The organism is Saccharicrinis aurantiacus (assembly GCF_001660705.2).
GTDB lineage: Bacteria > Bacteroidota > Bacteroidia > Bacteroidales > Marinilabiliaceae > Saccharicrinis > Saccharicrinis aurantiacus.
In genome coordinates, this window is sequence record NZ_LYBV02000030.1 from 115,344 (window position 1) to 173,014 (window position 57,671).

General features: G+C 35.7%; 50 protein-coding genes (1 of these 50 only partly in view). 30 read left to right on the plus strand and 20 right to left on the minus strand.

The window, feature by feature from the left end:
• The first annotated feature begins 700 nt into the window (after positions 1-700).
• From A8B35_RS13310 to A8B35_RS13330, 5 genes are all read left to right on the plus strand, one after another.
• On the plus strand, positions 701-1,531 hold the full coding sequence (locus A8B35_RS13310) for a mechanosensitive ion channel family protein (RefSeq protein ID WP_068473380.1): 831 nt from the start codon (positions 701-703) through the stop codon (positions 1,529-1,531).
• A gap of 642 nt (positions 1,532-2,173) precedes the next feature.
• On the plus strand, positions 2,174-3,208 hold the full coding sequence (locus tag A8B35_RS13315) for a hypothetical protein (protein ID WP_068473383.1): 1,035 nt from the start codon (positions 2,174-2,176) through the stop codon (positions 3,206-3,208).
• Positions 3,205-5,487, plus strand: a complete 2,283-nt coding sequence (locus A8B35_RS13320; RefSeq protein ID WP_068473386.1) for a hypothetical protein — start codon at positions 3,205-3,207, stop codon at positions 5,485-5,487. Before A8B35_RS13315 ends, A8B35_RS13320 begins: the two co-directional genes overlap by 4 nt.
• 197 nt (positions 5,488-5,684) lie before the next feature.
• The gene (locus A8B35_RS13325; protein WP_068473389.1) at positions 5,685-6,689 is read left to right on the plus strand and encodes a GntR family transcriptional regulator; all 1,005 of its coding nucleotides are present in this window, start codon (positions 5,685-5,687) and stop codon (positions 6,687-6,689) included.
• Between the two features lie 249 nt (positions 6,690-6,938).
• On the plus strand, positions 6,939-7,988 hold the full coding sequence (locus tag A8B35_RS13330) for a UDP-glucose--hexose-1-phosphate uridylyltransferase (RefSeq protein ID WP_068473392.1): 1,050 nt from the start codon (positions 6,939-6,941) through the stop codon (positions 7,986-7,988).
• A gap of 64 nt (positions 7,989-8,052) precedes the next feature.
• Here A8B35_RS13330 and A8B35_RS13335 read toward each other — a convergent pair whose 3' ends face one another.
• Positions 8,053-9,744 carry an alpha-amylase family glycosyl hydrolase gene (locus tag A8B35_RS13335; RefSeq protein ID WP_068473395.1) on the minus strand — a complete coding sequence of 564 codons (1,692 nt, stop codon included), beginning with the start codon at positions 9,742-9,744 and terminating at the stop codon, positions 8,053-8,055.
• Positions 9,745-9,930: 186 nt separating this feature from the next.
• Between A8B35_RS13335 and A8B35_RS13340 the strand changes: the two genes are divergently transcribed.
• The 8 genes from A8B35_RS13340 to A8B35_RS13375 all read left to right on the plus strand — a co-directional run bounded on the left by A8B35_RS13340 (position 9,931) and on the right by A8B35_RS13375 (position 18,720).
• The gene (locus A8B35_RS13340) at positions 9,931-12,903 is read left to right on the plus strand and encodes a TolB family protein (protein ID WP_139314897.1); all 2,973 of its coding nucleotides are present in this window, start codon (positions 9,931-9,933) and stop codon (positions 12,901-12,903) included.
• A gap of 221 nt (positions 12,904-13,124) precedes the next feature.
• Entirely contained in the window at positions 13,125-14,174 is a 1,050-nt protein-coding gene (locus tag A8B35_RS13345; RefSeq protein ID WP_068473400.1) for a nucleoid-associated protein, read from the plus strand.
• Between the two features lie 30 nt (positions 14,175-14,204).
• Positions 14,205-15,299: an isochorismate synthase gene (locus A8B35_RS13350; protein ID WP_068473403.1), complete on the plus strand. Its 1,095-nt coding sequence runs from the start codon at positions 14,205-14,207 to the stop codon at positions 15,297-15,299.
• A gap of 10 nt (positions 15,300-15,309) precedes the next feature.
• Positions 15,310-15,891: a TlpA family protein disulfide reductase gene (locus tag A8B35_RS13355; protein ID WP_068473407.1), complete on the plus strand. Its 582-nt coding sequence runs from the start codon at positions 15,310-15,312 to the stop codon at positions 15,889-15,891.
• Between the two features lie 285 nt (positions 15,892-16,176).
• Positions 16,177-16,581 carry a DUF423 domain-containing protein gene (locus A8B35_RS13360; RefSeq protein WP_068473409.1) on the plus strand — a complete coding sequence of 135 codons (405 nt, stop codon included), beginning with the start codon at positions 16,177-16,179 and terminating at the stop codon, positions 16,579-16,581.
• Between the two features lie 147 nt (positions 16,582-16,728).
• Positions 16,729-17,307, plus strand: coding sequence for an NAD(P)H-dependent oxidoreductase (locus tag A8B35_RS13365; protein ID WP_068473412.1), 579 nt, complete (start codon positions 16,729-16,731; stop codon positions 17,305-17,307).
• A gap of 6 nt (positions 17,308-17,313) precedes the next feature.
• Positions 17,314-18,285: a Gfo/Idh/MocA family protein gene (locus A8B35_RS13370; RefSeq protein WP_068473414.1), complete on the plus strand. Its 972-nt coding sequence runs from the start codon at positions 17,314-17,316 to the stop codon at positions 18,283-18,285.
• Positions 18,286-18,333: 48 nt separating this feature from the next.
• On the plus strand, positions 18,334-18,720 hold the full coding sequence (locus A8B35_RS13375) for a VOC family protein (protein WP_068473417.1): 387 nt from the start codon (positions 18,334-18,336) through the stop codon (positions 18,718-18,720).
• A 13-nt stretch (positions 18,721-18,733) separates the two neighbouring features.
• On the opposite strand, the gene A8B35_RS13380 is transcribed toward A8B35_RS13375, so the two are convergent.
• Complete coding sequence (locus tag A8B35_RS13380) at positions 18,734-19,966, minus strand: hypothetical protein (protein WP_068473419.1); 1,233 nt, start codon at positions 19,964-19,966, stop codon at positions 18,734-18,736.
• 305 nt (positions 19,967-20,271) lie between these two features.
• Here A8B35_RS13380 and ychF point away from each other — a divergent pair, with 305 nt between their 5' ends.
• Both ychF and A8B35_RS13390 read left to right on the plus strand, forming a co-directional pair.
• Complete coding sequence (ychF, locus tag A8B35_RS13385; protein ID WP_068473422.1) at positions 20,272-21,372, plus strand: redox-regulated ATPase YchF; 1,101 nt, start codon at positions 20,272-20,274, stop codon at positions 21,370-21,372.
• 334 nt (positions 21,373-21,706) lie between these two features.
• Positions 21,707-22,120 (plus strand): threonyl-tRNA synthetase editing domain-containing protein, encoded by a 414-nt coding sequence (locus A8B35_RS13390; RefSeq protein ID WP_068473424.1) that lies wholly within the window; start codon positions 21,707-21,709, stop codon positions 22,118-22,120.
• Between the two features lie 68 nt (positions 22,121-22,188).
• Here the strand turns inward: A8B35_RS13390 and A8B35_RS13395 are convergent, their stop codons facing one another.
• From A8B35_RS13395 to A8B35_RS13410, 4 genes are all read right to left on the minus strand, one after another.
• Complete coding sequence (locus tag A8B35_RS13395) at positions 22,189-23,481, minus strand: aminotransferase class I/II-fold pyridoxal phosphate-dependent enzyme (RefSeq protein ID WP_068473427.1); 1,293 nt, start codon at positions 23,479-23,481, stop codon at positions 22,189-22,191.
• 109 nt (positions 23,482-23,590) lie between these two features.
• Positions 23,591-24,118 (minus strand): NUDIX hydrolase, encoded by a 528-nt coding sequence (locus A8B35_RS13400; RefSeq protein WP_068473430.1) that lies wholly within the window; start codon positions 24,116-24,118, stop codon positions 23,591-23,593.
• 70 nt (positions 24,119-24,188) lie between these two features.
• Positions 24,189-25,088: a nucleotidyltransferase family protein gene (locus tag A8B35_RS13405; RefSeq protein ID WP_068473432.1), complete on the minus strand. Its 900-nt coding sequence runs from the start codon at positions 25,086-25,088 to the stop codon at positions 24,189-24,191.
• Positions 25,089-25,099: 11 nt separating this feature from the next.
• Positions 25,100-26,092 (minus strand): N-acetylmuramoyl-L-alanine amidase family protein, encoded by a 993-nt coding sequence (locus tag A8B35_RS13410; RefSeq protein ID WP_222844154.1) that lies wholly within the window; start codon positions 26,090-26,092, stop codon positions 25,100-25,102.
• A gap of 135 nt (positions 26,093-26,227) precedes the next feature.
• Here A8B35_RS13410 and A8B35_RS13415 point away from each other — a divergent pair, with 135 nt between their 5' ends.
• The 5 genes from A8B35_RS13415 to A8B35_RS13435 all read left to right on the plus strand — a co-directional run bounded on the left by A8B35_RS13415 (position 26,228) and on the right by A8B35_RS13435 (position 31,414).
• On the plus strand, positions 26,228-26,887 hold the full coding sequence (locus tag A8B35_RS13415) for a metal-dependent transcriptional regulator (RefSeq protein WP_068473435.1): 660 nt from the start codon (positions 26,228-26,230) through the stop codon (positions 26,885-26,887).
• Positions 26,888-26,901: 14 nt separating this feature from the next.
• Positions 26,902-27,726, plus strand: a complete 825-nt coding sequence (zupT, locus tag A8B35_RS13420) for a zinc transporter ZupT (RefSeq protein ID WP_068473438.1) — start codon at positions 26,902-26,904, stop codon at positions 27,724-27,726.
• A gap of 20 nt (positions 27,727-27,746) precedes the next feature.
• Entirely contained in the window at positions 27,747-30,077 is a 2,331-nt protein-coding gene (locus A8B35_RS13425) for a TonB-dependent receptor (protein ID WP_068473441.1), read from the plus strand.
• 83 nt (positions 30,078-30,160) lie between these two features.
• Positions 30,161-30,811 (plus strand): endonuclease III, encoded by a 651-nt coding sequence (gene nth, locus A8B35_RS13430; protein ID WP_068473444.1) that lies wholly within the window; start codon positions 30,161-30,163, stop codon positions 30,809-30,811.
• Positions 30,812-31,048: 237 nt separating this feature from the next.
• The gene (locus A8B35_RS13435) at positions 31,049-31,414 is read left to right on the plus strand and encodes a hypothetical protein (protein ID WP_068473447.1); all 366 of its coding nucleotides are present in this window, start codon (positions 31,049-31,051) and stop codon (positions 31,412-31,414) included.
• Between the two features lie 167 nt (positions 31,415-31,581).
• Here the strand turns inward: A8B35_RS13435 and mnmE are convergent, their stop codons facing one another.
• Positions 31,582-32,997, minus strand: coding sequence for a tRNA uridine-5-carboxymethylaminomethyl(34) synthesis GTPase MnmE (gene mnmE / locus A8B35_RS13440; RefSeq protein WP_068473449.1), 1,416 nt, complete (start codon positions 32,995-32,997; stop codon positions 31,582-31,584).
• Positions 32,998-33,247: 250 nt separating this feature from the next.
• Between mnmE and A8B35_RS13445 the strand changes: the two genes are divergently transcribed.
• Positions 33,248-33,769, plus strand: a complete 522-nt coding sequence (locus tag A8B35_RS13445) for an outer membrane beta-barrel protein (protein WP_068473452.1) — start codon at positions 33,248-33,250, stop codon at positions 33,767-33,769.
• A gap of 308 nt (positions 33,770-34,077) precedes the next feature.
• On the opposite strand, the gene A8B35_RS13450 is transcribed toward A8B35_RS13445, so the two are convergent.
• The 8 genes from A8B35_RS13450 to A8B35_RS13485 form a co-directional block, all read right to left on the minus strand.
• Positions 34,078-34,827, minus strand: a complete 750-nt coding sequence (locus A8B35_RS13450; RefSeq protein ID WP_068473455.1) for a tetratricopeptide repeat protein — start codon at positions 34,825-34,827, stop codon at positions 34,078-34,080.
• A gap of 106 nt (positions 34,828-34,933) precedes the next feature.
• Positions 34,934-36,760, minus strand: coding sequence for a BatD family protein (locus A8B35_RS13455; protein WP_068473458.1), 1,827 nt, complete (start codon positions 36,758-36,760; stop codon positions 34,934-34,936).
• Positions 36,761-36,828: 68 nt separating this feature from the next.
• Positions 36,829-37,557, minus strand: a complete 729-nt coding sequence (locus A8B35_RS13460) for a tetratricopeptide repeat protein (RefSeq protein WP_068473461.1) — start codon at positions 37,555-37,557, stop codon at positions 36,829-36,831.
• Positions 37,557-38,594 carry a vWA domain-containing protein gene (locus tag A8B35_RS13465; protein WP_068473463.1) on the minus strand — a complete coding sequence of 346 codons (1,038 nt, stop codon included), beginning with the start codon at positions 38,592-38,594 and terminating at the stop codon, positions 37,557-37,559. Before A8B35_RS13465 ends, A8B35_RS13460 begins: the two co-directional genes overlap by 1 nt.
• Before the next feature lie 20 nt (positions 38,595-38,614).
• A complete protein-coding gene (locus A8B35_RS13470; RefSeq protein WP_222844155.1) occupies positions 38,615-39,610 on the minus strand; it encodes a vWA domain-containing protein in 996 nt (331 codons plus the stop codon).
• Positions 39,611-39,642: 32 nt separating this feature from the next.
• Positions 39,643-40,692, minus strand: a complete 1,050-nt coding sequence (locus A8B35_RS13475; RefSeq protein WP_068473466.1) for a hypothetical protein — start codon at positions 40,690-40,692, stop codon at positions 39,643-39,645.
• Positions 40,692-41,558, minus strand: coding sequence for a DUF58 domain-containing protein (locus tag A8B35_RS13480; protein ID WP_068473468.1), 867 nt, complete (start codon positions 41,556-41,558; stop codon positions 40,692-40,694). The genes A8B35_RS13475 and A8B35_RS13480 overlap by 1 nt, the downstream gene beginning before the upstream one ends.
• 182 nt (positions 41,559-41,740) lie before the next feature.
• On the minus strand, positions 41,741-42,739 hold the full coding sequence (locus A8B35_RS13485) for an AAA family ATPase (RefSeq protein ID WP_068473471.1): 999 nt from the start codon (positions 42,737-42,739) through the stop codon (positions 41,741-41,743).
• A gap of 367 nt (positions 42,740-43,106) precedes the next feature.
• Between A8B35_RS13485 and A8B35_RS13490 the strand changes: the two genes are divergently transcribed.
• Positions 43,107-43,304 (plus strand): (2Fe-2S)-binding protein, encoded by a 198-nt coding sequence (locus tag A8B35_RS13490; protein ID WP_068473474.1) that lies wholly within the window; start codon positions 43,107-43,109, stop codon positions 43,302-43,304.
• Between the two features lie 42 nt (positions 43,305-43,346).
• On the opposite strand, the gene A8B35_RS13495 is transcribed toward A8B35_RS13490, so the two are convergent.
• Positions 43,347-44,555 carry an S-adenosylmethionine:tRNA ribosyltransferase-isomerase gene (locus tag A8B35_RS13495; RefSeq protein WP_068473476.1) on the minus strand — a complete coding sequence of 403 codons (1,209 nt, stop codon included), beginning with the start codon at positions 44,553-44,555 and terminating at the stop codon, positions 43,347-43,349.
• Positions 44,556-44,695: 140 nt separating this feature from the next.
• On the opposite strand from A8B35_RS13495, the gene A8B35_RS13500 reads away from it, so the two are divergent.
• Complete coding sequence (locus A8B35_RS13500) at positions 44,696-45,700, plus strand: DUF2027 domain-containing protein (protein ID WP_068473479.1); 1,005 nt, start codon at positions 44,696-44,698, stop codon at positions 45,698-45,700.
• A 236-nt stretch (positions 45,701-45,936) separates the two neighbouring features.
• Complete coding sequence (locus A8B35_RS13505) at positions 45,937-47,046, plus strand: hypothetical protein (RefSeq protein ID WP_222844156.1); 1,110 nt, start codon at positions 45,937-45,939, stop codon at positions 47,044-47,046.
• A 903-nt stretch (positions 47,047-47,949) separates the two neighbouring features.
• On the opposite strand, the gene A8B35_RS13510 is transcribed toward A8B35_RS13505, so the two are convergent.
• Complete coding sequence (locus A8B35_RS13510) at positions 47,950-48,303, minus strand: response regulator (protein ID WP_068473484.1); 354 nt, start codon at positions 48,301-48,303, stop codon at positions 47,950-47,952.
• A 599-nt stretch (positions 48,304-48,902) separates the two neighbouring features.
• On the opposite strand from A8B35_RS13510, the gene A8B35_RS13515 reads away from it, so the two are divergent.
• Both A8B35_RS13515 and A8B35_RS13520 read left to right on the plus strand, forming a co-directional pair.
• On the plus strand, positions 48,903-50,222 hold the full coding sequence (locus A8B35_RS13515) for an ammonium transporter (protein ID WP_068473487.1): 1,320 nt from the start codon (positions 48,903-48,905) through the stop codon (positions 50,220-50,222).
• Between the two features lie 47 nt (positions 50,223-50,269).
• Entirely contained in the window at positions 50,270-50,620 is a 351-nt protein-coding gene (locus A8B35_RS13520) for a P-II family nitrogen regulator (protein WP_068473490.1), read from the plus strand.
• 282 nt (positions 50,621-50,902) lie between these two features.
• On the opposite strand, the gene A8B35_RS13525 is transcribed toward A8B35_RS13520, so the two are convergent.
• Complete coding sequence (locus tag A8B35_RS13525; RefSeq protein ID WP_068473493.1) at positions 50,903-51,301, minus strand: ArsC/Spx/MgsR family protein; 399 nt, start codon at positions 51,299-51,301, stop codon at positions 50,903-50,905.
• 196 nt (positions 51,302-51,497) lie between these two features.
• The gene (locus A8B35_RS13530) at positions 51,498-52,832 is read right to left on the minus strand and encodes a glycoside hydrolase family 1 protein (protein WP_139314899.1); all 1,335 of its coding nucleotides are present in this window, start codon (positions 52,830-52,832) and stop codon (positions 51,498-51,500) included.
• 143 nt (positions 52,833-52,975) lie between these two features.
• Between A8B35_RS13530 and A8B35_RS13535 the strand changes: the two genes are divergently transcribed.
• A complete protein-coding gene (locus tag A8B35_RS13535) occupies positions 52,976-53,677 on the plus strand; it encodes a hypothetical protein (protein WP_068473499.1) in 702 nt (233 codons plus the stop codon).
• Positions 53,678-53,683: 6 nt separating this feature from the next.
• Here A8B35_RS13535 and A8B35_RS13540 read toward each other — a convergent pair whose 3' ends face one another.
• A complete protein-coding gene (locus A8B35_RS13540) occupies positions 53,684-54,889 on the minus strand; it encodes a hypothetical protein (protein ID WP_068473502.1) in 1,206 nt (401 codons plus the stop codon).
• 543 nt (positions 54,890-55,432) lie between these two features.
• Between A8B35_RS13540 and A8B35_RS13545 the strand changes: the two genes are divergently transcribed.
• The 3 genes in view from A8B35_RS13545 to A8B35_RS13555 are tightly spaced (at most 2 nt apart) and all read left to right on the plus strand, a layout consistent with a single transcriptional unit that may run on beyond the window.
• Positions 55,433-55,810 (plus strand): PleD family two-component system response regulator, encoded by a 378-nt coding sequence (locus tag A8B35_RS13545; RefSeq protein ID WP_068473504.1) that lies wholly within the window; start codon positions 55,433-55,435, stop codon positions 55,808-55,810.
• On the plus strand, positions 55,807-57,048 hold the full coding sequence (locus A8B35_RS13550) for a YaiO family outer membrane beta-barrel protein (protein WP_068473507.1): 1,242 nt from the start codon (positions 55,807-55,809) through the stop codon (positions 57,046-57,048). The genes A8B35_RS13545 and A8B35_RS13550 overlap by 4 nt, the downstream gene beginning before the upstream one ends.
• 2 nt (positions 57,049-57,050) lie before the next feature.
• A protein-coding gene (locus A8B35_RS13555) for a hypothetical protein (RefSeq protein WP_075603176.1) crosses the window boundary here: on the plus strand, positions 57,051-57,671 show its 5' portion. 612 nt of this gene lie beyond the right edge of the window; the window shows 621 of its 1,233 coding nt (coding positions 1-621); the start codon lies at positions 57,051-57,053; the stop codon falls past the right edge of the window.

The window sequence follows — 57,671 nt, forward strand, 5'->3', positions numbered from 1 at the left end:
TATGTATTAAAAGGTTGTACTGACTAACTTAGTATAGAATTTACTCTTTTAAGATTAGGGCGTTCCCCTGGGTTCGTTATAACAATACCTAAAGCATAAATTTGCTCGGGGCGTGCTTTCCGTTCATACTCCTCGCTGCGCTGTGGGGTATCCACTACAATCACTAACGCACAGAAGTAAATTACCTACGAACCTGCTCAATTTAATAGTTCTAGTTTTTCACTTTCTCAGCAAATCCTTTTGTTGCAAGCTATTCTTAGGTAATAATGGCAAAAATGGCTTATTCGAGAATACAAACCGGGAATAATTGAAAAAGTAAGATTACTCTGTCTCATCGGGTTTTTGAAAAATATGCCAAGAGGAATGTTTAATATAGATACAAAACTAGTAAAACAAAACATTTTTTCATCGTTCAAATTAGTACAATTTTGTGTGTAATTTATGGGCCATAACGAAAGTGGATAGATAAAAAATGGAGACTAGGTGAAGTAGAATTAGTGAAATAATAAAGGATCATAAAAAACAATGGGAGCATTGCTTCCCTTAGTTTTTTTAGGGTCATTATTCCCCAGTATTCAGCATTTGCTTAATGACTACAAAAGTAGATTTGAAACTCTTTTTGCTGCTTGAATTTATAAATTGGTGCGTATTAAATAAATCCATAACTTGAAGAGTATGTTTAACAATAAAATCATGTATTATGGAAAAATACGAAAATCTAATTGAAAAGGCTTACGAAGTAATATTGACAAAAGGACCAAAAGTTTTGCTGGCTTTAGTAGTATTAATTGTCGGATTGTGGATAATTAATCGTTTAACAAAAGTGGCCAAAAATTTAATGATAAATCAAAAGGTTGATGTGTCTTTAGTTGGCTTTGTATCAAGTTTAGTAAACATTGGGCTAAAAGTACTTTTACTAGTAAGCGTGGCCGATATGATTGGAATTCAAACCACCTCTTTTATTGCGGTATTGGGTGCCGCAGGTTTGGCCATTGGATTAGCGCTTCAAGGCACATTGGCTAATTTTGCAGGTGGTGTTATGATATTAATTTTTAAACCCTATAAAGTAGGTGACTTAATACAAGCACAAGGATTATTGGGTTCAGTTAAGGAGATTCATATTTTTGTCACCGTTTTATTATCTCCCGAGAGTAAAACCATCATTATTCCGAACGGAGCCATTTCTAATGGTGATATTACCAATTATACCACAGAGGGTAAAATAAGGGTAGATATGACATTTGGGATATCCTATGAATCGAATATTAAAAAAGCCAAGGATATTTTGTTAGAGATAATGAGTAGTCATGATAAGGTGCTTAAAGATCCAGCTCCTTTTGTGGGAGTTAGCGAGTTGGCAGATAGTTCGGTTAATTTAGCGGTGCGTCCTCATGCAAAGCCTCAAGACTATTGGGAAGTTTATTTTGATATTTATGAAAAAGGAAAAATTGCACTCGATGAAGGTGGTATTACTATTCCATTCCCTCAAGTAGATGTTCACCTAGATAAAAATGAATTAATAGCCAAGTAATTAACTTTCTTAGAGATAAAACTGCTAATATGAGTCAAGCTATTTTAGGATGGCTCATATATATCAAAGACCAGTTCAAGGAACTGGTAAAGAGTTAATAAAACTTACAATTGGGGAGTAGAAAACAAATATGTAAATCTGATTAAATACTGAATCAAATGATACAGCCTTGTTTTCCACTCCCACTTATTTTTTAGTTATTCTTTTACAGTAGGATGTTTTTTTATTCATTGGAGCTTCCCACCAATTACTTTGTGGACGCTTACTATCCCATAAATCAAAATTATGTTGAATTTCGGCTTTCTTTTTTGGTGATACTTTAGATAAATCCGTACTTTCAAACTGATCCGTCTCCCTATCAAAAAGGTAAGATTCATAAGGGTCATAGACTAACTTCCATTTGCCTTGTCAAACAATAAGAGTAACATCAATAGTATAATAATGATTGATAATTTAGAGCAAGGATATTTGGTCATAGGCATTCAAAACGGTAAAATACCCGAGAACCCTATTGTATCGTTATTTTTAGAAAATGACTCAACTCATCCTTACATCCCTATTATATGGACTAGAAACTACCTTAATTAGCAATCAAAACGGTACTTTTGTATTTCGTAAACAGATTACTGATTTGCCATAAAAATGAAGAATACAATAAAGCAGTACTTTAAGTTATTAAGTTATAGTTTATTATTTATTGTGCTTGGGGTTTCGTGCCAGCAAAACACCGAACCACAAATTGCCTTTTACCATTGGAAAGCCAATGCCGAACATTCTGCAGAGGTGGATGCTGCCATGAAACAGTCGGCCAGCGATAGGGTGTACCTACATTATTTCGATATTGATGTGGCTAAATCAAGTCCAACAGAAGGCGATAAATTTGAACCCGTTTATTTAATTAACAAGGTTGATTCTGCCTACCAAAATTACAATATTATACCCGTTATATTTATTGTAAACCAAGTAATACGAGAGTTAAAGAACGAGGATGTTCAAACACTTAGTGAGCGTATTACACAGCTTGTAAACGAAATTAGCACGCATCACTTCAATGCGCCCATTAAGCACTTGCAAATCGATTGCGATTGGACGGCAGCAACACGCCATCAATATTTTGCCCTACTAGAATTGTTAAAGCAGCATTTTGATGTGAGTGTAACCATACGTTTGCACCAAGTAAAGTATCCCGATAGAACAGGAGTGCCCCCAGTAAAGTCGGGAGCCTTAATGTTATACAATATGGGCGATCTACGTAATTTTACCGAGAATTCCATATTAGAATCAAACATAGTGGCCGATTATATTAATACAAATAGCACTTATCCGCTTCAATTAGATTTGGCCTTACCACTCTTCTCGCAGACTGTATTGAAAAGTAATTCGGGCAAAATCAATCTAGTAAAAGATTGCAATCGCACCTTATTTGAGAGCCAAAAGCAACAATTTAAGCAGCTCAGTAAACACGTATTCGAGGTGCAAAAAGACACTTTATTCAGCGGCTTTTATCTGCGCAAAGGCAATCAAATTAAGTTGGAAGAAAGCACCGAAGCCGAAATCATAAAATCCTATCAGATTATTAAAAGCAGTCAGCTCCCCGTTAACGAGATTATCTTCTATCACCTAGATAGTACTACTTTAAGCAATATTAACTTTAAAAGTATTTTACAACAATTATGAGAAAGTTATTTACCATATTTTGCCTTAATGTTATCATTATAAACCAGCTGCTGGCTTGCGGTGGCGGTTGGTCAGAGAGTTACTTTTGTTATCATTTATTCAATCAGGAATTAATGGCCGACGAAAGCTATTTTCCATTTCTAGAGCAGGATTCATATGCCAGTTGGGGCTATCAATATGCCAATTCGCCCATAAAGGCCAATGTAAAATTATGGCAGCAAAGTTTAGATACCTGGTCGGTGGCTGATATTCATACCGCTTTAACCACCGATACCAGTGCAGTATTCGAGGGTTTATGGAAAAACAAGAATTCGGCTTACGAGCAAAAGGCTTACACTTACATGTCGCTTGCACGTGAGTGTTCCGAGGCCTACAAAAGCCGTACTTACAATCCTTGGCGCTATCGTGCAGATGATGAAGCACCACAAACGGATTTTAACGAACTTAGTGCGCGAACCATGTTGTTGTATAGTCAAGAAACCGACGCTACGCTTAAGTTGCGCTATGCCTATCAGGTGATCCGTAACTTTCATTACGCTAAGCAATACGACGAGGCCGTTGCCTTTTTTAATGCCGAGGTGCGAGATAATAAAGTGAAGAACGAGATATATTATTACATACTCGATCAGGTAGCGGGCTGTTATTACTCTTTAAACGATTACGAGCAAGCGGCCTATTACTTTATCCAGGTATTCAACAACAGTGTTGATAGGCGAACTTCGGCATATAGTAGTTACCGATTTTGTACCCGAAATGGGAGCGAGGGTAAGTCTTTGTTTATAACCCCCGACGATGAGGCGGCCTATATCACCTTAAAAGCCATTCAGGCCTATTCGAGCGATTACGAGTACCTCGATGAAATGCTAAAAGCCGATACACAAAATAAAAAGCTTGAGTTACTTTTTGTGCGAAGCATATATCAGTTAGAGCGTAACTCGTATAAACGTAAGATCGGACTTAAGTCCGAAACTTTGCTTTACCGTAATGATGAGGAGAGTCGACCTGATTTAGAGAAGTTATTGAGTATTTCTGATCAAATGCTTCAATTAAGTGCCAACAATCGCAAGGATTTTTGGTACCTCTGCAACTCCTATCTTCAATTTATAAATGGCAATATTTCTGTGGCCAACGCGCAATTGGCAAAAGTGTCAGCTGCCTCTGAATACGCCCAACAAGTATCAGAACTCAAGCAAATTTATACGGTACTAGATTGGGATAAAATAGATGCAATACACGAAACCTGTCTTAAAGAGATAACGGGAGATCAGCTACATGGAGGCGAGTTGCTATCCTTTATTAAGGAATACATTGGTCATTTGTATTATAAGCAAGGTGATATTGCCAAATCGTTTTTGGTTCACAATCGCTTGGATAATTTAAAAGATATTTCGTCCATCGATTTATTAAACAATATGGATGATTTTTTGCAGAAATCTGATAAAACGCCTTTCGAAAAGCTCTTGCTTAAAAATGCCTCAAGCAAGGCAGGTATAGAGAATCAATTGGCCGAAGTGAGTCATTTTAAAGGTTTGTATTACCTGAATCATGGCGACCCTGTTCAAGCTAAAGCGCACTTCGATGCAAAATCTACACAAGCATTTATATCTGCCAAGGTTTTTAGCAATAACATTAAGGAGTGTTTTTATTGCGATGATGATTTAATGGAAGATGAAGTGTATAAAGCCTCGTGTTTTTCGTTTATAGAGCCTGAGTTTACCTTTTACGATTTAAGCGATAACCTGATAAAGCTCGATTCTTTAACCCATGATCCGGCTATCTGGAAACAAAAACTAGCTTATTATCTGTTGGGCAATTATTATTTTAATGTTTCTAACACGGGTTATTATCGAGGTTTACAAAAGCAATATAGAAACGCATACTATAATAATGGCATCAAAAACAGTAAGGATTTAGATTTATCAAGTCCCAATAAGGTTGGTTATAACCTCGATGGTTTCAGTTTCGGGAGCAATAAGCGAATATACTATGCCTTGGCCGATACAGCCAATAATTATTACAACAAGGTGATTGATTTATCCACCGATAAGGAACTCAATGCCCGTTGTTCCTACTTAATGGCCAAATGCGAACTCAATCATCTTTACAATAACAACCAATCGCGTTCCTATGGTTATGGCTATTACGATGGCGCACTCAACAATGAAACAAGCGACTATAAAAAAGGCTTTAAACGCTTGAAAGACGATTATGCCGATACTCAATTTTACGACAGAATTATAAAAGAATGTAGTTTCTTTAATTACTATACTACACAATAGATTACACCCATTATAGTATAAAAATCACAAGCCTAATTCTTTGTTGGATTAGGCTTTGTGATGTTTAGTTTTTGCTGTTTTATAGCTGTAGAAGTCTTTTTCTAGAAGCTTTCTTTTCAAATCTTGTCAGCCTTACTATTCACATATTACTATTATTTGTTTTACATTTGCAACTAGTATGTACTGGTAGGTAAAATATGGTTAAAAAGATAATAAAGATTACTTCAGAGCACTCGCAGGCAAAGTATCGTCAGATAATACAATCGGTAATAAATGCCATTGGCGAAGGGCTTTTAACAAAGGGAGATAAGGTTCCATCCATTAACGAAATAGCCAACGAGTATAATTTATCTCGCGATACGGTTATGCTAGCGTTTAACGAACTAAAAGCACGTGGTATTCTGGGAGCAGTGCCAGGTAAAGGCTACTTTGTTGAGAGTGCCAACATCAGTATTGAAAAAAAAGTATTGCTATTGTTTGATGAGTTAAACTCGTTTAAAGAAGAGTTGTATAATGCTTTTATCGAGAATTTGCCCGATGACACGCAGGTAGATATTTACTTTCATCACTTTGATTCTAATGTATTTACATCTTTAATAAAAGAGCGCGTAGGTAAATATTCAGCTTACGTTATAATGCCTGCAAACTTAACCAATATACTACCCGTAATTCAGCTATTACCAAAAGATAAAGTTTATGTAATTGATAGAAAATTGGATGAGCTTCAGGGGTATCCAGTAATTTATCAGTCGTTTGATGAGGATATGTATTGTGGCTTAGAGGCCGGATCAGAAATCCTTCAAAAATACCAGAAACTAATATTAGTATATCCGGGAGGTAAGGAGCCTAAAGGCTTTTTAACTGGCTTTGGTCGATTCTGTGCCGATTATAATTTCCCGCATGAGGTTTACGATCAGCTAAAAGACAAACCCATAAACAAAGGCGATGTATTTATTTTACCTAACGATAGAATGTTGATTCGCCTGGTAAAACGATGTTGGGAGCAAAAGTTTGCCATAGGAACTGATGTAGGTATCATCTCAATTAATGAATCAGCCCTAAAAGAAGTGGTGGCAAATGGTATTTCAACCATTTCAACAGATTTTAAGTTAATGGGAAAAACCCTAGCTGATTTTGTTGAGAATAATAAATCGGGCGAAGTGAAAAATGTTTCACGATTTATGCAACGTTTATCCTTATAAATTATAATTTCCTCAGTAATTACGAATTCAGTTTTGGGCTGATAATCATACATCCTCTAATTTAGTGTTTGTACTAAAACAGAATGTTTATAAACAAAGTATCTTATTGTGTGAAAACTTTCTACTTTAAAAAAAATATGTACTTTTGCCTACCAGTACCTACCAGTTAATTATTGAGGGTATGATTTAGGTATTTTACAATATTTAGATAAAATAAGAAGAAAGAAAATTACTAAATGAATTAATGATATGGCAAAGTTTAATATGGAGGATCATCCTCATAGAAGATTAAATGTATTGACAGGAGAGTGGGTTTTATGTTCTCCACACCGTGCTAAAAGACCTTGGCAAGGACAAGTTGAAAAACTTAACGTAGCTAAGTTACCAGAGTATGATGATAAGTGTTACTTATGTCCGGGTAACGAACGTATTGGTGGCCATATGAACCCAAAATATACAGAGCCATTTGTATTTGTAAACGATTTTTCTGCTTTATTAAACGATACTCCAGAAGGAGGCGAGCAAAGTGAAGATGGTTTATTCCAATCGAAAAGTGAAAGTGGTATTTGTAAAGTAATTTGTTTTTCTCCACGTCACGATTTAACTATTCCAGAAATGGAAGTTTCAGAGATTAAAAAAGTAGTTGATCTTTGGGCTAATGAGTATAAAGAAATTGGTTCAAACGACTTTGTGAAGTTTGTGCAGATTTTTGAAAATAAAGGAAGCGTAATGGGATGTAGTAATCCACATCCACACGGTCAAATTTGGTCGTCGAGCTCAATTCCAAACGAGCCTGCTAAAGAGCAAGAGCGTATGTTGGAGTATTACAACAAAAACGGTAGAAGCTTGTTAGGTGATTACGTTAAAGCTGAGTTAGATAAAAAAGATAGAGTTCTTTTTGAGAACGAGCATTTTGTAGGTATTGTTCCTTATTGGGCAGTTTGGCCATTTGAGGCTATGATTGTTAGTAAGCGTCATGTAACTAACCTTACAGAATTAACAGAAGAAGAAAAAGAGGCATTTGCAGCAGCTTACAAAGAGTTAACTGTGATGTACGATAACCTTTTTGAGGTATCATTCCCTTATTCGGCAGGATTGCACCAAGCACCTACCGATGGCGAAGAGCATCCAGAGTGGCACTTGCATATGCACTTTTATCCACCATTGTTGCGTTCAGCTACAGTGAAGAAGTTTATGGTAGGATATGAAATGTTGGGTAATCCTCAGCGTGACATTACTGCTGAAACTAGCGCCCAAAGGCTTAGAGACCTTCCAAAGGTACATTATAAGCAAAAGTAGTTTTTTGGTTTTAGAATGAAGAGCTTGTTTTGGTAGACAAGCTCTTTTTTTGCTTTATATTCTGTTAACTCAATTCGTAAATCCTTCCTGAGTAAGGTTTTAGGCGTAACCCAGCTCCATTGGTAATGGCTACTTCTTGTGGGAAACTAATAATGTTTTCGCCACCTAATAGGTCAATACCTTTAAAATACTTTTTACTTTCCATACCCATGCTGAAAAAGGCATGTGCTGGTATTTTAACTCTACACTTTAATTTTTCATCAGAAAAGTTTACCACTATTAAAAGTATCTTTCCCTTAAAATAGCGCAGAAAGGCAAATATTTTATCCCCATCAAAACTCGGGTTATCCTCGTTATACCACATCAAATCGTATAACTGACCCTGAGTAATTGCTTCGTGGTTTTTTATGGTATTTATGAAATGAATATGCCAGGCACGTAAATCAGCGGCTGCATCACTTAATAACCCGCCATCAAACTTTTTATCATTCACCCAGTTTTGGAATTGCTCCACACCCCAATAATCGAATATTGTGGTTCTTCCATCTTCGCCACTAAAGCCCTCTTTATCCATGCCGGCTTCTCCAAGCTCCTGACCAAAATAAAGCATTAATGGGTTGGTGTACATACAACCAGATACTATCATTGCAGGAATTCCTTTTTTAGCATCACCAGCAAAAAACGGAGAAGCAATGCGTTGTTCATCATGATTTTCAAGAAAGAACAACATGTGTTGTTGAATACCTGTTACCGAATCCCATGCTTTAGTAATACTGTTTGGTTTAGCATGGCCTTGCATAACGGCCTTTAAACTATCATAAACCCCAACCTTATCGTATAAAAAGTCGAATCCACCATGTGTAATAAATTGGCGGTAAAGGTCGGGATTGTATACTTCTGCAATAAAGATAATATGCGGATATTTATCTTTTACTTTCGGAATTACCCAATGCCAAAATTCAACGGGAACCATTTCGGCCATATCGCATCTAAAGCCATCCACTTTTTTATTGGCCCAGAAAAGCAAAATTTCGAGCATGCGTTCCCAAGTGTTTGGTATTGGCTCAAAGTGTTTGCTATTGCCATTAAAAATATCAACGCCGTAATTCAGTTTAATCGTTTCGTACCAGTCGTTAATAGTTGGCTTGTTGCTCATGCAATCATTGCCAGTTACCTTGGCCGGTTTTTCTATATAATGTTCGTGTTCGTTTATACTACTAATTGGACTACTAAAAGGTTCTGTTGGTAAATAGTAGAAGTTATTGTTGGCATTAAAGTTAGTATCCGTATTGTCTGCCTCTCCAAACTCTTTAGTGTCTTTGGGTTTGGCATCTGAATTATATTGGCGTGCTAAATGGTTGGGTACAAAATCAATAATTGTTTTTAAGCCAGACTCCTGTGTGCGACTTATTAAGGCCTCAAATTCCTGCATTCTATTGGGTACATCTTCTGCTAAATCGGGGTTTATATCATAATAATCTTTAATAGCGTAGGGCGATCCTGCTTTACCTTTTACAACTTCGGGGAAATCTTTACTAATACCAAAGCGGCTATAATCAGTCTGAAGCGCATGTTCAATCACGCCAGTGTACCATATATGGGTAGTACCAAGTTGTTTGATTTCTTCTAATGCTTTTGGGGTGAAATCGTTTAATTTGCCGCAGCCATTTTCTTCATACGAACCATTAAACTTTCTAGTTCTATTGGTGTTTCCAAACAAACGAGGTAGTACTTGGTAAATAATAATTTTTGTCATGCAGATTTTATTTACATCATTATACAATAGGTAATTATTTGCGTTTTAGCTAAAACAAGTACCCTAAATAAAGTGTATGCTCAAAGGAAAATAATAAATTTGAACGCTGTAGATATTGTTAACAGCAAGCAATGCTTAAATTCAATTCTAAATTAATTGAAATTACTGAATATGCCTTTTTTTAAGATGAAAAAATACCTTTTAATTTTTGCACTACTCCTTGCAACAAATATTAAAGCGCAATATTATGTTGCCGGTACTGACCCTGCGAGCATAAAGTGGAGTAAAATTGAAACGGAACATTTTAAGTTAATATTTTCAGAAAAGTACGAAGTTAAGGCTCAGTATATCGCCAATTTATTGGAAGAAGTCTATAAATATGGAGGAGAATCTTTAAATCATTCGCCAAAGAAGATAAGTGTTGTGCTGCATAACGAAACCTCTTATTCAAATGGCTTTGTAACATGGGCGCCTAAGCGTATGGAATTGTTCACAGCTCCCAATCAGCGTATGCATGCGCAAGAGTGGTTGCAACAATTGGCCATGCACGAGTTTAGGCATGTAGTTCAGATTGACAAATTGAATACGGGCTTTACAAAGTTTTTATCCTATGTTTTGGGTGAGCAGGCTGTTGGTGGAGTACTTGGTTTATATGTTCCCCTATGGTTTTTAGAAGGAGATGCTGTAGTGGCAGAAACCGCTTTGTCGCAGTCCGGACGAGGACGTTTGCCATGGTTTGAACAGGGTATGCGTGCTCAAATAATGGATAAAAAGCTTTACTCTTACGAGAAGGCCAGCTTTGGCTCCTATAAAGATTATGTGCCTAATCATTACGAAATGGGCTATCAGTTTGTTGCGGGTGCCAGAGCTAAGTATGGAACTGATATTTGGGAGAAAGCGCTTTTAAATACAGGGCGCAATCCGTTTGTAATACCTTTTAATCAAGGACAGAAAAAAGAATCGGGTATTAATAAAGTAGCTCTTTATAAGGATGTATTTAATGATCTGAAATCCCAATGGGCTCATCAAGATTCCATAGCGCTAAAAGTACAATATTACCCAGTTACAAGTATCGATAAAAGCTTTGTGAGTTTTAGATACCCCCATGTAATAAATGATAGTTTAACAATTGCGGAGTTAAGCGGTCCGGGCGAAGTGCGTCGTTTTGTTGGTATCAAACCCAGTGGTGCTTATGAAACGGTTTACATCCCAGGAAGTAGATCAACAGAGCCTTTTTCAGTAAGTGGAAATACAATTTGTTGGGCCGAACTTATACCAGATACCCGATGGGAGCATCGTTATTATTCAGTTATTAAAACCTATAATATACTTACCAAAAAACTCAATAGAGTAACCCATAAAACCAATTATTTTGCACCTGCGCTTTCGCGCGATGAACAAAAAATAGCCTCGGTAAAAACAAGCTATAACAATGAATATTCTCTTGCCATAATTGATGCCAATACAGGAGCAGAATTACATACTTATTCCTACGGTAATAATGATTTTATCTATACACCGCAATGGAACGATAAGGGCGATAAAATTGTTAGCGTGGTATTGGGCGAAGAAGGTAAATCAATTGTAGAGTTAGATCTAAAAACAGGTAAATGGAATGCTGTTTTAAACGCCGGGTATACTGAGGTTTCTTTACCACGTTATAATGGTAACGATATTGTATTTACAGGTTCGTACTCAGGCTTAGAAGAAATATATAGTTTAACGTCTACTGGAGCAGTAAAACAACTTACCCAATCGAAGTTTGGAGCCAATAGTGCTGCCGTTTTCAAAAATAGTTTAGTTTATAGTAATTACACTGCCGATGGCTATCAGGTGGTTAAAGCCGATGAGGGGAATTTACTGAATAAGCCTTTGGACGATGTGCAAAACCATTCAGTAGCGCTTTACGAAACCATAAGCGAGCAAGAAAAGGGGCAACCAAACTTTGCTGATTCTTTAATGAATCAGCAAAACTACGATGTAAAAAAATACTCTAAGTGGAATTTGTTTAATGTGCATAGTTGGGCTCCGGCTAATTTAAATCCTGTGGATGCTGAACTAACAATGGGGGTTTCTGCTATGTCGCAAAACCTATTGGGTAGTGCCGTATCGTCAATAGGATATAATGCCGATCCTCAAATGAGCAGAGAAAAGTATTATTTCAATTTTCAGTACCGCGGGTGGTATCCAATAATTGACTTTACCATAAATCATGGCGATGACAAGATTTTTTATGATGAGACTGCTTTATATGCTGGGACTGTTGATACCTTCGCACTAAAGGCGGATACTAAGCGTTATCAAACTCAAATAAAATTAGGGTCTTATATTCCTATTAATCTAACTAAAGGACGTTTCAGTAATTTATTACAACCATCATTTCATTATAATTTCATAAATCAATCAGCTTACGATGTTGATCGAATTACCTATACCCAAACGCCACAGGGATGGGCGCCATCTCAAACCACAACAATACATACTCCCGAGCTTAATTATCACAACCTAGAGTATGGCTTATACTATCATCATTTAAGGAGAAGATCTGCAAGGGATGTGACTACTCGGTGGGGACAGCTTATCGAATTTAAATATGCACATACTCCATTTGGTAATTACGATGTGGGAAGTATATTAGGGCTTCGCACACGCTTGTATTTCCCAGGTATATTGAAACACCATGCCATTAGAATTGACAATAACTACCAATATAAATTAGTGGGAGAGGAGATTAGTAGTGATGAATCTATTGTTGCTCAAAATGTAAAATATGGCGATTTATATAATTATCCGCGAGGCTATACACGAGGAACCAACGATAGAATGTACTCCTTTAAAGGAGATTATATCTTCCCCTTAATCAATCCAGATTTAACCGTACCAGGCGTAATGTACCTAAAGCGAATTACCACAAACTTATTTTACGATTATTCCAATACCGAGGAAGATGTGGTTTTTAAAAACAACCAGCAATCCCTCGTGTATAGTCAAAACTTCCAATCTACAGGGCTTGAGATGAGGGGAGAATTCCACTTTTTCAGATTTCTATTTCCGGTAACTTTAGGTTATCGCTATGCGCGATTAATTAGTACAAACCAAAATAGCCATGAGTTTTTAATGGGTGTTGCCTTATCGGGCATAGCAACCGGTAAGGAGTAAGCTTATTTGTTGGTTGAGCTGCGCAAATTTGCGCATAAGGCATACGCAACTTGTATCACGGGTGTGCGACACTTTGCATCTAAGTAAGACGCAAAATTGCGTATAGGGCATACGCAAATTTGCGCCTTACTTAGCTTAGAGTCTAAAATCGAACTATTGACTTAGTATGCCACAAAAAACATATTATATTTGCACTTTCATTGCCAAAAAATAATATTTAAATGATAGATTTTTCACAAGCTAAAATAGAGCAATTAGTAGTACACCAAATAGGATGTAGAGCAGAAGCAGAACCATTACGTTTTTCAAAAGATGTGATGCATTTGCAAGATGAGGAGATGGTTACTGATGTGTTGTTAAATTATTTCTTTAAACCATTTAAAGAGGATGCTTATTTTAATTTCTATCATTCCGAGGCTTTGGAATTAAACCCTGTTTATACTACCTCAGAGCATTTATTCGATAATTCAGCAGAGTTTTACGATGCCTCTGTGCGATTGGCAGAGTTGTTATACGAAAATTCAAATCATCCTAAAATCAGAGGCGGCGAGTTTTATGTAGCCATGTTCAGCAATGTAATTGTTGATGGTGAATTACTTGATACCATTGGTATATTTAAATCAGAGAACAAAGAAACCTTTTTAAAAGTATATTTAAAAGAAGATAACTTTGAGCTAGGAGCGCAAGAGGGTATTAACATTAAAAAGCTCGATAAAGGTTGTTTGATATTTAATACCGAAAAGGAGCAAGGCTTTAAAATTTGCTCAGTTGATAATATCAATAAGGGTAACGAAGCCCGTTTTTGGGTCGATGACTTTTTAGGCCTGCAGCCTCGCGAAGACAACTATTATTTTACTAAAAACTATATGGATATCTGCAAAGGTTTTGTGGAGAACGTTTACAATAAAGAGAACGATGTGCCGCGTGCCGACCAGATAGATATGCTGAATCGCTCTATGGATTTCTTTGATAAAAAGGATAGCTTTAGCGAAGAGAATTTTGAGTACGAGGTGATGAATCAGCCCGAAGTGATTGATGCGTTTAAAGATTACAAAGAATCTTACTTGCAAGAAAACCCAATGCCTATGGTTGAGGAGTTCGATATTTCAAAAAGTGCAGTAAAAGGTCAGAAGAGCACTTTTAAATCCATATTAAAATTAGATAAAAACTTTCACGTATACATTCACGGCCGTCGCGATTATATTGAAGGAGGTTATGATCAAAAGCGCGGTTTAAATTATTACACCCTGTATTACGAAGTTGAAGATTAATAGAACGGTAATTAATATAGAATAACACTAGTGAAAGTTGTACAACAAAAAGAGGTGTTGCAATATTGTATTGCCAATCAACTTACCTTTGCCATTACACGATTACCACAGGCCAATCAGGCAGTTCTAGTAATTGCCAAATCTGCTGAAGAAATGCATCTGAGTGATGCAATCAATTCGCAAGGATTTGTGTTGGCACCGTTTAATATGCAAAATCAGCAGGTGGTTTTTATCAATGCCGATTTTGAGTGCGAAAGTGTAATGAGCGAGCTTGAGTTTGATGCCATTAAAAAGCTTAAACCTACTTTGCAATCCGCTCCCACAGAAGCTTATGTGGCCACTTTTGACTCTTACGCAAAACAGTTCAATCAGCTAATGGAGGTTATAAATGGCGGACATCTTGATAAGGCCATTTTATCGCGTGTAAAACCCAATACTAGTTTAACACAAACTAAAGCGCACGAGTTCTATTACAGTTTAGAGTCGAGCTACAAGCAAGCCTATGTGTTTATGTTTTACACACCACAAAGTGGATTGTGGGCAGGGGCAAGTCCTGAGTTGTTGTTGCATACTGCTAACAATATTGCCAGTACAGTATCTTTGGCCGGAACGCGAAAGCTAGATAATGTCCAATCCAATTGGGGCGATAAAGAAATTGTTGAGCAGCAAATTGTAAGCGATTATGTGGGGCAATTACTCAAACAATCCGGAGTTAGTAATTACCAAAAAGATGGCCCGCATACCATAAATGCAGGTAAAATGGTGCATCTAAAAACAAGCTATCAGTTTAAGACCAGTGATCTGCAAAGTAACTTGTCGGAGTTTATTGTTGGTTTGCATCCAACGCCCGCAGTGTGCGGATTACCGAAAAATAAAGCCATGGGTGCCATCCTCAATATTGAGCAACATCAGCGCGGATTTTACGCCGGTTTTATGGGCAGCGTACAAGCTAAAAAGCTTAATTTGTATGTAAATATCCGTAGCCTGCGCTTTACACAATCCGGCGTGAATATGTACCTTGGTGGAGGTATAACAAAAGACTCGGATCTTGAAATGGAGTGGAATGAAACCGAGTTAAAAGCACAAACAATGCTCAACGTAATTGAACAGTTACCCGAGCAATAAAACATATAAAATGAGAATACATACAATCTCCCTCGCATTGTTAATAATAGCACTGGTTTCTTGCACTAATACAAATAGTAAAACCGAAAGCAAGGCGCATTCTAGCAAAGTATCGGGCGTTAAATCGGGTTCCGCCGAAGAAAAAGCCACCCTTATTCACGTGGGCGATATGGCACCAGATTTTACCGTTCAAATGCTCAATGGTTCAAGCTATACCTTATCCAATTTAAAAGGCAAAGTGGTATTGGTAAACTTTTGGGCAACATGGTGTCCTCCATGCATGCAAGAGTTTCAGGCCATACCTACAGAAATTGTAGAACGCTTTAAAGGTGAAGAATTCATCCTTTTGCCAATATCGCGCGGCGAGACTGCAGAAGTGGTCAGCAAAAAAATGGATACCTTAAGCAAGCAAGGCATTAACTTTCCGGTAGGTTTAGATCCCGACAAAAGCATCTACACCCAATATGCAACATCCTATATACCCCGCAATTTCTTAATTGATCAAAGCGGAAAAGTAGTTTATACATCCGTTGGTTACAGTAAAGAAGAGTTTGCTGAGTTAACTACACTAATCACACAACTATTAAAATAAGGCACGCTTATCCTGCTAATTGTAATGGCAGTTAAACGGGCTATTCACTATAGTAAATACTTTGCATGACTACTTTTATAAAGTCGGTGCGTGGGCTTCCTTCGGTCGCCTACACTCTCCTTATAAAAGTGCCATGCAAAGTATTTACTGCCGTTTCTATCCCTACTGCAAGCCCTAAAATAAGCAAGCCGTAAATCCCATTAACAATTAACAACTGATAATTAACAATTATCTAAACCATACCTCCCAAGCGTTGTTTCATCTCATAAATTATAATTTTAAAAGATGAAGCAATTAGTTTTAAGTATAGCATCCATTTACGGAGCATTGTCCATTGTTTTAGGTGCCTTCGGCGCACATGCACTCAAAAAAGTTCTTACTCAGGCAAAACTCGAAAGCTTTGAGGTTGGGGTAAAATATCTGATGTACCACGCAATTGTACTCTTAGTTTTAGGTTTCTTTTTAAACTTTCAAAGTAAGTTGCAAGTGAGCATGGGGTGGTTTTTTATAGCCGGCACCTTTCTTTTCTCCTTTAGTATTTACCTGCTTAGTTTATCAAATCTATTAGGGGTCAATTTTAAGTTCCTTGGGCCCGTAACTCCCTTGGGAGGCTTGTGCTTGATTATTGGGTGGGTACTATTATTTGTGCTTGTTATTAAAGGCGATTATCCGCAGTTTAATATTTTATAAAACAAACAAGAGCCCCGTGTGGATATTTCAACAGCCTCCTGTTAGAATTTCAACAGGCATAATACCGCTTCATTTAAAATGCGGTTTATTTGCCCACAAAATCATAATACAATATCTTCAAGCTTTGCCTTAAAAGAATAGAATACTATGAAAAACATCCTAATCATCAATGGTCATCCTGATAAAGAAAGCCTGTGTTATCAATTGGCGAAAAGCTATAAAACGGGCGCTGACTATGCGCGTGCAAATTGCGAACTAATTCACCTGGTTGATCTCGATTTCGATCCCATATTACGCTATGGCTACAGGAAACGAACAGAGCTTGAGCCAGACCTATTGGACATTCAAAAGAAGATTTCAGCAGCGGATCATCTGGTATTTGTATATCCTACATGGTGGGGAACCCAGCCCGCTTTGCTTAAGGGATTTATAGATAGAGTATTCTTGCCAAAATTCGCCTTTGCTTATCGCGATAATTCTGTATTTTGGGACAAGCTACTTAAAGGCAAAACGGCCCGTTTAATAGTTACTATGGATACGCCAAAGTGGTATTACAAGTTAATATACCGTAGTCCTGGCCATAATGCCATGAAAAAAGGGGTGTTGGAGTTTTGCGGAATTAAACCAGTAAAGATTACTTCTTTTGCGCCAATTAAAACCTCAAATCCTGAAAAGATTAAAAACTACCTTTTAAAAGTTGAAAAACTAGGGAAGCAGTTAAAGTAAATAGATATGACCAAAGTAATTAGATGGGGTATTATTGGCTGTGGCGATGTTACTGAAGTAAAAAGCGGACCAGCCTATCAGCAAACCAAAGGTTTTTCAATTTCGGCGGTAATGCGAAGGAATCCGGAAAAAGTCGCAGACTATGCAAAACGACATAAGATTCCCAAGTATTATACCAATGCCGATGATTTGATAAATGACGCTGAGGTGGATGCGGTTTATATTGCTACGCCACCCGATTCGCATAAGCTATATGCCTTAAAAGTGGCTGAAGCGCGTAAAATTTGCTGCATTGAAAAGCCAATGGCTCCATCATATAACGATTGTGTGTTAATCACCAAAGCCTTTGCAGATAAAAAGCTCCCCTTGTTTGTAGCCTACTACCGCAGAACATTACCAAGGTTTTTAAAAGTTAAGGAGTGGATTGATAAAGGATTGATTGGAGAACCTAATCATATTTCGTGGGTGTTTAGTAAGCCTGCCAATGCCACAGATTTAAGCGGAGCTTATAATTGGCGCACAGATGCGAAGATAGCTCCTGGTGGCTATTTTGATGATTTAGCCAGTCATGGATTAGATTTCTTTAATTACATACTTGGCAACATTACTGCAGCAAACGGAATTGCGATTAATAAATATAAATTTTATAGTGCCAAAGATAATATAACGGCATCTTGGTTGCATCCCAATGGAGTTGTGGGTTCTGGTACTTGGTGTTTTGGAAGTAAGGAAGCGCAGGATGAGGTTACTATTTATGGGAGTAAAGGCAGAATTGAATTCTCAATATTTCAGCTTAAGCCATTTCAATTAATTACAGATTCGCATACTGAAATAAATGAAATTGCACATCCTAAACATATTCAGCACTATCATGTAGAAGCCATGAGAGATCAGTTATCGGATTTGGGAATGCATCCTTGTAATGGGGAAGAAGGTGCTCATACTGCATGGGTTATGGATCAAATTTTAGCAGATTAGAACGGATTGTTTTATATTTAATCTCATGATAACAAATAGCAGATGTCTATGAAAATTGATCATATAGCAATTTGGGTAAACGATCTTGAAGGAATGAGACGGTTCTATACACGATTCTTTAATATGGAATGCGGAGCTAAGTATGAGAATACCCGAAGGGGATTTAGTTCTTATTTTTTATCGTATCCCGAAGGTGCGCGTATTGAAATTATGCATCAAAACAATGTGCATGAAAATACTTTACCCAAAGGCATGAGCAATGGTATTGCGCATTTGGCTATTTCGGTAGGTAGCGTTGATAAGGTGGATGATTTAACCGAGGTTCTTCGTCGTGAGGGTTTTGTTATACAAGGTGAGCCACGTTTAACTGGCGATGGATATTACGAGAGCATTATCCTCGACCCTGAAGGTAACTATATTGAAATAACAGAATAAAAGCTAAGAGCAATTAAAAGTTATACATAAACCCAAAACTTACTCTTGAGGCATCACGCGCATCATCATTACTAAATGCTACTCCATCTTCAAACCCATCAGTTTGTATTCGTTTGGTACCAAAGTCAAACTCAACTCCAATGGTAAAATTCGGGTATGGATCCCATAATACATTTATCAAATAATAATTATGCATTGCTGTAGCATTACCATCTGTTACACTGATAGCGCTATTTTCTGGGTCTGAAACTTCAAATTCAGTAACATCCGTAATCTGAAATTTAGTAAATCCTATTACTCCATTAAAATGTAGTTTGGGCGTAAGGTAATATTCATAAGCAGCCCATCCACCTTGCGAGGGTATTGGCTCAAATCCACTTGTTTTAGGATAAGCATCAAAGCCACTTCCCCCGTGAGAAACAAGGTAGGCTGATATTCCTTCACCTATCGCATATTGAAACTGAAAGTTCGATTCACCAAAATTTCCAATCATGGATGATAAGGAAGCTCCGTAGCCTAATATTCTTTTCTCCTCTTGGTCTTCGAGGTAGTTAATTCCTCTAAATATTGTTGAAAGTCTTATGTGGCCCCAGTTGCCCACATGCTTAACGGCAGCAACACCTTCAGGTAAGTTTTGATAGGTGCTTTCTATGGATGGGCTAATGTTAGGGTATTCGTTATAGTTTACGAGCGGAGCCTGTAAAGCCAATTCATATTTCCACTTTTTATTTTTAAAGTCGTTAAAGTATTTCAGAAATGGTAAGCGAGCCCATACACCCGATGGAGGTCCATCAAAATCAAGAACATTGGGCCATACATTCTGATCTCCAAAATTCTCCCAATCTTGCCCAATTTGCCAATGATTGGTCATTACATAAGCTTTTCTGAGTCGCATTTGCCCATTACCGCCCCAAAAATCCCATTCTACATGTGCTCTAATCTTACCTAGCTCTGGGTGCATATAAGCAGCATCTAAACGGATCTGTGTTTGGTATAAATCTACTCCAATGTTTTGTCGGTCATCATTACCATTAACATCAATGTTTCCAAGGTTAAAGGTGTCATATTCCTGGAGACCACCTTTTATATTGTAGTAGCCATTCATTTTCATATTAGCTCCAAACCATGCGCTAATGCGAGGCTCACCTTGTATTGAGTCAGACGAGTTAACCTTAAATAGTCTTTCTTGTGAATACACACATGTTGTTATGATTATGGCTATGATGAGTGCGATTTCTTTTTTCATATAAAGAGGTATTATACTATAATTTAACTTTTTAGCGACTCTATAGGGTAAAAGGGCTTTATGGCTTATTTTCTTAAAACAAAACAATTAATTGCTGCATTAGTTCGTAATTTACCATAAACAGAAAGATGAATCAACAGAATTTTGACAATTAGACCCAAGTTAATGATGATCTGCTTATCTATTTGCACTTTAAACATCAGTAAGGAGTAAGTAAAATCAGTATAACTTTTGAACTTTCTAAACTATTAGTGTACTTTTGCAGCGATTTTAGAAAGAATATAAGATACTGATATAAAATTATTATGGCATTACAATGTGGAATTGTTGGTTTACCAAATGTGGGAAAATCAACCTTATTTAATTGTTTATCAAACGCAAAAGCGCAGTCGGCAAACTTCCCATTCTGTACAATTGAACCGAATGTAGGTGTAATTACCGTACCAGATAACAGGTTAATTAAACTTGAGGAATTAGTGAAACCAGAGCGTGTTTTACCAGCAACAGTTGAGATTGTTGATATTGCAGGTTTGGTTAAAGGAGCGAGTAAGGGAGAAGGTTTAGGAAATAAATTCCTTTCTAACATTAGGGAGACCGATGCTATTATTCACGTTTTACGTTGTTTTGATGATGATAATATCACTCATGTTGATGGCTCTATTAATCCGGTAAGAGATAAAGAAGTAATTGATCTTGAGCTTCAAATTAAAGATTTAGAGACTGTAGAAGCACGTTTGGCTAAAAATGCAAAAGCTGCTACTGCATCTAAAGATCCTGAATTAAAGCGATTGGTTGAGGTTTTAACATTATACAAAGAAGCCCTAGAGCAAGGGAAATCAGCACGTACTGTTGAGTTAACAGAGGCACAGGAGAAAGTGGCTAACGAACTTTGGTTACTTACTAACAAGCCAGTAATGTATGTTTGTAATGTTGACGAGAATTCAGTTGTTGATGGAAATGCACACGTCGAAGCAGTTAAGGCAGCTGTGGCCGATGAGGATGCAGAAGTTTTAGTAATTGCAGCCCAAACAGAAGCTGATATTGCTGAATTAGATACTTTTGAAGAGCGTCAGGAGTTTTTGGAAGATTTAGGTTTAAAAGAATCTGGTGTAGCTAAATTAATTCGTTCAGCTTACAATCTACTTGACTTAGAAACTTATTTTACTGCAGGTGTTAAAGAAGTTAGAGCATGGACCTACAATAAAGGTGCAACAGCACCGCAAGCTGCAGGTGTAATCCATACTGATTTTGAAAAAGGATTCATTAGAGCTGAGGTAATCAAATATTCTGATTACGTTGAGTTAAAATCGGAGCTTGCTTGTAAAGAAGCTGGTAAAATGAATATTGAAGGTAAAGAATATATCGTTCAGGATGGAGATATTATGCATTTTAGATTTAATGTATAATTGATTCCTAAACTATAGAAATCAAAAAAGCCAATCGACATTTCGATTGGCTTCTTTTTTTATAAGTTAAAAAAAGAAGCCTGTCTGAGAGAGTAGACAGGCACAAGAAACATTCTAAAAAACTAACCTAAACCTCACACACATTTTGAATGTTCCTATATTGGGGACTATGGAGAGCTTTTTTTAACTACAAGCAAATTACAACCTTAATATATCGATGTCAACCCCTACAGATAATTATTTCCAATTTTAACATTAATTTGCATTTGAGCTCTAAGCTTACTCTTATTTTAAAATGTATAATACTAAATTGCGCACTCTATTAAGATAGCCTATGAAAGTTTTAGTATTGTATGTAAACTCCTTTAGTTATCAGCCAAAAGAAAAGAACCTAGAAGATGCCCCAGAACCAAACCCTGGGGAAAGCTTTGAGGATTCGATATTGGCATTTATTCAGGTGGAAGAAAGTGATGAGGAAAAAGATTTAAAGAGTAGGGAGAAAAAGTTAGTGAATCATATTAAATGGACTTCGAGAAAGAATAATACAAAAAACATTGTATTGCATTCATTTGCTCATTTGTCAGAATCAAAAGCAAGTGCATCATTTACCAAAGAGTTATTTGATGCTGCTCAAACTCGATTAGAGAATGCTGATTATTCTGTAGCTCAAACTCCGTTTGGGTATTTCTTAGATTTAAAAATTGATGCCCCCGGAAGTTCCTTAGCTCGGATTTGGGCCAGCCTCTAAAATAAACGTATAAAAAAAGCCGTCTCAAATGAGACAGCTCTATTATATTGTGATCGATAATCTCAGAATTATTGATTTTCAAAATCTTTACAAGCATTATAAATACCTTCAAATAATTCTTTAGCATCGCCTGCTGCCATTGCAGAAAAAGCAACTCTAAATACATTATTTAAATTGATAATACCAATGCTATATTTATTGATAAGGATATCTCTAATGACTTCGCCATCTAATCCCTCTTTTAACTGTACGCACATAAAGTAGCCTGAATTATACGGAAGCGAAGTAAAGTAATTGCCATACTTATCATCTTTTAATACTTCCTTAATGGCCGTATATCGGGTTTGCATAATTTCAAACTTAGCTTGTTTCTGCTCCCCGTAATTGCTCGATTCAAAAGCTTGTAATAACAAGGATTGGCTTAAGTTTGATGAGTTTGATATGTTACCACGAACGGCTCCACCAGTTTTATTTTCTAAAGCCTGGTATAGCTCTGTAGTTCCACCTTTTATGGCATAGGTAATAAAACCAACACGAAATCCCCAAACATAATCTTCTTTAGTAGCTCCGTCAATTTTTAGGGCCAATACATTTTCATGAAGATCTGATAAATAAGCAAAAATCGATTCTTTGGCAATACCATCTTCAAATACTAATCCGAAATAAGCATCGTCAGTTATGGCAACAATCTTTTTGCCTGCTTCAGCAGCTTCTTTTATAACAGTTGCAATAGCTTCCATTTCTTCAAAAGTAGGCGTGTAACCTGTTGGATTATTCGGAAAGTTTAAGATTAAAACTTTTTTCTCTCCAGGCTCCATTAAAGTTGCTTTCAATGCTTCCACATCAAAACCACCATTTTTAAATATGTTAAATTTCTTTAGCTGTGCTCCGTAAGCATTGGTTAAAGCAAGGTTGTAGTTACCCCAAAATAGGTTTGGTACAATCACTTCTTCTCCTTCGTTTAAGAATAGGTATCCCGCCATGCTAATACCATGAGTCAATGCACTGGTTACAACAGGAGAACTTAATTTCTGACCTTTAAGTTTTGGATTTTTATCATAAATCATTTCTTGCCATTTCGCTCTTAAATCAGGGCGACCAAAACTTGGTGCATAAGGAAATGCAGCATTTGGAGACAAGTTTATTTTTTCGGCAATAGACTCTAAACGCATCGGACTTCCATCATCTTCAATGGCAGCACCAATAGTAGCATTAATACGAGTTCCTTTAGCTTCAGCAGATTGTCCTAGGATTCCTTTTTTTGGGAAGAATATGTTTTTTCCTTTTTCTGACAGTAAATCAAATACAACTGAGTTTTGAGATAATAAAATTTCGTTTAATTCTTGTGCTTGCGGATTCATTATGTTCCAATGGTTTTATGGTGTTAAAATAATTCGATTACAAAATTGCTAAAAAAAGCGGATTTATTAATCAATTTATAAAGATAATGTAGGCGTTTGTGATAAATAGTTATTCAGTAGGAAGTCCCCAATAACTTCGAATAATATTTTTGATTGAGGTAGAAGCTATTGAATCCCAATTGATTGTTTCTTTGCTTACAAAAGTGATATCGCTTATGTCATCTTGTATGTGCATTTTATTCCATCCGCTTACTTGGCAATGAAAACCTACATCGGTAGTAAATACAGTATATTCAGAGAATACATACTGATTAGGAAATGAGCCAATATATTTTAGCGAATCTACTTCCATATTTAACTCTTCATGCAGCTCTCGTTTCAATGCATGCTCTAATCCTTCGTTAGGATCAACAAAACCGCCTGGCAAATCAAGCATACCTTTGTTAGGTGCAAAAGCCCTCACGGTTAGCATCACCTCACCTTTGCTGTTCTCAATAATTGCCGCCACTGCTGCAGCACTATTCACAAAGAAATGAAACTGGCAATCATCGCATTTGAATGATTTTTCATCTTGTGCAATGAATTTGTTAGACCCACATTTGGGGCAAAATTGTAATACTTTGCTAGGCAATGTCATATCTTATCAGTTAAAGTGAAACAATAAAGGCTCCTGTAGTAGGAGCCTTTTATAATTTAACAAACTATTTTTACTCCCACAATTTACTAGGGTAAATGCCAGCATCAATTAGCTTTTGAAGACTTTCTTGAACAATAGGTTTGTCCTCTTGATACGTAACCCCAAACCATTTGGCATCACTTGAAAGAACTTTTGTAGTAGCTTTGTCTTCTTTAATCATTGTATCAACTAATGCATTAAAGTAGAATTCCGATTTTAATTCGGTTCCTTTTTCTTTTAAGAAATCAACAAAACCTTTTTCCAAGGCTTCAAAAAAGTTAGCCTTAAAAACCCAGAAATTCATCGATACTGGTTCCTTACCTGTAAGTTCAGTAGTTTCTTCACCTTCGTAAAAAACTACTTTATTGTTTAAGTAGCCAATTTTGGTGCGCTCAACAATGTTTACCAAATTATCCTGCGCATCGGTATCACAAACCCCTCTTGAAACGGTTCCGTGTTCAGAAAGTGTATTGTCAAGGGCGTATCCAATCATTGCATATTCATTTTCAACAACACTATTGTTGGCAAAATCAACTGCTGTTTGATAAGCCTCTCTACCGTAAAAGTCATCTGCATTAATGATAGCGAAAGGACCTTTGATGGCATCTTTTGCCATTAGCATAGCATGTCCTGTACCCCAAGGTTTCTCGCGTCCTTCAGGGATGCTGTAACCTTCAGGTAATTTATCTAATTCTTGATACACATATTCAGTTTCTATTTTACCCTTTAAATGTGGCTCAAAACGATCTTTAAACTGATCAGCGAAAGATTCTCTGATTACAAATACTACTTTTGAGAAACCTGCCTCAATAGCATCATAAATTGAATAATCGATAATTGACTCACCATTTGGTCCTAATGTATCAAGTTGTTTTAAGCCACCATAGCGACTTCCCATTCCTGCTGCTAATACTAATAAAGTTGGTTTCATATATTTACTGCTTATTTATGTTTTTTGAAATCATTTAAAAGGCCTTCGTACATCCAGTTGGCCAATGCCTGTCTGTTATCTTGCAAAATAAACCTCTGCTGATCGCTGAAGTTACGGATGTTTCCTAATTCAACAAATACTGCTGTCGGAATTGTTTTTCTTAACACATAAAGGTTGCGATCTTTAACAACTCCAGAGTATCCTCTTGAAGGTTGATGTTTATTGTATTTAGTATTAAATACGCTTCTTATTTCTTCTGCTGCTTTTTTGCCCGACTTGCTTTTGGGTGCATGGTAAAAAAATACATCTATTGATTTTCCAGTACTTCTCGAGTCAACATGTATAACTACACATCTTTGATAGGCAGGCTTGTTTTGCGCATATAATTTGTTTACCGCTTCTGTGCGTTGCTTTAATCGTTTCATCTGATCAAGAGGAATCGTGGCTCCCATACAGGTTTCATCATCGCTCATTCTTAAGAATGATTCATCACGTATGCCATCATTTTCATCTTGAATAATCATATTCACTTTCGCGCCATTCTCCATCAAGCGCTTAGCCAGACGTAAGGTAATATCATAGGCATATTCATCTTCAGCTAATGTTTTATCGCCATATTTTCCAAGAGCACCAGGGTCTGGCCCTCCATGTCCACTCACTAAATGAAATACAGTGCCTTTCAGTATGTTTGAGTCTAATTTAAATTTAGAACGATCTTTACCAAATAGTGGTTCTTCAATCCACTTTTCTGTATTGGGTAACTTATAAGCTACATCTTTTCTGAGTGAGTTTTTTTTGCCTAAGTTCTTTTTGTTTAGCTCTATAAATTCAGCTTTATGCTCTGTCGGATTTAAATTATTTCGAATTAAAAAGGCATTTAAGCCTTCTCCTTTATTTGGGATAGAAGTGTTGTAGGTGTTTGATTGAGATAATAAGTTGGTGCTTATTAAGAATACGTATATGAAGAAAATGATTTTAATAAATCGCATAGTTAATGATATCATCTTATGGTGAGTGTTTAAAACCCATGTTTTATACAGCAAAAATAAAATATTTTGCCAACTATTTATAATTAATCTATAAAGACTTTGGTGCAAAAGATAAGTATACTTAACTTTGTGTTGAAGTAAAATGAAGTTATGAATTCAGTGTCTGTAGAAAATTTTCTTAAAACGCTCTATACCTTAAGGTATGATGAGAAGAAAAAAACATCGGCAACCAATTTGTCTGAACGTTTGTCAATTTCTACTCCTGCCGTTACAGATATGGCCAAGAAGCTAGCTGCAAAAGGTTATATAGATTATGCTCCTTATAAGGCAATGGTATTAACCAAGGAAGGTGAAAAGGTGGCCATACGAGTGCTTAGAAGGCATCGCTTATGGGAGTTGTTTTTACACAAAGTATTGGATTTAGATTTAAAAGAAGTTCACCAGGAAGCAGAGTTGCTTGAGCATCAAACATCCGATAAGCTCACCAAGTGTATTGATGAATTCCTTGGATGTCCTGATTTCGATCCGCATGGCGACCCCATACCAAAAGATGATGGAACGGTAAAGGTGCACGAAAATGCCCTTAGACTAAATGAGTTAAGCGAAGGCGATGAATGCACTGTATTGAGGTTAATTTATGGTTCGGGCGATTTAAATGACTTTTTTACGCATTACGATATAGAGCCTAACCAAACGCTAAAAATTACGAAGTGTTTTAAACTTGATGAATCTATAGAAGTTGAAAAAAATGAAAAAAGATTTGCCATTCCCTTACCCATACAAAGGCGAATGATATGTACTAAGAAATAAAGAAACACCTAATTATGAATATAGAAGAAATTGAATTTTCAAACCTATTAATGGCATTTGGTTTAACCTTGTTTGCAGGTTTAGCCACCGGTATCGGAAGTGCCATGGCCTTTTTTGCCAAACAAACCAATACCAAGTTTTTATCCATTTCCCTCGGTTTTTCGGCAGGGGTAATGATTTATGTTTCGTTTGTTGAAATTTTAGAAAAAGCCAAGGATAGTTTAATAGAACAATACGATGAGGTGATGGGAACTTGGGTGACCGTGGCTGCATTTTTTGGAGGTATTTTATTAATTGCCTTGATAGATAAGTTTATTCCATCGGCTGAAAATCCTCATGAAATGGAAAGTATTGAGGATATGAATGACGCTTCTCCAAATAAGAAAAGGCATTTAATGCGCATGGGTATGTTTACCGCATTGGCTATTGGTATCCATAATTTCCCAGAAGGTTTAGCAACTTTTACGGCAGCCTTAACTGATCCTAATTTAGGTATAGCCATTGCCGTTGCCATAGCTATTCACAACATCCCAGAGGGTATTGCCGTTTCTGTACCTATATATTTTGCTACAGGAAGTAAAAAGAAAGCATTTAAATTGAGTTTTTTATCGGGTTTAGCCGAACCAATTGGTGCCATTGTAGGTTATCTCATCTTAATGCCGTTTTTAACTCCTGCCATGTTCGGGATTATTTTTGCTGGTGTTGCCGGTATAATGGTATTTATTAGTTTGGATGAGTTATTACCAGCCGCTCAAAAATATGGCGAACATCATTTATCTATATATGGTTTAGTTGCCGGAATGGCAGTTATGGCCCTAAGTTTATTGTTGTTTTTATAAAAGATCTCACACCTAAAATTATGAATAAAGTTTTTAAACTCTCAATTGTTTTCTTGAGCCTTTGCTTTAGTATAAGTGCTCAAAAAACAGATGCCAATATATTTGGCGATGTCCAGTCAAACGGAGATCATCTTCCCATGGTAAGTGTATATGTTAAAGGTACCACCAAGGGAACAGCAACAGATATGTCGGGTCACTATATGTTAATTGATTTGCCATTAGGCGATCAAACCATTGTGGCCAATATTATGGGCTTTAAACCTGTTGAGAAGAAAGTAAATATAGAGGCCGGAAAAGCCATCGAATTAAATTTTGAATTGGTTGAGGAGGTAATGACCATTGACGATGTGGTTATTACCGGTACAAAAACCTTTAAGCGCAAAACAGAATCGCCAGTAATTGTAAATGTCCTTGAAGGAAAAACCTTGGAGTTAATTCAGGCTTCTACATTATCAGAGGGTTTGTCTTTTCAGCCCGGTTTGCGATTAGAAACCGATTGCCAAACTTGTAATTATACACAGCTTCGTATGAACGGTTTGGGCGGAGGCTATTCTCAAATACTAATTAATAGCCGACCTGTTTTTAGTCCTTTAACCGGATTGTATGGTTTAGAGCAAATTCCGGCCAATATGATTGAGCGTATCGAAGTTGTTCGTGGGGGCGCTTCGGCACTTTATGGGGCAGGAGCAATTGGAGGTACTGTAAATGTTATAACGAAAGTGCCTAATAAAAATACTTTTTCAGCATCAACTAATTATGGTGTAATAAATGGTTCTGCTGCCGATCGGCAAATTACGGCCAATGCTAGTGTGGTTACAGATAGGAGGAATGCAGGTTTAAGTATTTTTGCGACCCATCGTAATCGAGATTCCTACGATCATAATGATGATGGCTATAGCGAGATGGCTCATCTTAAAAATAATTCGTTTGGTTTAAACGGATTTATTCTTCCAGCACCTAATCATAAAATAGAATACAACCTTTCTTCAATGTACGAGTACCGCTATGGCGGGAATAAAGAGGAGGGGCCTGCATTTTTAGCCGATCAGAGTGAAGAAAGAACCCACAATGTATTAATAGGTGGAGTAGATTATAGCTTTAACTTTAATAATAATCTATCGTCGTTCGCTGCTTTTTTTGCAGGACAGAATACAGATAGAGATCATTATACGGGTATAATGCCCGATGAGGATGATCAGCCTGCTTACGACGAGCATTTTAAAAATCCGCCTTATGGCGTAACGGCTAATCAAACCTATATTGGAGGTATTCAAATGAATCATATGCTCTCTAATTTCTTAGGAGGAAAAAACAACTTAACCTTCGGCATGGAGCATAATTACGATGATGTAAAGGATGAAATTGATGCTTATGATTATTTAGTTGATCAAACCACTAATAATACGGGTGCTTATTTGCAAAGTGATTGGGCAATAACAAAGTCGTTTACACTACTAACCGGGGTTCGTGGCGATCAGCATAACTTGGTTGATAATCTAATTTGGAGCCCTAGAGTTTCTGGATTGTACAAAAAGAATAACTGGCAAATGCGAGCCAGTTGGAGTACAGGTTTCAGACCACCACAAGCTTTTGATTCAGACCTTCATATTGCCTTTGCAGGAGGAGGAATACAGCGCGTAGTTTTAGCTGATAATCTGAAAGAAGAACGTTCGCAAAGTACATCGGTATCTGTTAATTATGATTACCCAACAGAGCAATTCATATTAGGATTTACTCTTGAAGGATTTTATACACGTTTAGACGATGCCTTTATTCTAGAGGAAGCAGGAACGGATTCCAATGGAAATTCCATCCTTGAAAAAAGAAATGGTGATGGATCTACAGTTCAAGGTGGAACATTTGAGTTAAGAGCCAATTACAATAGAAGAGTTCAACTAGAGGGAGGTTTAACATTACAAACTAGTAAATACGATTCGGAGGTTTTTTGGAGCGAAGATTACCCAGGTACTACAGATTACTTAAGAACTCCTGAGCAATACGGTTATTATACTTTAACATATACTCCGCGTAACAGAATTAAAGCTGCTTTATCGGGCGTTTATACAGGTTCAATGTTAGTGCCTCATTATGGAGTGCCAGGAGATGCTGGAACTCCAGAAATGGATGAGTTGGTAAAAACGAGTAGCTTTTTTGAGAATAATATTAAAGTATCGTACGATTGGGATTGGCTCGAAAAAGGTATCAGTATAGAGGTATTTGGTGGTGTTCAGAATATTTTTAACCAATACCAAAACGATTTCGACACCGGTAAAAACAGAGATAGTGGTTATATTTATGGCCCATCTAGACCAAGAACAATTTTTATTGGCTTAAAGTTAGCCAGTTTGTAATAATATAGACAGAAGATTAAAGGCAGAAGAGAAAGAGTCACTTTAGCCTTTAACCTTCGGTCTAATTACTTAAAAAAAATAACATGACTAAAAAGGAGCGTTTTGATAAAGTAATAGAATGGTTTAAAATTAACATGCCTATTGCAGAAACTGAGCTTGATTATACAAATCCATATGAGTTGTTAGTAGCAGTAATACTATCAGCACAATGCACAGATAAGCGTGTAAATATGGTTACCCCAGATTTGTTTAAACGTTATCCATCTGCTAAAGAATTATCGGAGGCCGAACCAGCTGAGGTATTTGATTATATACGATCGATAAGTTACCCAAATAATAAAAGCAAACACTTGGTTGGTATGGCAAAAATGCTGTACAACGATTTTGGAAATGTGGTACCTGAAGATATCAAGGATCTACAAAAAATGCCTGGGGTAGGACGTAAAACTGCTAATGTGGTAACAAGTGTTATTTTCGATAAACCTGCTATGGCAGTAGATACGCATGTATTTAGGGTGTCGGCGCGTATTGGTTTAACAACAAACTCTAAAACTCCACTTGATACAGAAAAACAATTGGTGAAATTCTTCCCAGAAGAATTATTGGCCATTGCACACCATTGGTTAATACTTCATGGCAGATATGTGTGTTTGGCACGTACACCTAAGTGCGCCAAATGTGGCTTGCAAGATTTATGTAAGTATTACCAAAAGGAGAATAAAGTGAAAGCGTAAGGCTTATTGGAATTAAGAAATTAGTCCTGTCTCTTTACTAAGTATGACACTAAAACCCACAAGGCATATCTTGTGGATATTTATGTATAGAGCTTGGTTTATGGGCACTATAACGTGCTCTCAAAGAATGGATGTAATATTTGAGTACAAAGCAAACGTGAAACTTTCAGAATATTAAAGAATCAAGCTTTAAATCAAAATAATAGAATCTATTCTCAGGAGTTTTATAAGCTAGAAATGAAGGCCTATACAGAAGAGCTAAACTTCACACCATTCAAGAATATTAGCCATAGGGTTATTAATATTTTTAATTGGTTCTCAAATAAATATGGCACTCGCTGGGACTGGGGGCTAGCATTTACAATTGGGTCTGGTTTGGTTTTCTTTTTGCTTGCTAATCTATTTGTTGATGACACAGTTAAAACGAACTTTTTTACATTAGGCAACATAGTCAGATTTATGAATCCAACACATAATTACGACCTTATTGAAAATTACGAAGTAAGTGATGATTTTTACCTATTCGATTCTATAAGGCGCATTTTTATTGGATATGGGTACTATCAAACAATCTCTGCCTTTAGGGGCTATACAAAAAAATGATAAGCTCATTCCTTAACTATGAAAGAACAATTTATGTCCATAGTATTGACTTCCTAAGCAAAAATAAAACTACAATTATGTATTTGGCTACCTTCTTTTAAAAAGATTGTTAGAGGGGATAACTACTTAATGGATTATATGTCAATTATACGCTTTCATTATATGGCTTACTTTCCAATACAAAAGTTCTTAAAGATATTACCCAGCACCTCGTCAGTTTGTATCTCACCACCAGTAATCTCAGCCAAGTGGCTCAATACCTCTCTTATATCCTGTGCTAAAAAGTCGCCTGATATGCCTGATTGTAAACCATCCGCAACACGCGAAATAGACTCATGCGAACGTTGTAAAGCTTCATAATGGCGAGCGTTAGTCACAATCACTTCGTCGTTATCTACCGCCTTAAGATTAACTGTTTTAATTAGCTCTTCCGATAAAGCTTCAATGCCCGTTTGTTGCTTGGCCGATAAGGTAACAATAGCATCCGTACCCGATAATTCTTGATAGGTCGATTTATTGTAGCGTTCCTTAATCTCTTCCTCCGAAAGTAAATCCACCTTATTAATAGCTACAATTAACTTCTGATCTTCATTCATTTTCGCCTTTACATCCGCAATGGCCTCGTGTATCTTTTCTGAAGGATCGTTAATATCCAGCATTAAAATAACTATGGTAGCACTCTCAATTTTACTAAAAGTACGATCAATACCAATGGTTTCAATCTCGTCTGTAGTTTTACGTATACCAGCCGTATCAATAAACCTAAAAGTAATGCCTTGTATATTAATGGTATCCTCAATTACATCTCGTGTGGTACCGTGTATGTCCGAAACAATGGCTCTATCCTCCTGTAAAATAGTATTGAGTAGGGTAGACTTACCCGCGTTGGTATGCCCAACAATAGCAACCGGAATACCATTTTTAATGGCATTACCCAATTGAAACGAATTGATTAGTTTGGATAATAAGGTTTCAATTTCGTTTACCAAGCCAACCAGTTGTTGTCTGTCGGCAAACTCCACATCTTCCTCGCTAAAATCAAGTTCTAGTTCTACTAGCGATATAAAATTTAGTAGGCGTTCGCGTAGGTGCGTTAACTCTTGCGAGAAACCACCCTTCATTTGCTGCATGGCCACTCTGCGTGCCGCTTCGCTTCGGCTGGCTATTAAATCGGCCACAGCCTCCGCTTGCGATAAATCCATTTTGCCATTTAAAAAGGCACGTTGGGTAAATTCGCCTGGTGCGGCTAGTTTGGCTCCATTCTTTATAAATAGTTCTAATACCTTTTGTTGTATATATGGTGCACCATGGCATGCTACCTCGGCCGTATCTTCGCCAGTGAATGAGTGCGGTCCTTTAAATACTGTGATTAAAACCTCGTCTAATTCGGTTTCGTCATCAACTAACGATCCAAAATGAACAGTGTTAGCAGCCTGATCAATTAATCTTTTACCTTTTTTGATTGATTTAAAAACGCTATCGCAAATAGCAATACTCTGCTTTCCTGTTAAGCGAATAACAGCAATAGCACCCATTCCTTGTGCTGTAGAAACAGCAACCACAGTATCTTCAAGATTAATCATAACAAAAAAATTTGCTGCAAAAGTAGTAAATAATTGTAAGGGAGTTTCATTAATAAAAAGGATACATTCTTCTATTCATCTATTATGTTATTTCACAGTAGCTTATGTTGGCCAAATTATAATAAGTTCAACTAGCCCGTTTTAGGGGTTATACAAACTATAAATTATGGTATAACATTTGTTACATCAAGTCCGAATTAGATAACATAATGATCAGATTTTATATTTACTAATTACATATACACTTAACATGATTAAAAAATTTTTAGGAGTACTAGCATTATTTGTAGTGGTACTAAACGCGCAAGCAAGTGATAATAATATCGGACTCCGCATGGGTTATCAAAACAGTGTAATGTCTGTTGATGGCAACAAGCTAGGAAGCTCTGGTAATTCATTCTACGTAAATGCTTACAAGGATACTAAATTATTACCATTTCTATTTTTTCACTCAGGTTTGCAGTATTCGCAGAGCGAAGCAAGCATTGAAAATCAAGACTACAAAATAAATTATTTAGGGGCGCCATTAGCCATTAAAGCAAAAGTAGGTCCTTTATATGCCTTAGGTGGAGCGGCTTTTAATGTAAAGTTAAACGAGAAAAACAATCCATTTGATAGTTCATCAAGTTGGTACGATACTAACGCCTTTGTAGGTGGTGGATTTAAAGTGCTTTTCATGACTATTGATGCACGTTATCACTGGGGTTTAACTGAAATCAACAACGGAATTAAAAACAACAGTTTCCAAATAGGTTTAGGTTTGCGATTTTAATTATACCAAATACATCATTTAATGATGTTTTTGCTATTAGCACCTTATTGATTTTCCAAATAACAATAGCGGTTGGGTTTTATGCTCAGCCGTTTTTTTTTGCTTTAATAATTAGGGGCTTCCCTGCGGGGCGGGCTATACACTATATCTTTGTTTCGCCATAATGGGCTCACAAAGGATGCCGTTTCTATCCCTAAGCCAATCTGCATAAACAATCCGGTAGCCATGTTTTTAGTGAAGTAAAAATTGCATAAAAAAAGCGAGTGAATAATAAAATCCACTCGCTTCGTATATTTAATATATATCGTTTAAATTACAACAATAGCATTTGTAGGTAACCAACCATCACTACCATCGCTAATTTCAATTCTATTCCATTCGCCAATGGTTTCAAGTACCTTTACTTTGGTTCCTTCATGCAGCACAAATAATTCAGTTCCCTGAGCCGAAGGCGAGCTTTTAACAGTAGCTGAAGGTGAAAATACAATGGCAGTATTTCTGTGTGTTAAAGTACGTTTTTGAGCACCACTAAAGTTAAATGTGGCAAAACATACTACCAATAAAACAATACCCCCATAAAACGATATTTGCTTCACGATGCTTTTCTTCGATAAGAAAAATAACGCAGCTAAAAATATGGCAACAATAAAGCAACATACCGAAATAATTGCCCATGTATCCGATTTAGATGAATCGCGGAACGATTTAAACCAGGATACCAAAAAGAACTCACCCACAGTTTCAATCTTATCTGTAATCTGCGTAGCAGCTAAATCGCGGTTGTAAATAATATCCTTATCATGTGGTTTGAGCAATAAAGCGCGCTCGTAGTTTAATATCGACTCGGGTAATTTGCCAATTTTGTAATAGGCATTAGCCATGTTAAAGTACAACTCTGCACTTTCAATATTAGTTTCTAATATACTTTTATAGCTCTCAATAGCCTCTTCAAACTGACCTTGGCTGTATAAATCATTTCCTTGTTCAAAGCGTGTGTCCTCAGCCCAAAGCGGCAAAAACATCCACGAACATATTATATATATAAGTAACTTTTTCATCTATTTATAATTTGTCAAAACCTATATAACCAATGCAAATTACCAGTATGCTTCTGGAGTGCCTAATAATTTGCTCTGGCCATGCCAGCTTCATGTTTACCTCTTTTTACTTTTTAACCTGATCATCAATATTACTAATGGTAGAAATGGCTTTTTTATACAATTTGTCCATTTCCTGACTTTCTCCTGCTGAAGGAGAAAAACGTGCAAATTCGCAAGTATCTAGCACTTCAGTTAATTCTCCAATGGTTTCAGTTTTTACACCTTTTTCTGATAGGAGAGTGGCTGCCTTATCCTTGCTTAGTTCACTAACCGGTAAAAATAACTTATCGCTTAAGTAGGCATAATTTGCTTTTAATATCTCATCATAGAACGCCTCATTATTGCCTTCTTTCAAATATGCCGAAGCTTTTTTAAGTCTTTTGGTAGCCATTTTGTTGGCTTGCTTATTTTTCACTAGGTGAACATTCGCATTTTCGTGCATTCTTTTTCTGTTCAGCAGTAAAGCAATTATCAGCAATAAAATAGGAATGATATAACCTAAGATAAATGGTGTTGACCCGAATATAAAAGTTCCAACAGGCTTCAATACTGTTTTTCCTGTTTTTATATATCTAATGTCTTTTCCAACAAATTTTACATCTTCTCTATTAACACTTCCCGGTACGTAGCCACCGTTGTTATTATTGCTTCCGTTACTTTCTCCTTTTTCTACCTCAATTACTATTGGTTTCGAGGTAATGGTTTTGTAACTCTTAGCCGAAGGGTCGAAGTAAGTAAACTCAATAGGATCTATCGTAAACGTACCACCAAAGCGCGGAATAATGAGGTATTCATAGGTTTTACTACCTTTCATACCCGAAACGGTATTCCTAAGATTATTGCTTACCGTTGCATCAAAGCTATCAAAGTCGGTTGGTACCTTTAATTTCGGTGCCGACATTAATTTGTGATTCCCTGTTCCGCTTACTTCAACCTTAATGGTAATACCATCATCTACCTTTACTTGGTTTTGAGAGGTAGTAACCTTCATGTTAAATTTACCTACTGTGCCATTAAAATTAGCCGGCTTACCCGAAGGGTAAGGCTTTACATTAACTTTAATAGGTTTTGACTTAACACGTTTTTTAATAGTTCGGTAGCTTTCATTAAAGAAATCATCAAAGATACTGGTTGATCTTCGGTTCACTCTTTGCTTAATCAGGAATTCAATCTCCATAGGGTCAATTACTTGCTCCCCGGTTCGTTGTGCATAAAGAACTTTCTGCTCTAATACACCAACATTATACTGTTTGTTGTTGATGGTTTCGTAGTTCCACTCAATATTTCCGCTCTTTTCAATATCCTGAACAATAAAATTCCTGAAATCAGGATGCTTTATATCTGATATGTTATCAAGATTAATACGCGTATAAATCTTGGTAGTTAATACCAAAGGTTCGCCTTGGTAAATGCTCGATTTGTTATAGGCAACACGTATAAATAAGTCATCTTTAGAGAATCCGTTGCTCGATTGTCCACCATTTTGCTGCTCTTGTTTCTGTCTGGCACCTTCATCCTTTACTACTTCTATAGTAACAGCATTACTGGTATACTTTTTACCATCAACCGTAATTTTTGCTGGCTGAATAGTGTATTTACCAGGTTTGGTACCTTTTAGTATGTAGGTATATGTATACTGTTTACTTCGGGTAACCTTACCGTTCATTATTTGTGTGCTCGAGCTAGATGTAACACTAGGACCCATTAACACATTAAAATCATTTAATGGGGCAAGCATTAGGTCGCTACCTTCTTCATTAAGAGAGTACACCAGTTGGAATTTTTCTCCAACCAGTACAGCATTTCTGGCTTGTGCCGAAAATTCTACCTGAGCTATGGCAGAACTTGCACATATTAGAAACGTAAGTATGGTAAATAAGGTATTCTTCATTTTAGTTTTACTATTTGAGCGCAAAATTAGTACAATTAGTGACTTGTAATAACATTATTGGTATAACCCTACCAATTTTTCTCAATATTTACAGGAGCTGAATCTTCAATTTTCTGCATTTCTTCTTGTAACTGCTGTTCATCTTGATTTAATGATTCCAGTATACGCTGTGCATCTTCTTCTGAAATTTGATTTTCTTGTTGCTGCTGTTGTTGATCTTGGTTTTGCTGCTGATCCTGTTGGTCTTGCTCCTGATCTTGTTGATCTTGGTTTTGATCCTGATTCTGCTGGTCTTGTTGATCCTGCTGATCTTCTTGATCTTCATTTTCATCCTGATTCTCATCCTCGTTTTCCTGATCTTGCTTCATTTTCATGGCAGCAATGAGATTATAACGAGTTTCATTATCGGCAGGATTATTTCGTAGAGCCGTTTTGTACGATTCAATGGCATTATTCAGGTCAGGCTGTTGCTGAGCCATATATGAATTACCAATGTTGTGATGCAGCGCACCCTTTTGTTCTTTATTTAGTTTTTCAGTGTCGATACTTTGAAATTGCTTCAGTGCATCTTCATATTTCTTTTGCTGAAAATAAGAATCTCCCAAGTTGAACTCTGCTTCGAAAGAGCGTTCACCTTCGTCTAGTTTATCAAGTGCTTTTTTATACTCTATTTCCGATTCAATATAGTTTGAATCGTTATAGAAAGAAGTCCCGTTTCGTATGAATTTACGTTCCTTCTGAGCAGATAGAGTAGTACCTATGCCAATAAATAATACCGCAATTAATAGATATTTCATTATTTGTCCTCCTCCTCTTTAAATAGGTTTACGTTTTTCATGTATTTGTTCTTTCTTTCTAATACCACAAATTCTATTAAAATAAGAATTAGTGCAATTAGTGCCATGTATTGAAATTGGTGATCGAAATCAGTATAAATTTTCGATTCCATTTCACTTTTTTCTAGTTTAGATAGGTGACCAACTAAATCATTCATTCCCTTGCGAATGTTGTTGGCAGAGATAAATTCAGCTTCGCCGGCAGTAGCAATGTCAATAAGCATTTGCTCATCTAGTTTCGAAATTACCACATTACCATCTCTATCTTTCATAAAGTCGTTGCCGCCTTTACCAGTTGGTATAGGAGCACCCTTTGGCAATCCCATTCCTACCGTGTATACTTTTATTCCTTTAGCAACGGCAGCCTTGGCAGCACCTATAGCATCATCTTCGTGGTTTTCTCCATCTGTAATTACGATAATAGCTCTATTAATATCTTCTTGAGCACTGAAGGAGTTAGTTGCCAAATTAATAGCAGAACCAATTGAGGTACCTTGTGCTTTTATGATATCAGTATTAATAGATGAGATAAACATCTTTGCAGAAGCATAATCGCTGGTTATAGGTAGCTGTGTATAGGCTTTACCGGCAAATACAACTAACCCAACCTTATCGTTACTAAACTTATCAACCATTTGGTATATGGCACGTTTAGCTCTATCTAGTCTGCTTGGTTTAATGTCTTGTGCATTCATACTATTGGATACATCAAGCGCAATTATAACCTCAATTCCATTGCGTTTAACGGTTTCGGTTTTAGTACCAAACTGAGGATTAGCAATGGTAAATATTAATGCAGTTAGCACTAATAACATTACATAAAACTTAATGATTGGTCTGAATTTAGATACGCTAGGCATCAGTGTTTTTAGTAGCTCAGGGTTACCAAAACGTTTGAGGGCACTTTTTCGGCGTTGGCTAATCACTAAATTAATGAATGCCAATGCAGGAATTAGAACCAATAAATATAAATAGTCTGGATGTTCAAATCTAAACATAATTCGTCTTTAATATTGTGTTATGGTAAATTGCGCAATAAAGTACTCTTAATAAATACTTCTGCTATTACAAAAACTACAGCCAGAATAGCATATAGCAAAAACTCCTCAGAGCGCTTGGTGTATTCTTTTACTTCAATTTTTGTTTTCTCCATTTTATCAATCTCGGCATAGATGCTTTTTAGTCCATTTTTTGTAGTGGCTCTAAAATACTGACCGCCTGTAATGTTGGCAATCTCCGACATCATATTTTCGTCAATCTGAGTTTCTTGCTCAATGTATTGCGTTCCGTATGGTGTTTGCACCGGGAATTTAGCCATCCCTTTTGATCCTACACCAATAGTATAAACTCTGATGCCAAATGTTTTAGCAATTTCGGCAGCGGTTAAAGGGGCAACTTCTCCCATGTTGTTTTCACCATCGGTAAGTAATATAATTACCTTCGATTTTGCATCACTATCTTTTATACGACTAACAGCAGTAGCCAAACCCGATCCAATGGCAGTACCATCTTTAGGTAGCATACCCGTTCGCATATCCCTAATTAAATTTACTAGTGTTGCTTTATCAGTAGTAAGTGGACACTGGGTAAAGCTTTCACCTGCAAATATTACTAGGCCTATTTTATCGTTTTCGCGTGCCGATACAAACTGAACAGCAACATCTTTTGATGCTTCCATACGGTTTGGTTTAAAATCTAGTGCCTCCATACTACCCGAAATATCCATTGTAATTACAATATCAATTCCTTCAGTAGTTACATTTTGAGTGCTGTTGCTCGATTGTGGTCTTGCCAAAACAAATACAATCATAACAATGGCAAACGAACGCAAAACTATTGGCAAATGACGCAGATAAACTCGTAATGTAGTGGGTGCTTTTGAAAATCCTTTCAGCGTTGATATTTGCAATGAAGCTTGTGCTTTATTGTGTTTTAGCACATACCAAGTTATCATTGGTATAAGTACCAATAGCAAATAAAAAAACTGAGGATGTAAAAAAGTTATATTGTTCATATTGATAATCTATCAAAATAAATACTAAATGCTTATTCTTCTGTTTTAACAGGAATAGTTTCGTCAGCTTCAGTTTCTTCCTTTTCAGAAGTTTCTACAACTGCACGTTTTGTTTTATCCACAAAGGCGTAAGCATTTTTAATACTTCTATTATTTTCTTCGGGAAGAGGATTGAACTTCGCAAATTTAACCAAGTCAGCAAGTTTAAGTACTTGGTCAATCTCGGCCATAGAACCCTTATCAATTTCGCCTACCGACTTTAATGTGTCTAATATTTCATCAGAGGTTTGCTCCATTGCGGTAACATTAAAGCGATGCTCAAGATAAGTTCTTAATGTATCTGTAATATCTGTGTAATATTCTTTCTCTCTATTTTTCTCCCAAAGTTTTGATTCCTGAATTCTATCTAACTCTCGCATTGCAATAATGTGCGCAGGCTCAAGAGGAACAACCTTTTCTGCAGGTTTCTCCTTTTTAGATATTAGGTGCCCGTACTTAGAGTATAGGAATATTAACAAGCCAATTAGCAATATACCTATACCAGTATATGTAAGAATATCTTGAATCTCACTTAGCTTAAAGGGTGTATTGATTGGATCTTTTATGCCTGTGATTCCATCTTCAGGATTTACTACCGGAAATGGATTGACCACCATTAAGCTTAAGGAATTGGATTTTGCAATTTCTTTAGATTCGGCTCCGATTAATTCTAATTCAATTGGAGGGATGTAATGTAGGCCACTATCGAATGAGGTAATTCTGAATAACTGAGAAAGTACAATTCTATCATTAGCTTTTGTGGTATCTACCTGTCCTCGTTCAACTATTTCAATATTTGAGGTTATGGTATCAGCGGCAAATGCTGGCCAAGAAATTGTGGCATCAACAGGCTGGCTCACTTCAAGCTTTAAATCTATCTGTCCACCAATAAAAATTAATGTAGAATCGAGCGTGGCAGAAGCTTTAACTCCCTGCGCAAAGCCATTGTGTGCAAATAAGCTTAAAGCAAATAAGCATATAAACGCAAAGTGGTGCTTTAAGCGCTGTATGTTTTTGTGTGTTGGTTTTAAACTTTTAGGCATTACATACGTGTTTTAAATAAATACATTAAGGCCTTCACATAATCTTCGTCGGTACGAATAGAAGTAGCATCAACGCCTGATTTACTGAATAGGTCTTTGGTGTATTCATCATTTTCATTCCACCATTTTTTATACGAGTCGCGTACCTTTTTACTAGATGTATCAATCCATGAATATTCTCCAGACTCTGCATCTTTAAGTTTTACCAATCCAATAGATGGCATTTCGGTTTCTCTTTCGTCGTATATCTTAAGGGCCACTAAATCGTGCTTTTGATTGGCTATTTTAAGTGGCTGTTCAAATCCTTCATCTAAGAAATCGGAAATAACAAACGTGGTACAGCGCTTTTTAATGGCATTGGTTAAGTAACGAAGTGCCATGCCAATATCAGTGGTTTTGTTATCCGGCTCAAAAGAAATAAGCTCCCTAATAATATGTAGTATGTGTTTACGTCCTTTTTGAGGAGAAATAAACTTTTCAATTTTATCAGAGAAGAAGATTACGCCAATCTTATCATTATTCTGAATGGCAGAAAACGATAGTACAGCTGCAATTTCTGTAATTATATTCTTTTTAAAAGCGAATGAAGAACCAAAATCTCGCGAGCCTGAAACATCAATCATTAACATTACAGTTAACTCACGTTCTTCTTCAAAAACCTTAATAAAAGGGGAGTTAAAACGAGCGGTAACATTCCAATCGATGCTTCTTACATCATCGCCATATTGGTATTCGCGCACCTCGCTAAAAGTCATACCCCTGCCTTTAAAAGCTGAATGGTATTCTCCTGCAAAGATGTTTGAAGAAAGCCCCCTAGTTTTAATTTCTATTTTACGTACCCGCTTTAATAATTCAGTAGTATCCATATTCAATAAGTTTCATTTTTCAAGATTATAGTTTCAGAATTGCACCAAGATTAAGAGTGCTTTCATCGACTTGAAGAAACTTTAATAATTAGCAGCCTTCTCTACTAAATAAGAGAAAGCTGATTACATATTAATAAGCTAATTGCCAAAAACTAATTCTGCCAGATGCAGTTTAGTTTTGACTATGGTACCTCAACAGTATTTAAAATGTCGTTGATAATTTCTACTGATGTTACGTTGTTTGCCTCTGCCTCGTATGATAAACCAATACGGTGACGTAATACATCGATACAAACCGCTCTAACATCCTCTGGAATTACATAACCTCTGCGTTTGATAAATGCATAAGCCTTAGCAGCCATTGACAGACTGATACTTGCACGAGGAGAACACCCTGTAGATATCATATCTTTATATTTTTCTAAACCTTTGTAATCATCCGGGAAACGAGTGGCAAATACAATATCTACAATGTATTTTTCAATCTTCTCATCCATGTACACATCTTTAACTACAGTACGTGCTCTGATAATATCATCAGGCTTAAGAATAGTTGATGCTTTTGGGAATGATTGCGCTAAGTTGTGACGAATAATCATTTGCTCCTCTTGTTTTTGAGGATAGTCAATTACAAGCTTTAGCATAAAACGATCGACCTGTGCTTCAGGAAGCGGGTAGGTACCTTCTTGCTCAATCGGGTTTTGCGTTGCCATTACTAAGAATGGTTTGTCTAATTTGTAAGTGGTGTCGCCAATTGTAACCTGACGCTCTTGCATGGCCTCAAGTAAAGCACTTTGTACTTTTGCAGGAGCACGGTTAATCTCATCGGCTAATACGAAGTTTGTAAAAATAGGTCCCTTTTTAATTACAAACTCCTCCTTTTTTTGGCTATAAATCATGGTACCCAATAAATCGGCAGGTAATAAATCAGGAGTAAATTGGATACGACTAAAATCAGCATCAACAATTGTAGCCAGTGTGTTAATGGCTAAAGTTTTTGCCAAACCAGGTAAACCTTCAAGTAGGATATGACCATCACTTAAAAGCCCTACTAATAATCCTTCGATAAGGTGTTTTTGACCTACGATTACTTTGTTCATTTCAATGGTTAGTAAATCCACAAACGAACTTTCATTTTTTATTCTCTCGTTTAATTCTCTTATATCAACTGATTGCTCCATGAGACGATTGATTTATATGTATTTTTTATAATTTCTATTTAAGGTTTCCAAAAATAGTCCTTTACATTTCTTGATTGGGTTAGTGATTGTTAAAAAAAGTTAATAGTGTATGCGAGTATCCCGTAGTTCGTCTATTTTAACACTTCGTTAACTTTTTGTTTTAACTTTTTTAAGGAATGTGAGGAGGTGCAAAATAAGCTTGTTTTTAAGCGTGGTATTGATTTAGATACAGGCTTGATTGCTTAATCAAATTACTGTAAGATTTGTATTAATTAATCATACTTTTGAACCATTTATTATTTTCGTAGTTTCAATGAAAAGTAGCTATACTTGCACTTATTAAAAATGGGATATAAAAACTTTAAATATGTTAGAAGATAATGATTTTGCATGCCGACACATGCTAAAGAAAAAAAAGGACGTAGTAAAAATTATACAGGATAATAACTTTACTACAATGGATGAAATACAAGACGAAACAAATATTGCAACAATTTGCGGTAGCTGTTTTTCTGATATTGAAGAAATATTAGAAGAGGAAATTGCAAAAAGAGAAAATAAATAGAGTACGTAAGGGGCTTAGTTACTAAAAACTAAGTCCTTTTTTTTATTTTGTTCGGTGTAACAGAGAGCTATCTCCATAGCTTAGAAAGCGGAAATCATTGCTTAAAGCATAATCATAAATTTTCTTCCAGTTATCACCTCCAGTAAATGCCGATATTAGTAATAATAATGTACTAGTTGGCTGATGGAAATTTGTAATTAAACGATCTACAATTTTAAACTGATAGCCAGGAGCAATCATAATACCTGTATGACTTTCAATTCTTACTCTCTCATTTGTTTCAAGATGTTCTTTTAGCTTGTTCAGCGCATCCGAAAAACTATAATGCTGTGGTAATTCATAAGCATCCCATTGTTTAATGTAAAACTCATTACTACCCTCTAAAAGTTTAACCCCTAACCAATACAAACTTTCTAAGGTTCTTACCGTAGTTGTGCCAGTACTTGTAATGTTACCTTCGTGATTTAGTAGGTTGTTAATGGTATCAAGCTCTACAAAAAAATGCTCAATGTGCATTTCATGGTCGGCAACATTATCTGTTTTAACAGGTTTAAAAGTCCCTGCACCAACATGCAAAGTAACGTACGATAAATCAATTTCTTTATCACTGAGATTTTCTAATATTTCAGGCGTAAAATGCAGGCCAGCAGTGGGTGCAGCCACAGAACCTTTGTGGTTTGAATACACGGTTTGATAACGTGTGCTATCAATTTCTTCTGATTCTCTATTTAAGTATGGAGGAATCGGAATTTTACCAATGGCTTCAATTAAATCGCTAAATAAAACGTTTTTATCCCAGTTAAACTGGATGATTTGAGAATCAAAACCAGCTGATATTCTATTTATTTGTAAGGTAACATCTTCACCATTAATTTCAATTTTCTTTTCAAGTGGGCCTGTTTTCCATTTTTTAGAATTACCCACAATACATTTCCAAGTACAGGTATCTGTAGTCTGAAAAATAAGATTGATATCAACGGGTTCAATAGGCTCTAAACAAAACACTTCAATGTTAGCACCCGTAACTTTCTGAAAAGGTAAACGTGCCTGTATTACCTTAGTATTATTAAAAGTAAGCAGACTGTTATTGGGTAGTTCGTTTACAATATCAGAAAATTTTAATTCTTGGATGTTACCACCATTAAATACCAAAAGTTTCGAATCGGATCTGTTATCTAAAGGATATTTAGCAATTCGTTCGTCGGGCAAATTATAGGTGTATTCTGCTATTGAAATATCTGGTCTACTCATTTATCTTTTATTAATACAGGAATATCTGCTGTAAATCGGATGCAAAAATAATTAACTTTGGCAGAATAATACGATTTGTAATTATCTAAAATGAGTGAAATGCAAATCAGTTTGTTCAGATAAATAAAGTTGAAAAAGATATGAAATTAAATATAGGAGATAAAGTCCGCTTTTTAAACGAAGTGGGTGGAGGTAAAGTAAGCCGCATTGAAGGTAAGGATATGGTTTACGTTTTGGATGATGATGGTTTTGAAGTGCCTGCTTTAATGACTGAGGTAGTATTAGTGGAGCGTAAAACAGCAGATACTTCTAGTGCAAACTCAAAGCAAGAGCTTGTAGAACAAGATTCTTTTGATTACGAGGAATCGGAAACCGACGATGAACCAAAAATGTTATTGGCATTAGTTCAGGATGTAAATATTGGAGGCAATGTTAACATGTATTATATAAATGATAGCAATTACTTTGCCTTTTACACCATCTCAAAAATTAATAAAGATGTGATGTCGCCATTATATAATGGTACTCTAGAACCAAATACCAAAGTTACCTTAGATACTTTAGCCATTAATTATATTGATGATAGTAGTTTTCAGGTTCAAGTAATTTTCTATAAAAAAGATAAAGATTACACACCGATAGAACCTATTATTGAAAAAGTCAGTTTTTCAGGAGCTAAGTTGATGAAAGATGCATCGTATGTTGAAAATGATTATTTAAATGATAAAGCCGTTTTAGTACACTTGTTAAAAGATAGTTTCTCGAAAAAGCTTGAGGAATTAACCGATAAGGATATTAAAAAGGCGATGAAAGAAAAAGCACCTGCTGCTCCTAAAAAATCAAATGTAAAGCGAAGAGATGATAAAGAAATTTTAGAGGTTGATTTGCACATTCATGAGTTGCTCGATATTACCACTGGCCTATCAAACAGAGATATGCTAGATGTGCAGCTAAAAAAGTTTCATGAGGTAATGGCAGCCAACGAGAAGAATAAAAAACGAAAAATTGTTTTTATACATGGGGTTGGTAATGGAACCTTGAAAACAGAGATTAGAAAATCTTTAGACCGCAAATACAAGTGGCACGATTACCAAGATGCTTCTTTCCAAGAGTACGGATGGGGCGCCACTATGGTAATTATATAATTGGCTGAGAATTTAAAATAGAAACCTTGTAGTAGTAAAATATTACAAGGTTTTTTTATGATAACCTTATGAAGAAATAAATGATCAATATATAAACCTTATGTTTTATTGAGGTTATTAATTATCTTGGTCGAACAAAGGATAAAATCCTTATAAGTTGTACCCAAGCGATAGAGTTTAACACTCATATTAAGGGTAAATAAAGAAACATTAGTGTAAATTACATGCGAATATTTATGACTAACCTCATGAGGTTCTTTAAGATGAAAGTAATAATTCAACTTTTTATTGTGTTTTGTTTTAGTATAACAGATTCACTAGCACAGGTTGTTAAATTGGGAAATTTAGATGTTAATGTAAATGAAATACCTCTCAATAGACCTTTACATATCAAGGATCTATCAGCATCGGAAAAAGATGGAATCGAAAATATTGCAGTATTTAAATCTGATAATAAAAAGTATTTTACTAAAGCAATAAATTCTTATGAGGCTGGTGAAGGAGTAGGATACGACAATTTTGATGAAAAAAGTCTTCTCGAGTTATATGATATTGAAGGTAACCTGGTTTGGAAGAAAGAGTTAGATAAGTTTGTATCTTATTGTAAAATTTCAGATGATGGAAAGTTTTGTCATGTAATACTTTCGGAAACTGACCATATGGAAATGGATGTAATTCAGTTTCTGTTATCGTTAGATGAATCAGGGAATAAAATTCACTATGAAGAAAGAGTTGGCCAAGTATATCCGAACGCAGATAAAAGTATTATCTATTATTTAAAAATAATAGATAATAATAGATATTTGACATGTAAGGACTTTAATACAAATGGTTCATGGAAACAACAAGTTTGTGATAACTGTAGCATTGGGGCTGTTTCAGGTCGAGGAAATAATGTTTCAATTTGTTCTTCAACTTCTGGTATATATTCTTTTAATAGAAATTGTGAATTGATTTGGCGCGATACATCTTTAATTGGAGGTCAAGCAAGTTTGTCACCCGAAGGAGATTATTTGTTAAAAGGCTTTGATCTATACAATAATAACAATGGAGAACTTTTGTTTTCTCTAAAAGAAAGTATATTTAACGCAAATAGGGTTGATTATATAGATGGTTGTTTCGTTAAAAATGGAGGTAATAAGATTGTTGTTGTTGGTTGGTGTGGATCACGTCAGAATCGAATTAAGACTATAAGTATATTTGAGATTAATGGAACTCTTATTAGAAATTTAAGCTTTGATGAAAAATTTAAAGCGTTTTTTATAGATTGTGTTGATAATGGAAATAGCACCTTTGATTTGTATTTGTATAATAAATTTATAAAAAGGATACATTACAAAGAATAGAAACGCCAGTGCAACAATGACTCATACGCACTATGCCTGCCGCAGGCGCAACACAAGTCAACGCTTCATACTACCGACGTTGTATCGATAAAAGAGGCCTACATCGTGTGTTAAGTTACTATAATATCAATGCGCATAACACACTTTAATCCAACAAAAAAAGGGTGAATCAACAATAACACTTTTACATTTTAATCAATCAAATATTACCAAATGCATAATTTTGTAATGTTTATTTGTTGTAAAATTTCCTTTGCCGATTTTCGGCAAGGCGGTAAAAAACTAAAATATAGCCTGCCGAAAATCTTAATCGTCTTATTTCAGTTAAATAGAGCTGCACTTTTTTCGGCAAGCTATATTTTTGTCATTTTGTTCTGATTAAGAAAATCGGCAAGCTGCATTTGTAGTTCTATAATCCAAGTTTTTGAATTTGTGTTTTCGTACAGAAAACTGAGTATGAAGGGTGGGGGCGAATTGGTATTTTATACGTAAGCCCCTTGGTGGGTCGCTCGCTGGTTATGCCTTTTGTTCTGTTGTAAATATAAGCCAATAATACATATCGGGTTAATGGTAAATGGAAGGTGGCTAGCATGTTAAAGATTTTATTTGGCTTGTTTTTTAATTCAATACCGAAGATAATTAAGAGATGATATATCTCATAAAAAATATGCTGTGTATTGATGTATGTGGTATTTTGTGTGACAAAAGGGGTGAACAGAAGGATTAAAGGCGTGTGACAGTGGTGTTTGTTATGTGTGGGGCTTTTGGTATTAAAGAAATACTTAATTAAATGTAAAGTACTGCTTTTGCAAGCACAGCTTGCATAATTGTTTTGCACATGTAGAGTGTGCTATAATCTATGAGTATGGATACGTCGCTACTGTGGTAATTATACAATCCGTATCATATATACTCATTAACAATATTTTTCAGGTCGTTAGCCCGTATTGGTTTATTAATAAATTGTTTGGCTCCTAGAATAAAACAGGATTCGCGTATGGTGGTACTTTCGTCACCAGAAAGCATCACAACAGGGGTTTCTATCCACTCAGCTTTCATTTCCTTTAATATATCTAATCCGTCAATTTCAGGAATGTGAACATCCATTAATATTAAATGCGGATGATGCTTAATAATTATATCCCATGCCTCTCTGCCATTTTCTGCTTCAAGTACTTCTATATTAAATTTCGATAAAACTTTACTCATTGCTACTCTTGAATCCATAGCATCTTCAACAATTAATACCTTTTTCATAAGTCGATTTATTAAAAAGTTAATCTATAAGGTAGGTTAAAGATTTTTGCTAGCTTATCATCTATCTATATGTTAATATATAGGCTTATCTCCATGTTTAAATTAGTCTTTATAAATTAAAAGCCTTTATTTTTTACATAAGATGATCTATTTTATTGGTGAGTAAGTGTTTCTATGGTTCTATAATAGTTAGAATTGCCTAAGGATGGATGGTTTAGGGCTTAGGTAGAAGTGGAAACATATAACTAATATTTTCTAATTCTTTATTGATTTTATCATTGATGCTGCACCAGAATGGGGGGGTAAACACTTATTATGGTATTATTTTGCAAATCTAATAGTCAGAATTTATCTCATAGAGATGGATTATGATTCCATATTCATAAATGATTTAGCTAAGCGTATCCTAAAAACAATTATAATTTTATTTAAGGGTGTTTTTTTGGTAGTCATGCTTAGTGTATTTTATTAATATTATTTCGATATGTTCTAAATAAAGGGGGTTCTACTTTCAAAAAGTAATAAAATTTGCACGTTAACTGTAAAAATTATAAGTTTGTCGCCGAGAAATGAAAATTACCACCTATTAATTGAATTTTATGAAGCGAATACTTCTTATGGCAACAATGTTGCTTGGATTTTTTATGACTGGAATGGCCAATGATGGCTCGCAAGTTGATACCGGCGCTACAGCTTGGATGATCACATCAACCGCATTGGTATTACTAATGATTCCGGGATTAGCCATGTTCTATGGCGGTTTAGTTAGATCAAAAAACGTATTGGGAACAATGATGCACAGTTTCGCAGCTATGGGCGTTATGAGTGTACTTTGGGTGATCTTTGGTTACTCAATGAGTTTTGGAGAAAGTGTACTAGGAGGCTGGTGTGGCTGGAATAGTGATTTCGTGTTTTTAAAAGGTATTGACACTACAGTAACCGACGGTGTACCTGATTTAGTTTTCTCTATGTTTCAAGGTAAGTTTGCCATTATAACTCCGGCTTTAATTGCAGGTGCTTTTGCTGAGCGCGTTCAATTTAAAGGCTATTTAGTATTTATAGCAATATGGGGTATTTTAGTATATAATCCACTATGTCACTGGGTTTGGGCCGAAGATGGTTTCTTACACCATTGGGGTGCTGCGGGAGCTATTGACTTTGCAGGAGGTACAGTTGTACATATTTCTGCGGGTATTAGTGGTTTGGTTGCGGCTATTTATTTAGGAGCACGTAGAGGGTATCCTCAGCGTCAGCTACGTCCGAATAACTTAGTAATGACAATGATGGGAGTTGGTTTACTTTGGGTAGGCTGGTTTGGTTTTAATGCCGGAAGTAGTGTTTCTAGTGGTATTGAAACAGCACAAGCTTTAACTGCAACACAAGTTGCTGGTGCAGCCGGAGCGTTAATGTGGGTGATTGTTGAGTTATTACACCATGGAAAAGCAACTGCATTAGGTTTTGCATCGGGTGTATTAGCTGGTTTAGTAGCTGTTACCCCTGCGGCTGGTGTTGTACAAACTACCGGAGCAATGGCCTTAGGTGCTATTTCTACTATAGTTTGTTACGGTGCACTTATAGTAAAAGATAAATTAGGATATGATGATTCATTAGATGCTTTTGGTATTCACGGTATGGGTGGTATTTTAGGAGCAGTTGTTTTATCATTCTTCATTAGAGATTCGTGGATGGCCGATGCAGCTGCTGCTTCAGTTACAGGTGAGTGGTCTGTTTGGGATCAGTTCGGAGTACAAGCAATTACTGTTGTTATTGCCATAGCATATTCAATTGTATTAACAATTGCAATTATTTGGTTCGTTGAAAAGGTATTTGGTTTGAAATCGACCGAAGAAGAGGAAATGATGGGATTAGATCATTCTTATCACGGAGAACGTGGTTATGGTATGATGAATCCAAATTAATTTTACATTAGTAGAAACCTTTAGCAACATTTCAAATTATTAGTATTATGAAATTAATTACAGCAATAATAAGAGAGTATCAGTTAGACCAAGTTAGAGAATCTTTAATAGCGGCTGGTATTACTAGAATTACGGTTACTCGTGTATCAGGACATGGTAACCAAATTAGAAAAGAAGTATATAGAGGTAAAGAAGTAGTGCCTAACTTAACGCCTAAAATGCGTGTTGAGGTTGCAGTAAACGAAGAGTACCTTGAAACAACAATAGATGCAATTATTAAGGCAGCTAAATCGCACAACGGTCACGAAGGTGAAGTAGGAGACGGAAAGATATTTGTAACACCCCTTGAGCAATGTATTCGTATCCGTACCGAAGAGCGAGGTAGCTCTGCAATATAGGACTTGTGTGAGTAAACAAGTTAATACCAAAGATTTTTAATCTAGACTCAAAAGCCATATACCTTTGCATTGCAGGGTGTGTGGCTTTTATCTTTTAACCCGCAATATGCAATAGGCTATCTATTACAAGCTGAAACTACTTTACAACAAGACGCTTCGCTTACTTTTTTCAACTCACCATAACGATGCTATGTCTCATTTCATAAAGTTATTGGTTTATTGCATTTTAAGCTTTTATATACAATATCCCATTGCATAATGCGGGTTTAAGCAAGTAATGGCTTAATCACATTTATTATTTTGTTGAGGGCAAACCAATAATTCAGAAGTATCAATGTTGTTAATTAACTTTTGCACTTTGGGGTGATCAAAACCACATACACGATGACCGTCAATAATCATTAGAGGTCGTCGAATTAATAATGGTTCTTTCAGCATTACCTCTATTGCACTTTCCTCATCAAAATCACTTGGTTTTATGTTACCGTTTTTTATACTTGGAGCTGTGCTATTAAACCATTTATTAATCGGTAAGTTGCCAAAAAAAGGACGCAAGCTTTCTTTTGTCCATTGCTCTGTAAGTAAAGATTTGGCTTCAACTTCAACATTGTGCTCAGCCAATAGCGCTTTTTGTTTGGTGTTATTAATACATCCTGGCTTTTCAAAAAATATAACTTTCATAGTAAATAAGAATTAGTAGAAATTAATTCCACAACCAATATAATGCCACCTCTTATTACTACATGGCTTACAATTTGTGTATGTCAATAATATCCTAGGTATGCTCTTGTTTTGATCTTTGAAGCAACCAGGTACTGTAATTATTAAGCTACATTTTTGTAAACTTTAAAGGCCAAAGTTACAATAATGTGTTGCATCATATTCTCAAGAATTTTCTGAACCATAGTCCGCTGTATTTTATAGTTCTTTTCTGAGTTTCAAAATTGTTATGTACCAAACCAAACCTTGGCTCAAAACCTTCTCTCCACTCAAAGTTATCTATCAAGGTCCATATAAAGTAGCCTGTAATATTAATGCCTTTCTTTTTGCATTTTAAAATTTCTTTGAGCATTCTTCTGTGGTATCGTAGTCTTTTTATATCGTATATTTTTCCGTTTGTTAAATGGTCATCGTAACAAACACCACTTTCTGTAATAATTATATTTTTTATTCCGTCGTATTGATTGTAAAACTGTAATACTTTAGAAAGGCCCTGAGGGTATACCTCTAATCCCATTGTGTTTAAATTGCGAGTGCGTTTTTTAGGTTCAATTTCACTGGCGAATAAAACAGGTGGAAATAGACTAAATTTAGTAACCACTCTGAAATAATATTGAATTCCAATAAAGTCAAAATCGAATTTTAACCTTTCGAGGTCGCCATCTTTAAAATAGCGATTGATCATATTTAACCCGGGCATTACATCAGTAGGGTATCCTAACCCTAGAGTAGGTTCTAGGTAAAATCGATTCAACATAACCTCAACGCGTTGAGCCGATTTTTTATTAAGTCTGCTTTTATTTATTGGCTTAACATACGAGCACGAGAAAGCTGTACCTATTATTGCATTTTTTACGTTTTTTCTTATTATTCGTGCCCCATCAGCATTACAAAGAGCTGTGTGGTGCGCTGCTTTTAAAAAGTTAGAGATGCCTGTTTTTCCTGGTGCATGGTAGCCCATAAAATAACCAAGACCAGTAAAACTCATGGGTTCATTAAGTACAATCCAATGCTTAACTTTTTCGCCGTACTCATTACTGCAGAAGTTCGCATATTCGCTAAACCAATTAATAATTGATCGAGTAGTCCATCCTCCAAGTTCTTCTAATTTCTTGGGTAAATCCCAATGGTATAATGTAATCCATGGCTCCAGATTATTCTCAATGCAGCAATCAATCACCTTATGGTAAAACTTTACACCTTCAGGGTTTATTTCGCCTTTACCATTAGGAAATATCCTTGTCCATGAGAGTGAAAAACGAAAAGTATTCAGATTTAGTGAACTAGCTATCCTGATGTCTTTTTCATAGTCTTTATAAAAATTACTAGCATTATTTATTGCATCGTTATTTTTAATGTTCTTCGCGTCACTTGTAAAATCATCCCAAATAGATTGGCCTTTATTATCCGAGTTAGCCCAGCCCTCGTTTTGGAATGCGCATATGGTAGTGCCCCATTTAAAATTAGATCCAAACTTTTCTTTATTTAACATTAATTGCCTATTCAATAATTTGCCCAATTATACATGAGTAGTATAAACTGAGTATTATATTAAAGTTACAGAATAGAAAAATAATTGTAGGTTTCGCTGTTTTGTTTAAATTCGCAAGTAAAATATACCTAAAACGATTACTGATGAGATTACTGCTATTTATCGCAATAATTGCGATTCCTTTTGTAAGCCAAGCACAAACAAATGTATACGGAACAACTAGTATTGAATTGATATTTTCAAGTGCGGATGTAAATATGGATATTGGGGGAGAAGATATTGATGTTCGAAGCCCAATGCGTTTTACAGCGTGGTTTCATTACGCACAATATTTAAATTTTGATTTCACCAATAATATTGGTCTGTATACAGGAGGAGCAATTAGAAATGTTGGATTTATAACCAATGATGCTGATTATGATATTGAAAAACGAGTTCATCGTTCATACAGTTTGGGTGTACCTTTGGCAATTAAATTAGGGGTTTTTGATAAGCGATTTTTTATTTATGGTGGTGCAGAATATGAGTGGATGTTTCACTATAAAGAGAAGTATTGGGAAGCCGGCCAAAAATATAAAACCTCAGAGTGGTTTAGTGATAAAGTAAATACTTTTGTGCCTTCGGTTTTTGTTGGTATACAGTTACCAAAGGGGGCAAATTTACAGTTTAAGTATTATTTAGAAGACTTTTTAAATAGCGACTATAATAGAGGTTCTGTTGATTTTAGCAATTTTAATAAAACCAGAATGTTTTATGTATCCTTAGGATTTCAGCTAAGAACCATTCATTTTAAAAAGGTATTTGAAGAGGATATTTATAGAGGCCAAGTTCAGGCAATGCGATAAGTGTTGTTATTCAAAAACCTCAAGCCAGGCTCCAAACATTGCATTATCAGCAGGAGGAGTTAGAGCTTTAAAGCCTGAAGATATTTTTCCGCCACTTATTTTAAGTGGCTTTTTTTTGCTCTCACTTCTAGTAAACTCATTCCATTCACCTGCCTTAAATGAGTCAATTTTCCATTCTCCTTTGCTATTAGGTGCCACATAATTGGGGAGCATAATGTTCACATTCCCCATATTATACCTCCAATTGATATCAAGACAAGGGTGAATCTTTAATTGCTTGTTTTCACCTCTATAAATAATGCCATCTACCCCTAAGTACCCTTCGTAATGTTTATTTGGGCTGATGCTCGAAATGGCTTGAATTAAAGCTCCTGATGTTTCTTGAATAACCTCTTCATTAAAGAAGTTGCTGATTTCATTCTCCTTATGAGGCCAGTTAATAATGCCTCCTGTAAAGTGACCTTTATAATCATTGTTAAAATGTGAAATGCCTAAAAAATCAATTTCCCTATTTTTATTAAGTTTAAGTTGGTATGAAAAATCCTTAACCTTATTTAGCAACGGTTCTATACAAACAAAACCTTGTTGTTTTATTGCTCCAGATACCCATTCTAAATTTAAGGGTCTGTTATTTTGTAAGTCCACAATGTGTATACCTCTTCCACTTGAGCTCCAGGGCATTTTTATTACTGCTTTCTTATTGATAGTAAGCCATTCTTTAACCTTTTCAATTGAATTTAGACTTATTGCTGGTTTCGATATTTTAATAGATGAATTATTAATGTTGTTAAAAATATATTTCTGAACCTTATTGCACGATTCTCGGCTGAAGAAAAGTTTGTTAGTGTTATTCCATTTGTGGTTAGGAGATGTTTTAAACGCATCACTAGCTAAGAGTTTTAAGTTTCTTAGTAGGTGATGGCTGGCAGGATTCCAGCTCCATGGTTTCAGATAGTTTATGTCATCAGCCTTAAGAGCTTCTTTAATGCTTAAGTAATTTGTTTTTGGTAGACCAAGCGTTTGCCATTCCTTTAAAAATGAATCATAGGGTTTGTTATCACATAAAATTATATCATGGTCATTTGCAAAGTATGTAGGCATAAATGCTAAATCGCGTTCAAAAATTCGAAGCATTTTAGGGGCCATGTAACTATGATTGCCATTTGCAATAGCCATTTCTCCAGTAGGGTTGAATAAATATATGTCTGCCATCGATACTTGATCGTAATTAAATGAAGTGGCAAATGTAATAAATATGCTTGATGACTTTCGTTTTTTAAAGGGTATATGAATGTTACTTAAACATAGGTAGGTGGCTTCTTAAATAATTCAGTGTGGTTATTAGTTGGTGTCTTTATGATTTTCGTTGTTCTAGTTCCTTTTCTCATGTAGTTTACTGAAGTACACTAAACACCTTCCATAACACATTAGGGTAGATGATGTAGTATAGTTTAACTGTCCATCAATGCCATTCATCGAAGCATAAAGTGCCCTTAACGAGAATGACAATTTAGATGAATGATATGATATATTTTTGAATTGTAATTAACGAAACACCAACAAATTATTGTTTGGACTCTAAGGATACAAATTAGCGCTAGTAGTATCTAAACAACAGTCTTAAAGATGTCATTAACCATTGGACGTTATTTTTTGATAATTAATCAATCGTTTTTGGTAGTTGATAAATAAAAGGCACTGATATACAGTAGGTAACAGGCCTAATTATTAAATTTATATTAAATCTTAGGAATTATGAAATTACCAAATATACATATAATCACGGAAGACACTATATTTTCATCAATCATTTATCGCTTGTTGTTAAATCGATTTGGAAAGATAAATTTTACGCAGAGTCATAATCTTTTTGAGCTTAAATCAAACTCATCAGGTAAAGTATATGATGCAGTATTGTTAGATAACTTTATTGCTGGTACTTCACAGTTTGAACTTTTAGCGTATCTGCGCAATAATAAAGAAATTTGTGCACCAATATTATATTTCACTAATAATACTCTTGATGAAAACGGAGCACTTGCTGCAGGAGCTACTAAAGTGATTAATAAGCCTTTTGTTCCAGATGGTTTAGTTGATCAAATACAATTTTTTACTACTTTAGTAAATGAATGAGAAAAAATTGTAAAAATATAAGCTTATTAATACTGTTATTTTGGATTACATTAAACTGTAATGCGCAAGTAAATATTGATTCTTTATTCAATGTTGCTATAAATCATGCAAGAGTTAGTGAATACACAGATGCTATTGCAAAAGCACAACAAACCCTCACTTTAGATTCTTCCAGAGGTGATGTACGACTGTTTATTGCAAATGTATATGCTTGGCAAGGTGAGTTTGATAAATCTAAAAAACAGATTACAAAGGTATATAATAACGATCCTAAAACATCAAATCTATATGATTCGTGGTTAAATGTGTTATTGTGGAATAGCGAATATTCTGAATTGTTGAAAACAATTAAAATAGCAGAGAAAAACGAATATGATAATCAGCATAACCTAACAATGAAAGAAGCTCTGGCTTATAAGGGCTTAAAACAATATTCCGCCGGAATACGTAGTATAATTCAACAGCCCAATTTATTAGATTCAGCCGATGTAAGTGATTTATATAACTATCTAATGAATTTAGATAAATCTAATGTTGTTTCGTTTTATTATCGATTAGAGATGTTTGATCAAGAATCGATTGATCCGCAGCATCTAGGTTATGTAGATTATGGATTGAGAAATAGTAAGGATATCTGGATAGTTCGTTTAAATTATGCCAATCGATTTGATTTACAAGATTATCAACCTGAAGTTGATTGGTATCATAACTTCTCCAACGGTAACTATTTTTACGCCAACTACGGTTTTGGTTTCAATAATAACTTATTTTCAAAACATAAATTAGGTTTTGAATACTACATGCCTTTCGGAAGAGGTTATGAGGCGAGTTTAGGTGCGCGATATCTTAATTTTCCGAGTAGTGATGCTATCGTTTTTACTGCCTCCATGGCAAAATATATCTCTAATTGGTGGATTAGCGCAAGACCTTATGTCGCCTTAAAAGATGGAGGTTATAACTTTATGGGTATACTCAATGCACGTATGTACGGACGCAATCCTATAAGTTATTGGGGTACAGAGCTTGGTTATGGCAATTCACCTGACGATTTGTATTTTTATGTAATAGGAAAAAATAATGAATGGCATAATGTTTATAGATTTAGCTTACAGAGAAATACGGCAATTGGAAAAACCAACGAATTAAGGTTGTCGATAGGTTACGGTCATGAAGAGATTAGAAAAGATTATTATCGAGATAGGTTTATTTTTGATATTCTTTTTAAACATAGGTTTTGATTATGCGACAGATATATTCATTACATATACTACATTATATAAAGTGGATTATTCGGGTGGTTCTTTTACTAATTCCTTTTGTGATACTGTACTTATTATTCTTGCCAAGTATTACTATAAACGGAGCGCAATATATTAATCCTTTTATCCATCTTGAATGGTGGACTATTTTAGTAGGCTATTTTATTTTTATATGTGCAGGCGGAGTATTGGGCTTTGTTCTAATGAGTAGTTATATTACCTACAAAAGAGCTAGGGTGGCTAACCTTTTACCTCGATTAACAAGCTTATATGTAAATGTAATTGTAGAATATTTATACGCTGATAAATATAAAACCAAGGCAGAGCGCGATGGATTACGAAAAACAATGAAGCGCTTTGGGAATCAGAAGATGAGGGTAGAGGCCTTTTTTTTGTCTATTGCCAAGGTACAAGAAATGGTTGCTGAAAACCATAGTGAAGAATTTAAGCAATTAATAAAGGAAATTAATATTGAAAAATATATAGATCAATTCTTGTATTCTTATCACTTAAGTGATAGGATTTTGGCAATGCGTTTCATCTCCTATTTAAGGATAAAGGAACAGCGTTATATAGATTGCTTATTTAAATATTCAAAATCT

What these genes read in the sequence shown, in the direction of transcription:
- A8B35_RS13310 (WP_068473380.1), top strand. Translation starts at nt 701, where the DNA reads ATGGAAAAATACGAAAATCTAATTGAAAAGGCTTACGAAGTAATATTG.
- A8B35_RS13315 (WP_068473383.1), top strand. Translation starts at nt 2,174, where the DNA reads ATGAAGAATACAATAAAGCAGTACTTTAAGTTATTAAGTTATAGTTTA.
- A8B35_RS13320 (WP_068473386.1), top strand. Translation starts at nt 3,205, where the DNA reads ATGAGAAAGTTATTTACCATATTTTGCCTTAATGTTATCATTATAAAC.
- A8B35_RS13325 (WP_068473389.1), top strand. Translation starts at nt 5,685, where the DNA reads ATGGTTAAAAAGATAATAAAGATTACTTCAGAGCACTCGCAGGCAAAG.
- A8B35_RS13330 (WP_068473392.1), top strand. Translation starts at nt 6,939, where the DNA reads ATGGCAAAGTTTAATATGGAGGATCATCCTCATAGAAGATTAAATGTA.
- A8B35_RS13335 (WP_068473395.1), bottom strand. Translation starts at nt 9,744, where the DNA reads ATGACAAAAATTATTATTTACCAAGTACTACCTCGTTTGTTTGGAAAC.
- A8B35_RS13340 (WP_139314897.1), top strand. Translation starts at nt 9,931, where the DNA reads ATGAAAAAATACCTTTTAATTTTTGCACTACTCCTTGCAACAAATATT.
- A8B35_RS13345 (WP_068473400.1), top strand. Translation starts at nt 13,125, where the DNA reads ATGATAGATTTTTCACAAGCTAAAATAGAGCAATTAGTAGTACACCAA.
- A8B35_RS13355 (WP_068473407.1), top strand. Translation starts at nt 15,310, where the DNA reads ATGAGAATACATACAATCTCCCTCGCATTGTTAATAATAGCACTGGTT.
- A8B35_RS13360 (WP_068473409.1), top strand. Translation starts at nt 16,177, where the DNA reads ATGAAGCAATTAGTTTTAAGTATAGCATCCATTTACGGAGCATTGTCC.
- A8B35_RS13365 (WP_068473412.1), top strand. Translation starts at nt 16,729, where the DNA reads ATGAAAAACATCCTAATCATCAATGGTCATCCTGATAAAGAAAGCCTG.
- A8B35_RS13370 (WP_068473414.1), top strand. Translation starts at nt 17,314, where the DNA reads ATGACCAAAGTAATTAGATGGGGTATTATTGGCTGTGGCGATGTTACT.
- A8B35_RS13375 (WP_068473417.1), top strand. Translation starts at nt 18,334, where the DNA reads ATGAAAATTGATCATATAGCAATTTGGGTAAACGATCTTGAAGGAATG.
- A8B35_RS13380 (WP_068473419.1), bottom strand. Translation starts at nt 19,966, where the DNA reads ATGAAAAAAGAAATCGCACTCATCATAGCCATAATCATAACAACATGT.
- ychF (WP_068473422.1), top strand. Translation starts at nt 20,272, where the DNA reads ATGGCATTACAATGTGGAATTGTTGGTTTACCAAATGTGGGAAAATCA.
- A8B35_RS13390 (WP_068473424.1), top strand. Translation starts at nt 21,707, where the DNA reads ATGAAAGTTTTAGTATTGTATGTAAACTCCTTTAGTTATCAGCCAAAA.
- A8B35_RS13395 (WP_068473427.1), bottom strand. Translation starts at nt 23,481, where the DNA reads ATGAATCCGCAAGCACAAGAATTAAACGAAATTTTATTATCTCAAAAC.
- A8B35_RS13400 (WP_068473430.1), bottom strand. Translation starts at nt 24,118, where the DNA reads ATGACATTGCCTAGCAAAGTATTACAATTTTGCCCCAAATGTGGGTCT.
- A8B35_RS13405 (WP_068473432.1), bottom strand. Translation starts at nt 25,088, where the DNA reads ATGAAACCAACTTTATTAGTATTAGCAGCAGGAATGGGAAGTCGCTAT.
- A8B35_RS13410 (WP_222844154.1), bottom strand. Translation starts at nt 26,092, where the DNA reads ATGATATCATTAACTATGCGATTTATTAAAATCATTTTCTTCATATAC.
- A8B35_RS13415 (WP_068473435.1), top strand. Translation starts at nt 26,228, where the DNA reads ATGAATTCAGTGTCTGTAGAAAATTTTCTTAAAACGCTCTATACCTTA.
- zupT (WP_068473438.1), top strand. Translation starts at nt 26,902, where the DNA reads ATGAATATAGAAGAAATTGAATTTTCAAACCTATTAATGGCATTTGGT.
- A8B35_RS13425 (WP_068473441.1), top strand. Translation starts at nt 27,747, where the DNA reads ATGAATAAAGTTTTTAAACTCTCAATTGTTTTCTTGAGCCTTTGCTTT.
- nth (WP_068473444.1), top strand. Translation starts at nt 30,161, where the DNA reads ATGACTAAAAAGGAGCGTTTTGATAAAGTAATAGAATGGTTTAAAATT.
- A8B35_RS13435 (WP_068473447.1), top strand. Translation starts at nt 31,049, where the DNA reads ATGAAGGCCTATACAGAAGAGCTAAACTTCACACCATTCAAGAATATT.
- mnmE (WP_068473449.1), bottom strand. Translation starts at nt 32,997, where the DNA reads ATGATTAATCTTGAAGATACTGTGGTTGCTGTTTCTACAGCACAAGGA.
- A8B35_RS13445 (WP_068473452.1), top strand. Translation starts at nt 33,248, where the DNA reads ATGATTAAAAAATTTTTAGGAGTACTAGCATTATTTGTAGTGGTACTA.
- A8B35_RS13450 (WP_068473455.1), bottom strand. Translation starts at nt 34,827, where the DNA reads ATGAAAAAGTTACTTATATATATAATATGTTCGTGGATGTTTTTGCCG.
- A8B35_RS13455 (WP_068473458.1), bottom strand. Translation starts at nt 36,760, where the DNA reads ATGAAGAATACCTTATTTACCATACTTACGTTTCTAATATGTGCAAGT.
- A8B35_RS13460 (WP_068473461.1), bottom strand. Translation starts at nt 37,557, where the DNA reads ATGAAATATCTATTAATTGCGGTATTATTTATTGGCATAGGTACTACT.
- A8B35_RS13465 (WP_068473463.1), bottom strand. Translation starts at nt 38,594, where the DNA reads ATGTTTAGATTTGAACATCCAGACTATTTATATTTATTGGTTCTAATT.
- A8B35_RS13470 (WP_222844155.1), bottom strand. Translation starts at nt 39,610, where the DNA reads ATGAACAATATAACTTTTTTACATCCTCAGTTTTTTTATTTGCTATTG.
- A8B35_RS13475 (WP_068473466.1), bottom strand. Translation starts at nt 40,692, where the DNA reads ATGCCTAAAAGTTTAAAACCAACACACAAAAACATACAGCGCTTAAAG.
- A8B35_RS13480 (WP_068473468.1), bottom strand. Translation starts at nt 41,558, where the DNA reads ATGGATACTACTGAATTATTAAAGCGGGTACGTAAAATAGAAATTAAA.
- A8B35_RS13485 (WP_068473471.1), bottom strand. Translation starts at nt 42,739, where the DNA reads ATGGAGCAATCAGTTGATATAAGAGAATTAAACGAGAGAATAAAAAAT.
- A8B35_RS13490 (WP_068473474.1), top strand. Translation starts at nt 43,107, where the DNA reads ATGTTAGAAGATAATGATTTTGCATGCCGACACATGCTAAAGAAAAAA.
- A8B35_RS13495 (WP_068473476.1), bottom strand. Translation starts at nt 44,555, where the DNA reads ATGAGTAGACCAGATATTTCAATAGCAGAATACACCTATAATTTGCCC.
- A8B35_RS13500 (WP_068473479.1), top strand. Translation starts at nt 44,696, where the DNA reads ATGAAATTAAATATAGGAGATAAAGTCCGCTTTTTAAACGAAGTGGGT.
- A8B35_RS13505 (WP_222844156.1), top strand. Translation starts at nt 45,937, where the DNA reads ATGACTAACCTCATGAGGTTCTTTAAGATGAAAGTAATAATTCAACTT.
- A8B35_RS13510 (WP_068473484.1), bottom strand. Translation starts at nt 48,303, where the DNA reads ATGAAAAAGGTATTAATTGTTGAAGATGCTATGGATTCAAGAGTAGCA.
- A8B35_RS13515 (WP_068473487.1), top strand. Translation starts at nt 48,903, where the DNA reads ATGAAGCGAATACTTCTTATGGCAACAATGTTGCTTGGATTTTTTATG.
- A8B35_RS13520 (WP_068473490.1), top strand. Translation starts at nt 50,270, where the DNA reads ATGAAATTAATTACAGCAATAATAAGAGAGTATCAGTTAGACCAAGTT.
- A8B35_RS13525 (WP_068473493.1), bottom strand. Translation starts at nt 51,301, where the DNA reads ATGAAAGTTATATTTTTTGAAAAGCCAGGATGTATTAATAACACCAAA.
- A8B35_RS13530 (WP_139314899.1), bottom strand. Translation starts at nt 52,832, where the DNA reads ATGTTAAATAAAGAAAAGTTTGGATCTAATTTTAAATGGGGCACTACC.
- A8B35_RS13535 (WP_068473499.1), top strand. Translation starts at nt 52,976, where the DNA reads ATGAGATTACTGCTATTTATCGCAATAATTGCGATTCCTTTTGTAAGC.
- A8B35_RS13540 (WP_068473502.1), bottom strand. Translation starts at nt 54,889, where the DNA reads ATGGCAGACATATATTTATTCAACCCTACTGGAGAAATGGCTATTGCA.
- A8B35_RS13545 (WP_068473504.1), top strand. Translation starts at nt 55,433, where the DNA reads ATGAAATTACCAAATATACATATAATCACGGAAGACACTATATTTTCA.
- A8B35_RS13550 (WP_068473507.1), top strand. Translation starts at nt 55,807, where the DNA reads ATGAGAAAAAATTGTAAAAATATAAGCTTATTAATACTGTTATTTTGG.